General features: G+C 34.4%; 58 protein-coding genes and 1 pseudogene (2 of these 59 running past the window's edge). 31 read left to right on the top strand and 28 right to left on the bottom strand.

What is annotated here, in order from left to right; all coding sequences use genetic code 11:
• A pseudogene (gene sov, locus IP023_RS05550) lies at positions 1 to 6 on the top strand (T9SS outer membrane translocon Sov/SprA); its annotated part reaches 6,549 nt to the left of the window's first position; the annotation flags it as partial.
• A gap of 50 nt (positions 7 to 56) precedes the next feature.
• Positions 57 to 527 (top strand): GAF domain-containing protein, encoded by a 471-nt coding sequence (locus tag IP023_RS05555; protein WP_241789268.1) that lies wholly within the window; start codon positions 57 to 59, stop codon positions 525 to 527.
• A 3-nt stretch (positions 528 to 530) separates the two neighbouring features.
• On the opposite strand, the gene IP023_RS05560 is transcribed toward IP023_RS05555, so the two are convergent.
• The 11 genes from IP023_RS05560 to IP023_RS05610 form a co-directional block, all read right to left on the bottom strand.
• On the bottom strand, positions 531 to 1,427 hold the full coding sequence (locus IP023_RS05560) for a WD40 repeat domain-containing protein (RefSeq protein WP_241789269.1): 897 nt from the start codon (positions 1,425 to 1,427) through the stop codon (positions 531 to 533).
• 67 nt (positions 1,428 to 1,494) lie between these two features.
• Positions 1,495 to 2,079, bottom strand: a complete 585-nt coding sequence (gene hisIE, locus IP023_RS05565) for a bifunctional phosphoribosyl-AMP cyclohydrolase/phosphoribosyl-ATP diphosphatase HisIE (protein WP_241789270.1) — start codon at positions 2,077 to 2,079, stop codon at positions 1,495 to 1,497.
• A gap of 55 nt (positions 2,080 to 2,134) precedes the next feature.
• Positions 2,135 to 2,887: an imidazole glycerol phosphate synthase subunit HisF gene (gene hisF / locus IP023_RS05570; RefSeq protein WP_241789271.1), complete on the bottom strand. Its 753-nt coding sequence runs from the start codon at positions 2,885 to 2,887 to the stop codon at positions 2,135 to 2,137.
• Positions 2,887 to 3,639 (bottom strand): 1-(5-phosphoribosyl)-5-[(5-phosphoribosylamino)methylideneamino]imidazole-4-carboxamide isomerase, encoded by a 753-nt coding sequence (locus tag IP023_RS05575; RefSeq protein WP_241789272.1) that lies wholly within the window; start codon positions 3,637 to 3,639, stop codon positions 2,887 to 2,889. The genes hisF and IP023_RS05575 overlap by 1 nt, the downstream gene beginning before the upstream one ends.
• A 16-nt stretch (positions 3,640 to 3,655) precedes the next feature.
• The gene (hisH, locus tag IP023_RS05580; protein ID WP_241789273.1) at positions 3,656 to 4,246 is read right to left on the bottom strand and encodes an imidazole glycerol phosphate synthase subunit HisH; all 591 of its coding nucleotides are present in this window, start codon (positions 4,244 to 4,246) and stop codon (positions 3,656 to 3,658) included.
• Between the two features lie 144 nt (positions 4,247 to 4,390).
• Positions 4,391 to 5,530: a bifunctional histidinol-phosphatase/imidazoleglycerol-phosphate dehydratase HisB gene (gene hisB, locus IP023_RS05585; RefSeq protein ID WP_241789274.1), complete on the bottom strand. Its 1,140-nt coding sequence runs from the start codon at positions 5,528 to 5,530 to the stop codon at positions 4,391 to 4,393.
• A 3-nt stretch (positions 5,531 to 5,533) separates the two neighbouring features.
• Positions 5,534 to 6,586 (bottom strand): histidinol-phosphate transaminase, encoded by a 1,053-nt coding sequence (hisC, locus tag IP023_RS05590; RefSeq protein WP_241789275.1) that lies wholly within the window; start codon positions 6,584 to 6,586, stop codon positions 5,534 to 5,536.
• A 55-nt stretch (positions 6,587 to 6,641) separates the two neighbouring features.
• Entirely contained in the window at positions 6,642 to 7,553 is a 912-nt protein-coding gene (locus tag IP023_RS05595; RefSeq protein ID WP_241789276.1) for a ribonuclease Z, read from the bottom strand.
• A 5-nt stretch (positions 7,554 to 7,558) separates the two neighbouring features.
• A complete protein-coding gene (locus IP023_RS05600; RefSeq protein WP_241789277.1) occupies positions 7,559 to 7,930 on the bottom strand; it encodes an STAS domain-containing protein in 372 nt (123 codons plus the stop codon).
• A 12-nt stretch (positions 7,931 to 7,942) separates the two neighbouring features.
• Entirely contained in the window at positions 7,943 to 8,887 is a 945-nt protein-coding gene (locus IP023_RS05605; RefSeq protein WP_241789278.1) for a phosphoribosylaminoimidazolesuccinocarboxamide synthase, read from the bottom strand.
• 34 nt (positions 8,888 to 8,921) lie between these two features.
• On the bottom strand, positions 8,922 to 9,896 hold the full coding sequence (locus IP023_RS05610) for a PhoH family protein (protein WP_241789499.1): 975 nt from the start codon (positions 9,894 to 9,896) through the stop codon (positions 8,922 to 8,924).
• Positions 9,897 to 10,140: 244 nt separating this feature from the next.
• On the opposite strand from IP023_RS05610, the gene IP023_RS05615 reads away from it, so the two are divergent.
• From IP023_RS05615 to IP023_RS05690, 16 genes are all read left to right on the top strand, one after another.
• Positions 10,141 to 10,923 carry an SAM hydrolase/SAM-dependent halogenase family protein gene (locus IP023_RS05615; protein WP_241789279.1) on the top strand — a complete coding sequence of 261 codons (783 nt, stop codon included), beginning with the start codon at positions 10,141 to 10,143 and terminating at the stop codon, positions 10,921 to 10,923.
• A 145-nt stretch (positions 10,924 to 11,068) separates the two neighbouring features.
• Positions 11,069 to 11,608: a hypothetical protein gene (locus IP023_RS05620; RefSeq protein WP_241789280.1), complete on the top strand. Its 540-nt coding sequence runs from the start codon at positions 11,069 to 11,071 to the stop codon at positions 11,606 to 11,608.
• Between the two features lie 69 nt (positions 11,609 to 11,677).
• Positions 11,678 to 13,513 carry an ABC transporter ATP-binding protein gene (locus tag IP023_RS05625; RefSeq protein ID WP_241789281.1) on the top strand — a complete coding sequence of 612 codons (1,836 nt, stop codon included), beginning with the start codon at positions 11,678 to 11,680 and terminating at the stop codon, positions 13,511 to 13,513.
• 96 nt (positions 13,514 to 13,609) lie between these two features.
• Complete coding sequence (locus IP023_RS05630) at positions 13,610 to 13,885, top strand: hypothetical protein (RefSeq protein WP_241789282.1); 276 nt, start codon at positions 13,610 to 13,612, stop codon at positions 13,883 to 13,885.
• Between the two features lie 86 nt (positions 13,886 to 13,971).
• Positions 13,972 to 14,631, top strand: a complete 660-nt coding sequence (locus IP023_RS05635) for a heme exporter protein CcmB (protein WP_241789283.1) — start codon at positions 13,972 to 13,974, stop codon at positions 14,629 to 14,631.
• Positions 14,632 to 14,646: 15 nt separating this feature from the next.
• Entirely contained in the window at positions 14,647 to 15,312 is a 666-nt protein-coding gene (ccsA, locus tag IP023_RS05640; RefSeq protein WP_241789284.1) for a cytochrome c biogenesis protein, read from the top strand.
• Between the two features lie 7 nt (positions 15,313 to 15,319).
• The gene (locus tag IP023_RS05645) at positions 15,320 to 15,556 is read left to right on the top strand and encodes a CcmD family protein (RefSeq protein WP_241789285.1); all 237 of its coding nucleotides are present in this window, start codon (positions 15,320 to 15,322) and stop codon (positions 15,554 to 15,556) included.
• A 32-nt stretch (positions 15,557 to 15,588) separates the two neighbouring features.
• Positions 15,589 to 16,572: a DUF6427 family protein gene (locus IP023_RS05650; RefSeq protein ID WP_241789286.1), complete on the top strand. Its 984-nt coding sequence runs from the start codon at positions 15,589 to 15,591 to the stop codon at positions 16,570 to 16,572.
• Positions 16,573 to 16,721: 149 nt separating this feature from the next.
• Positions 16,722 to 18,050 carry a porin family protein gene (locus IP023_RS05655; protein ID WP_241789287.1) on the top strand — a complete coding sequence of 443 codons (1,329 nt, stop codon included), beginning with the start codon at positions 16,722 to 16,724 and terminating at the stop codon, positions 18,048 to 18,050.
• Between the two features lie 41 nt (positions 18,051 to 18,091).
• On the top strand, positions 18,092 to 18,661 hold the full coding sequence (gene lptC / locus IP023_RS05660; RefSeq protein ID WP_241789288.1) for an LPS export ABC transporter periplasmic protein LptC: 570 nt from the start codon (positions 18,092 to 18,094) through the stop codon (positions 18,659 to 18,661).
• A gap of 145 nt (positions 18,662 to 18,806) precedes the next feature.
• Positions 18,807 to 20,921 (top strand): SurA N-terminal domain-containing protein, encoded by a 2,115-nt coding sequence (locus IP023_RS05665; protein ID WP_241789289.1) that lies wholly within the window; start codon positions 18,807 to 18,809, stop codon positions 20,919 to 20,921.
• A gap of 63 nt (positions 20,922 to 20,984) precedes the next feature.
• On the top strand, positions 20,985 to 21,500 hold the full coding sequence (locus IP023_RS05670) for a DUF2480 family protein (RefSeq protein WP_241789290.1): 516 nt from the start codon (positions 20,985 to 20,987) through the stop codon (positions 21,498 to 21,500).
• 30 nt (positions 21,501 to 21,530) lie between these two features.
• Positions 21,531 to 22,322, top strand: a complete 792-nt coding sequence (locus IP023_RS05675; RefSeq protein WP_241789291.1) for a DUF3108 domain-containing protein — start codon at positions 21,531 to 21,533, stop codon at positions 22,320 to 22,322.
• Positions 22,323 to 22,331: 9 nt separating this feature from the next.
• Entirely contained in the window at positions 22,332 to 22,895 is a 564-nt protein-coding gene (locus IP023_RS05680) for a DUF3109 family protein (RefSeq protein ID WP_241789292.1), read from the top strand.
• A gap of 58 nt (positions 22,896 to 22,953) precedes the next feature.
• Positions 22,954 to 23,925: a polyprenyl synthetase family protein gene (locus tag IP023_RS05685; RefSeq protein WP_241789293.1), complete on the top strand. Its 972-nt coding sequence runs from the start codon at positions 22,954 to 22,956 to the stop codon at positions 23,923 to 23,925.
• A gap of 1 nt (position 23,926) precedes the next feature.
• Complete coding sequence (locus tag IP023_RS05690; protein ID WP_241789294.1) at positions 23,927 to 24,979, top strand: TerC/Alx family metal homeostasis membrane protein; 1,053 nt, start codon at positions 23,927 to 23,929, stop codon at positions 24,977 to 24,979.
• A 292-nt stretch (positions 24,980 to 25,271) separates the two neighbouring features.
• Here the strand turns inward: IP023_RS05690 and IP023_RS05695 are convergent, their stop codons facing one another.
• The 3 genes from IP023_RS05695 to tpx form a co-directional block, all read right to left on the bottom strand.
• Positions 25,272 to 26,204, bottom strand: coding sequence for a hypothetical protein (locus IP023_RS05695; protein WP_241789295.1), 933 nt, complete (start codon positions 26,202 to 26,204; stop codon positions 25,272 to 25,274).
• A 74-nt stretch (positions 26,205 to 26,278) separates the two neighbouring features.
• Positions 26,279 to 27,433 carry a GDP-mannose 4,6-dehydratase gene (gene gmd, locus IP023_RS05700; protein WP_241789296.1) on the bottom strand — a complete coding sequence of 385 codons (1,155 nt, stop codon included), beginning with the start codon at positions 27,431 to 27,433 and terminating at the stop codon, positions 26,279 to 26,281.
• Between the two features lie 99 nt (positions 27,434 to 27,532).
• Entirely contained in the window at positions 27,533 to 28,030 is a 498-nt protein-coding gene (tpx, locus tag IP023_RS05705) for a thiol peroxidase (RefSeq protein WP_241789297.1), read from the bottom strand.
• Between the two features lie 138 nt (positions 28,031 to 28,168).
• Between tpx and IP023_RS05710 the strand changes: the two genes are divergently transcribed.
• The 3 genes from IP023_RS05710 (at position 28,169) to IP023_RS05720 (ending at position 31,248) form a co-directional block, all read left to right on the top strand.
• Entirely contained in the window at positions 28,169 to 29,407 is a 1,239-nt protein-coding gene (locus tag IP023_RS05710; protein ID WP_241789298.1) for an OmpP1/FadL family transporter, read from the top strand.
• Positions 29,408 to 29,412: 5 nt separating this feature from the next.
• Positions 29,413 to 30,735: an SGNH/GDSL hydrolase family protein gene (locus tag IP023_RS05715; protein ID WP_241789299.1), complete on the top strand. Its 1,323-nt coding sequence runs from the start codon at positions 29,413 to 29,415 to the stop codon at positions 30,733 to 30,735.
• A gap of 96 nt (positions 30,736 to 30,831) precedes the next feature.
• Positions 30,832 to 31,248 (top strand): OsmC family protein, encoded by a 417-nt coding sequence (locus IP023_RS05720; protein ID WP_241789300.1) that lies wholly within the window; start codon positions 30,832 to 30,834, stop codon positions 31,246 to 31,248.
• 10 nt (positions 31,249 to 31,258) lie between these two features.
• Here the strand turns inward: IP023_RS05720 and IP023_RS05725 are convergent, their stop codons facing one another.
• Positions 31,259 to 32,305, bottom strand: coding sequence for a DUF2157 domain-containing protein (locus IP023_RS05725; RefSeq protein WP_241789301.1), 1,047 nt, complete (start codon positions 32,303 to 32,305; stop codon positions 31,259 to 31,261).
• 143 nt (positions 32,306 to 32,448) lie between these two features.
• Between IP023_RS05725 and uvrA the strand changes: the two genes are divergently transcribed.
• Complete coding sequence (uvrA, locus tag IP023_RS05730) at positions 32,449 to 35,292, top strand: excinuclease ABC subunit UvrA (protein WP_241789302.1); 2,844 nt, start codon at positions 32,449 to 32,451, stop codon at positions 35,290 to 35,292.
• A 542-nt stretch (positions 35,293 to 35,834) separates the two neighbouring features.
• On the opposite strand, the gene IP023_RS05735 is transcribed toward uvrA, so the two are convergent.
• Positions 35,835 to 37,802 (bottom strand): M56 family metallopeptidase, encoded by a 1,968-nt coding sequence (locus IP023_RS05735; RefSeq protein WP_241789303.1) that lies wholly within the window; start codon positions 37,800 to 37,802, stop codon positions 35,835 to 35,837.
• Positions 37,803 to 37,805: 3 nt separating this feature from the next.
• Positions 37,806 to 38,177 carry a BlaI/MecI/CopY family transcriptional regulator gene (locus tag IP023_RS05740; protein WP_241789304.1) on the bottom strand — a complete coding sequence of 124 codons (372 nt, stop codon included), beginning with the start codon at positions 38,175 to 38,177 and terminating at the stop codon, positions 37,806 to 37,808.
• 388 nt (positions 38,178 to 38,565) lie between these two features.
• Here IP023_RS05740 and IP023_RS05745 point away from each other — a divergent pair, with 388 nt between their 5' ends.
• On the top strand, positions 38,566 to 39,852 hold the full coding sequence (locus IP023_RS05745; RefSeq protein WP_241789305.1) for a citrate synthase: 1,287 nt from the start codon (positions 38,566 to 38,568) through the stop codon (positions 39,850 to 39,852).
• 178 nt (positions 39,853 to 40,030) lie between these two features.
• Positions 40,031 to 40,612, top strand: coding sequence for a tetratricopeptide repeat protein (locus tag IP023_RS05750; protein ID WP_241789306.1), 582 nt, complete (start codon positions 40,031 to 40,033; stop codon positions 40,610 to 40,612).
• On the opposite strand, the gene IP023_RS05755 is transcribed toward IP023_RS05750, so the two are convergent.
• Positions 40,609 to 41,016 carry an RNA-binding S4 domain-containing protein gene (locus IP023_RS05755; protein ID WP_241789307.1) on the bottom strand — a complete coding sequence of 136 codons (408 nt, stop codon included), beginning with the start codon at positions 41,014 to 41,016 and terminating at the stop codon, positions 40,609 to 40,611. The genes IP023_RS05750 and IP023_RS05755 overlap by 4 nt on opposite strands.
• 103 nt (positions 41,017 to 41,119) lie before the next feature.
• Between IP023_RS05755 and IP023_RS05760 the strand changes: the two genes are divergently transcribed.
• From IP023_RS05760 to brnQ, 5 genes are all read left to right on the top strand, one after another.
• Entirely contained in the window at positions 41,120 to 41,941 is an 822-nt protein-coding gene (locus tag IP023_RS05760; RefSeq protein WP_241789308.1) for a 2,3,4,5-tetrahydropyridine-2,6-dicarboxylate N-succinyltransferase, read from the top strand.
• A 14-nt stretch (positions 41,942 to 41,955) separates the two neighbouring features.
• Entirely contained in the window at positions 41,956 to 42,537 is a 582-nt protein-coding gene (locus IP023_RS05765; protein ID WP_241789309.1) for an L-threonylcarbamoyladenylate synthase, read from the top strand.
• 6 nt (positions 42,538 to 42,543) lie between these two features.
• Positions 42,544 to 43,023 (top strand): DUF4920 domain-containing protein, encoded by a 480-nt coding sequence (locus IP023_RS05770; RefSeq protein WP_241789310.1) that lies wholly within the window; start codon positions 42,544 to 42,546, stop codon positions 43,021 to 43,023.
• Between the two features lie 187 nt (positions 43,024 to 43,210).
• A complete protein-coding gene (gene folP / locus IP023_RS05775) occupies positions 43,211 to 43,972 on the top strand; it encodes a dihydropteroate synthase (protein WP_317224534.1) in 762 nt (253 codons plus the stop codon).
• Between the two features lie 12 nt (positions 43,973 to 43,984).
• A complete protein-coding gene (gene brnQ, locus IP023_RS05780) occupies positions 43,985 to 45,280 on the top strand; it encodes a branched-chain amino acid transport system II carrier protein (RefSeq protein ID WP_241789312.1) in 1,296 nt (431 codons plus the stop codon).
• A gap of 84 nt (positions 45,281 to 45,364) precedes the next feature.
• Here the strand turns inward: brnQ and metG are convergent, their stop codons facing one another.
• On the bottom strand, positions 45,365 to 47,431 hold the full coding sequence (gene metG / locus IP023_RS05785) for a methionine--tRNA ligase (protein ID WP_241789313.1): 2,067 nt from the start codon (positions 47,429 to 47,431) through the stop codon (positions 45,365 to 45,367).
• 140 nt (positions 47,432 to 47,571) lie between these two features.
• On the opposite strand from metG, the gene IP023_RS05790 reads away from it, so the two are divergent.
• On the top strand, positions 47,572 to 48,474 hold the full coding sequence (locus IP023_RS05790; RefSeq protein WP_241789314.1) for a S66 peptidase family protein: 903 nt from the start codon (positions 47,572 to 47,574) through the stop codon (positions 48,472 to 48,474).
• Between the two features lie 464 nt (positions 48,475 to 48,938).
• The gene (gene pckA, locus IP023_RS05795) at positions 48,939 to 50,552 is read left to right on the top strand and encodes a phosphoenolpyruvate carboxykinase (ATP) (protein ID WP_241789315.1); all 1,614 of its coding nucleotides are present in this window, start codon (positions 48,939 to 48,941) and stop codon (positions 50,550 to 50,552) included.
• Positions 50,553 to 50,603: 51 nt separating this feature from the next.
• Here pckA and IP023_RS05800 read toward each other — a convergent pair whose 3' ends face one another.
• The 9 genes from IP023_RS05800 to IP023_RS05840 all read right to left on the bottom strand — a co-directional run.
• Positions 50,604 to 51,059, bottom strand: coding sequence for an ABC transporter ATPase (locus IP023_RS05800; protein WP_241789316.1), 456 nt, complete (start codon positions 51,057 to 51,059; stop codon positions 50,604 to 50,606).
• Between the two features lie 9 nt (positions 51,060 to 51,068).
• Positions 51,069 to 51,611: a DUF420 domain-containing protein gene (locus IP023_RS05805; RefSeq protein ID WP_241789317.1), complete on the bottom strand. Its 543-nt coding sequence runs from the start codon at positions 51,609 to 51,611 to the stop codon at positions 51,069 to 51,071.
• Between the two features lies 1 nt (position 51,612).
• The gene (locus tag IP023_RS05810) at positions 51,613 to 52,332 is read right to left on the bottom strand and encodes an SCO family protein (RefSeq protein ID WP_241789318.1); all 720 of its coding nucleotides are present in this window, start codon (positions 52,330 to 52,332) and stop codon (positions 51,613 to 51,615) included.
• Between the two features lie 2 nt (positions 52,333 to 52,334).
• Positions 52,335 to 52,715 (bottom strand): cytochrome C oxidase subunit IV family protein, encoded by a 381-nt coding sequence (locus tag IP023_RS05815; RefSeq protein ID WP_241789319.1) that lies wholly within the window; start codon positions 52,713 to 52,715, stop codon positions 52,335 to 52,337.
• A gap of 28 nt (positions 52,716 to 52,743) precedes the next feature.
• Positions 52,744 to 53,481 (bottom strand): cytochrome c oxidase subunit 3, encoded by a 738-nt coding sequence (locus IP023_RS05820; protein ID WP_241789320.1) that lies wholly within the window; start codon positions 53,479 to 53,481, stop codon positions 52,744 to 52,746.
• A 9-nt stretch (positions 53,482 to 53,490) separates the two neighbouring features.
• On the bottom strand, positions 53,491 to 54,075 hold the full coding sequence (locus IP023_RS05825; RefSeq protein WP_241789321.1) for a cytochrome c oxidase subunit 3: 585 nt from the start codon (positions 54,073 to 54,075) through the stop codon (positions 53,491 to 53,493).
• A gap of 5 nt (positions 54,076 to 54,080) precedes the next feature.
• Positions 54,081 to 54,989 (bottom strand): heme o synthase, encoded by a 909-nt coding sequence (gene cyoE, locus IP023_RS05830; protein ID WP_241789322.1) that lies wholly within the window; start codon positions 54,987 to 54,989, stop codon positions 54,081 to 54,083.
• A gap of 62 nt (positions 54,990 to 55,051) precedes the next feature.
• Complete coding sequence (locus IP023_RS05835) at positions 55,052 to 56,095, bottom strand: COX15/CtaA family protein (RefSeq protein WP_241789323.1); 1,044 nt, start codon at positions 56,093 to 56,095, stop codon at positions 55,052 to 55,054.
• A gap of 55 nt (positions 56,096 to 56,150) precedes the next feature.
• On the bottom strand, positions 56,151 to 57,671 hold the 3' portion of the coding sequence (locus IP023_RS05840) for a cytochrome c oxidase subunit I (protein WP_241789500.1). The gene runs 264 nt beyond the window's last position; the window shows 1,521 of its 1,785 coding nt (coding positions 265-1,785); its start codon lies beyond the right edge, outside the window; it ends in the stop codon at positions 56,151 to 56,153.

The following is a 57,671-nucleotide window of genomic DNA, read 5'->3' on the forward strand; positions in this document are numbered from 1 at the left end:
CCATAAGATTAATTTAATGTATTCTTCCTACATTTGTAGCAATAAAGAAAAAGAGAATGGCAGAAGATTTAAGCATAAACAAAGGGTCAAAAGAAGAACAATACAAAAGTTTGGTCCCACAGATCAAAGCTTTATTGACAGGTGAAGATGATTTAATAGCTAATCTGGCAAATATAGCGGCAGCACTAAAAGAACAGTTCAACTTCTTTTGGGTAGGCTTTTATTTAGTGAAAAATGAACAATTAGTATTAGGTCCCTTCCAAGGGCCGGTTGCGTGTACACGTATCGCCTACAATCGTGGTGTCTGCGGTTCCGCATGGGCACAAAAAGAAACACTAATAGTCCCTAATGTGGACGAGTTTCCAGGCCATATCGCCTGTAGCTCCTTATCAAAATCTGAAATCGTAATCCCATTATTTAGGGACAACGAAGTATATGCCGTATTGGATGTGGACAGCAGTTCGTTGAATACATTTGACGAAATAGACAAAAAGTACCTACAAGAGATTTTAGCGCAATTATCCTAATACTTAGGATAATTGCCATATTTTAATAACCTTATCATCACCAGCAGTAGCAATAACATTTAACGCTGGATCAAAACATTGCGTGTTGATGGAAAGGAAATGTGATTCTATACCTTTGTCACGCGATATATTCTTCAGTAATTTCAGTTCTGTATTCCAAATCTTAATTGTTTTATCACGACTAATAGTCGACAATAAACTATTGCCTAATGGCTGTATTCCGTATACGGTAAACATATGTGGCACTATAGTATCAACAATAAGTAAGGTCGACATATCCAATTTATTAAGCTTAGCATCACGACCTCCAGACAACAAATAGCCTCCTACAAAAGCCAAACTCGAAACACCTCCTTCATGTATTTTTTTATGTGCTATAAGATGAAAATCATGACTATCGTATAGATAGACAATCCCATCTTTGTCACCAAAAGCAATTGTCTTTCCATCAGGACTTAAAGAAATACTACGCACTGTAGTTTTGGAAATTTCAAATTGATACAACAAATCGAAAGTCGCTACATCCCAAACATAGGCTTTCCCTTGTTCGCCGATGGCTAACAATTCATTCTTATTGGCCAAATATTGTAGCGCAAATATTGCTCCTTTCTCCACCTTCAAGCGTGCTTTTAAAGCCACATTTTCATTACCTTCAATCACCAACAGCTCACCATTACGCAATCCTGCAAATAGGTATTCAGACTGTGGAATAGAAAGCAAACAATAAACCGAAGAAGCTACGGTACACAATACGCGCTTAAATACACCTGTTGCTAAGTCCCACTCTACAATCCCCTTATCATTGCCTGCAGAATACAATACTTTTTTTGCTGCATCTATCGCTACCGTGTAAATAGGATTTTGATGTCCTACTAATGTACTACGTAAATTAACTTCCATATTCATATCATAAAAAAAGTGCTGCACAAAGATACAGCACTTTCGTATTTTCTATAGTAAATAATACTTATTGATGTCTACTTTCAAGATTTTTGGCAATTGTCTCTAAAGAAATACCTTTTTCACGAAGTAATACAATCAAATGAAATAACAAATCCGAAGATTCATTAATAAAGTCCGTTTCTGTTTCTGTCAACGCGGCAATAACAGTTTCTACAGCTTCTTCGCCTACTTTTTGAGCAATTTTATTTATCCCTTTTGTACGCAATCTATTGACATAAGATTCTTCATTAGGAAAATCATATCTATGCTTTACAATACGTTCCAATTCTAACAAAAAATTAGCCCCAAATTCGGTATTGAAGCAGCTTCTTGTTCCAGTATGACAAGTCGGACCTACAGGCTCCGCTTTGATCAAAATAGTATCTTGATCACAGTCGATATAATAGCTCTTCACTTGAAGAAAATTACCACTTTCTTCCCCTTTCGTCCAAAGTCTATCTTTACTTCTTGAATAAAAAGTAACTTTTTTCTCTGTTTGCGTCTTTTGCCAAGCTTCGTCATTCATATAGCCCAACATCAACACCTCTAGTGTTTGAAAATCTTGGACGATAACAGGTACCAATCCATTACCTTTTTCAAAATCTACCATATCTTTATTTTATTAATTCATCAGCTACTGACAGCTAACGTATTCAAATGAAGTATTATCTAACGATAATACCATTACTTCTTAATGTACTTTTCAATTCCGGAATTAATATTTCACCATAGTGAAATACCGAAGCAGCTAAAGCAGCATCAACATTCGCGTCCAGAAAAGTATCCACAAAATGTTGTTGACTACCGGCACCACCAGAAGCAATTAGCGGGATATTGATATGGTCATTGATTTTCTTCAATAAGCCATTATCAAAACCATTTTTAGTGCCATCATGGTCCATAGAGGTTAGCAAGATCTCTCCTGCGCCACGACTTTCAGCCTCTTTAATCCAATTTTCCGTTTCAATAGTTGTTTTATCACGTCCACCACGCAAGTGTACATAATTTTTGCCCTCTACAAAACGAGTATCTACTGCTATCACTACAAATTGAGTCCCAAAAGCTTTCGCTAGATCATCTATCAATTGAGGATTACGTACCGCAGCAGAGTTAATTGATATTTTATCAGCCCCACTATTGAGTAGTATCTCGGCATCACGCATTTCATTAATACCGCCACCTATTGTAAATGGTATATTAACTTGTCGTGCTACAGCTTTTACTAAATCGATTGTTGTTTTACGACCTTCATGTGTAGCGGTGATATCCAAAAATACTAATTCGTCTGCCCCTTGTTCAGAATACTGCCACGCTAGCTCTACAGGATCACCCGCATCTCTAAGGTCAACAAAATTAACGCCCTTTACAGTACGTCCATCTTTGACATCCAAACAAGGAATAATACGCTTTGCTAGCATTAAAACTTAATTAATGATTTTAAATTCCAATCTTTAATCTCTTCAATAGTAATCTTGTTTTCGTATATCGCTTTACCGACAACACAAGACTCGATAGATCCTAAGCTTTGTAAATCTTCAATATCTTGCATTGATGAAATACCTCCTGAACCTATTAATTTGATAATAGGTGAATGATCTAATAATTTCTTGTACAATTCTACACCAGCACCACCTAACTTACCATCTTTAGAGATATCTGTACATAGGAAACGAAAGAAGCCTAATGCTAAACATTTGTCTATATATTCAATCAATTTAATCGGTGAGCTCTCTAACCAGCCTGAATATTTGATCACCTCGTCCAATACATCGATAGCAATAACAATATGATCTGCATATTTTACAGGGCCCACATTCAATTGTGCCAACTCCTCTAAGAAAGAAGGATTAGTAATCGCTTGTGTACCTACGATAACACGGTAAATGCCAGCATCCACTAGTTCTTTAACTTTTTCAATGCTACGAACACCTCCACCATATTGTACTTTCATATCCGTTTTGCGGATAATTTCAAAAAGATACTCTTGGTTAGAAAAGTCACCTTTAGCACCATTCAAATCAATAATATGTACCATTTCGGTACCATTAGCATAATAGTTGTTGATTTGATCTTCTAAAGCGATGTCATATGTAGTGACATCATTATAGTTACCTTCTCTTAAACGTACTACTTTTTTGTCTAAAACATCAATCGCAGGGATGATATACATAATATTTTTATTTTAATTAAAATCTAGAAAAATTTAATAATAATTGCTCTCCAAAAGCGCCTGACTTCTCTGGGTGAAACTGTACCCCAAAGAAATTATCCTTTTGAATAGCTGCCGCAAATGGAAGCCCGTATTCACAACTAGCACCTACGCTTTTTTCGTCACGCTCAATAAAATAAGAATGTACAAAGTAAAAATACGTATTATCCATTATTCCATGGAATAATGGGCAATTATTTTCTATCTTAATACTATTCCAGCCCATATGTGGCACTTTATGACCGATACGGTTATCGAAGTGTAACGTTTTCAAAGGGAAAATATTTAACAGATTAGCATTTCCTTCTTCAGAAAAAGAAGTCATCAGCTGCATCCCTACACAGATCCCCAAAACAGGCTTCTTCAAGGCTAGAATCGTATCTACCAATCCTGTATCTTGAAGCTTTTGCATGGCGGCCCCAGCGTGACCTACCCCCGGAATAATGATACGTTCATACAAATCAAAATCCTCCTTTGAATTTATCATGCCATAGGAAACATTTATTCTATCTAATGCTGCTGTTAATGAAAAGATATTCCCTGCTCCGTAATTTACTATTCCTATCATATTTACTTACATTGAGTAATATAAATAGCGAAGTTTACAAATGCAAATTCGCTAATTCATACGCTATATGAGAATGGAGTATTGTGATTGTAAATCAAGATTAAAAAATCCATAATTCCTTATCCAACGCCTCCAATCTATATTCTATAACACTCCCTTAGTACTTGGCAATTGCATATTGTCTGCATCGCGACGTACTGCTTTCTTGATTGATTTGGCGAAAGCCTTGAAAATAGCTTCTATTTTATGATGCTCATTATCCCCTTCAGCTTTGATATTAAGATTAGATTTTGAAGCATCAGAGAATGATTTAAAGAAATGGAAAAACATCTCTGTTGGCATATCACCAATTTTCTCTCTCTTAAACTCTGCGTCCCAAACAATCCAATTGCGGCCACCAAAATCTAATGCTACTTGTGCCAAACAATCGTCCATCGGTAAAGTATACGAATAACGTTCAATACCACGTTTGTCCCCTAATACTTTAAGAAAAATCTCCCCCAATGCAATACCTGTATCTTCGATAGTATGGTGCTCATCAATATGCAAGTCCCCTTTTGCCTTTACGGTCAGGTCCAAAGCACCATGACGTGCTATCTGATCTAACATATGGTCAAAGAATGGCAATCCTGTATCTATATCAGCTTTCCCTGAACCATCTAAGTTCAATTGAATAAAGATATCTGTTTCATTTGTTTTACGGATATGCTCGCCTGTACGTGCACCTAATTTTAGAAATTCATAGATAGCTTTCCAATCTGCTGTCTCCAAAGCAATAGATTCTGGAGAGATCTCTACTCCTTCGGCTTGTCCCAATTCATCATTGTTGCGCAACCATATTGCTTTAGCGCCAAGATTCTGTGCTAATTTAACATCGTTGACACGGTCACCAATCACAAATGATTCTGCTAGATTATATTTCGTTTCATCAAAATATTCCCCCAACATACCAATACCTGGCTTGCGTGTAGGTGCATTTTCATGTGGAAAGGTACGGTCGATATGCTCTTTAGCAAATTCAACCCCTTCGCCCTTTAATATATCAATAATAAAATGGTGTACAGGCCAAAAATTAGCTTCAGGATGAGAATCTGTTCCTAATCCATCTTGATTAGATACTAATATCAACTCAAAATCCAACTCTTTAGCAATACGTGGTAAGTATTGCAAAGCTCCAGGATAAAATTTTAATTTTGCAAAAGAATCTATCTGCTGATCTTCTGGTTCTATGATTAAAGTACCATCGCGATCGATAAATAATACTCTTTTTTTCAATTCTGCCATCTCTTAATTATAAAATTGCTTAATAGCTGCTAATACTTTTACATTCTCTGCGGGAGTACCTACCGTAATACGTAGACATCCTTCACATAATTCAACTTTAGAACGATCACGAACAATAATCCCTTGGTTTACCAAGAAATTATAAAGCTCACGTGGCTCTTCCAACTTTGCTAATATAAAATTAGCATCCGAAGGAGTAATAGAAACTACTTGCTCTATTTGGATTAATTCCTCCACTAAGCGTTCTCTTTCTAGTACCGTCTCCTTGATCCATTCATTCACCACTTCCAAATTATCCAATGCTTTAAGCACTAAATCTTGAGTCGCTTGATTGATATTATATGGTGGTTTTATTTTATTGAAGACCGCTATAATCTCTGTACTGGCAAATGCCATCCCTAAACGCAATGCGGCTAATCCCCAGGCTTTAGACAAAGTCTGCAAAATTACCAAATTAGGGAAATCAGCTAATTCTTTGGAGAAAGATTTTTGCTTGGAGTAATTAACGTATGCCTCATCCACAACAACTAAACCTTCAAAATTAACTAATAATGTTTCTATATCTTGGCGATTGATGCTATTACCAGTAGGATTATTAGGGGAACATACAAATATCATTTTGGTGTGCATATCAATTGCTCCGGCAATACCGTCCAAATCCAATTGATAATCCGCTGTAAGCTGTACTTTACGTGTCTCTACATCATTGATATTGGCCGATACTTCGTACATCCCGTATGTCGGTGGCACCAATATCACATTGTCAACACCAGGCTTACAAAATGCTCTAAATAGAATATCAATAGCTTCATCACTACCATTTCCTAAGAAAATATTCGCTGCAGGAATGCCCTTAATTTTTGCTAATTTGTCTTTCAACACATGTTGTAAAGGATCAGGGTAACGGTTGTAATGATGCTCTAATGGTGATCCAAAAGCATTTTCATTCGCATCCAAAAGCACGGACGCCTCTCCTTTAAACTCATCTCTTGCTGAGGAATAAGGAACTAACTTTTTAATATTGTCCCTTAATAGGTTCTCTAAACTGAAAGACATAATTATTAGTCTGTTAAAATTAAGCCGTAAATATCAACAAAAATTAATAAAAACACTAAATTTTATACCAATTCCCTTCAAAAGATAATTCTGAGTTGACAAACTCTGATTTTGCTTCTAAAAGCAATGGAGACAAGTCCTTGTATCTAGCTGAATAATGACCTAACAATAATTTTTTGGCGCCGACTTGATTAGCCACCTGTGCCGCTTCAAGACAGGTCGAATGACAGGTTTCAATCGCCCTATCCACAAACTCATGCAAAAAAGTACTTTCGTGATACAGCAAATCAACGCCATGAATAGCGGTGACATAAGACTCAAATGCTCTAGTATCCGAACAAAAAGCATAACTCCGGGACGGCGGCCCCGGCAAGGTAAGCTCCTCTGCTCTATAAACGGTACCATCTATATCAGTACAGTCCATACCCGCTTTCAATACATTGTAAAATACAAGGGGTACTTCGAGGCTTTTTACTTTATCAATTATTAAAACATTAGCACGTTTTCCTTCATCAAAACGGAATCCTGTGGTCGGAACGCGATGTTTAAGTGGAAATGAGGTTATTTTTATTGTTTTATTACTAAAAATAACCTCTGTTTCTTCATTATTAGTAGGGTGAAATATAAGATTAAACTGTAGGCGAGTATCAGAATGCAGCAACTGTAAATCCAGAATCTCCTTCAATGGCTTAGGACCATAAAGATGCAAATCAGATCTACGGCCATGTAAATTCATCGACGACACCAAGCCTACCAATCCGAGATAATGGTCCCCATGGAGATGACTTATGAATATATGGTTAATCTTATTACTTTTGACACCATATTTATGCAATTGCATCTGTGTACCTTCCCCGCAATCAATTAAGAATAACTGTTCATTAAAATTCAACACTTGCGCAGTAGGGTGGCGATCATACATCGGTGTAGCCGAACTATTGCCCAGAATTAAAATTTCAAATTTCATACCCCTTATTTACCTATCAAATCGTGTTGGATTTCATTACTAAAAATCAAATCCTCTGCATCTTTCAATCGTTTTACGATTGTGAAATATTTATCCAATTTTGCGACTTTCAATAGATGTTCAACTTGAGGCTTTAAGCCAATAATAATAAATAGCCCTTCCTCAGATTGACATAGACGATGCGCGAGCAATCCCATACGCATACCTTCCTCCGTCATATCTTCAACCTTATCAAGGTCCAACACAATATTACGTTGACCGCTGGCACTACGTAACATAAACTCATTTTTGAGTTTCGCTGCCGCCACTCCGTCTAAAAAAGAAACTAAGGGTTCAATCACCACATAGCGCTCATGTTTTTCTATTGTGTATCGCATAATTGTATATTTTTATAATGCAGCCAATGCCTTCTCTACGTTTGTTTTGACGCGAGATAATACTTCTCCAGCTTCAGGATATTCAAATTTCTCTCCCGTAATATGCTCATAAAGCTCGATGTAGCGTTCAGAAATTGATTTAATAATCTCTGGCGTCATTTCAGGTACTTGTTGACCATCTTTACCTTGGAAACCATTTTCAATCAACCACTGACGAACAAATTCTTTGGATAATTGTTTCTGTGCTTCACCAGTAGCTTGGCGCTCCTCATATCCTTCTGCATAAAAATAACGAGAAGAATCTGGTGTATGTATTTCATCCATCAAATAAATTTGGCCATCTTTCTTACCAAATTCATATTTTGTATCCACTAATATTAAGCCTCTCTCCTTGGCGATCTCTGTACCACGTTGAAATAATGCGTGTGTATATTTCTCCAACTGCTCATAATCTTCTTTACTGACAATCCCTTGAGCTATTATCTCAGCTTTAGAGATATCTTCATCATGTCCTACTGCTGCTTTTGTAGTTGGTGTAATGATAGGTATAGGTAATTTATCATTTTCCTTAAGTCCTTCAGCCAAAGTAATCCCACACAATTCCCTACCACCATCGCGGTATGTACGCCAAGCGTGTCCTGCCAAGTAACCACGAATAACCATCTCTACTTTGAAAGGTTCACACATATGACCAATCGTAACCGATGGATCTGGCACCGTAATCACCCAATTAGGTAGAATATCAGCTGTAGCTTTTAAAAATTTCTCCGCTATTTGGTTCAACACCTGACCTTTGAAAGGGATAGGCTCAGGTAAAACCACATCAAAAGCAGAGATACGATCGGATGCCACCATCACCAAATATTCATTAGCTATCGTATAAACATCTCTTACTTTACCTTTATAAAAAGCTGTTTGCTTGTCAAAATTGAAGTTTGTTTCTTTTATCGCACTCATCGTTAGTAAAGATACACTACGGTATCATATATTTTTAGTTGTTATTATTCAAATCACCATAAGCTTCAAGTATCCTTTTTACAAGCTTATGTCGCACGACATCACCTCCGTTCAGGTAGACGATATCAATACCTTCTATATTATCCAAAATTTTAATAGATGTTGCTAAACCAGATTGCGACTTTTTAGGCAAATCGACCTGCGTTAAATCACCTGTAACGATAAATTTTGCGGTAGGTCCCATTCGCGTCAAAAACATCTTCAACTGCATATCTGTAGCATTTTGAGCTTCATCTAATATCACAAAACAATTATCTAGTGTTCGGCCACGCATGAATGCAAGCGGTGCTACCTCTATTGTTCTATTTTCTAAATAACCTTTAAGTTTTTCTGCAGGAATCATATCATCCAATGCATCATAAAGCGGTCTTAAATAAGGATCTATCTTTTCTTTCAAGTCTCCGGGAAGAAACCCCAAATTTTCACCTGCTTCAACAGCGGGACGTGTTAGTATGATGCGTTTTATTTCTTTATTACGCAAAGCTCTTACGGCTAATGCTACGGCGGTATATGTTTTTCCTGTCCCTGCGGGTCCAATAGCGAATAGAATATCATTTTTGACAATACTATTCACCATCTTCAGTTGATTCGGTGTACGTGCCCGCACAATTAGTCCATTAGGGCCATATACAATAGGCTCACCTTTCATCACTTGCTTAGGCTGGCCCTCACTTTTCAGTATAGGCGTAGACGGAGCAGAAATTCCCAGCAACTCTTCGAGTTCTAAAATTTCTAACTTATTATATTTATTTACATGGTCAAGTATCGTCATAAAAACTTTCTCAAATTCTTTTTGTTCGACTTCTTCACCTAAAACTTTCAATTCGGTTCCCCGAGCTATGAGGCGTAATTTTGGAAACCTATTTTTTATAAATTCAAAATTCTCATTTTCAGCAGCCCACAAGATAACTAAATTGACAGTATCTAAATTAATAATTAATTCACTCAACGTATTCATCTTTATGGTAAATATCTAAGGATAAAGATATATAAGTTTTTTTGAAATGTTAGTGTGCAAAACAACTTATCTTCAAAAACTAAGGACAAAACTCATCTTCTTAACGAAACTAAAAAATATTCATTATTTTAATCGAAAAAACAGTTTAAAACTAACAGTTTTACTAACTTTGTGCTCGCAAAAACATATTTAAGAACGAAGGATAGCTCATCATAAAAACAATGAGTTTAAATGTATGGGAATAATAACATTAACAACGGATCTAGGTCATCGTGATTTCTATCAAGCCGCATTGAAAGGAAGTATAATATCATTACTGCCCGACGTACGCTTAGTAGACATTTCTCATGAAATCCCTTCCTTCAACATTCAAAATGCAGCATTCATACTACAGAATGCCTATCATTATTTCCCGAAAGGCACTGTCCACTTAATCGGTATCGACACAGTCTTTGAAGAAAACTCTAGATATGTAGCGATGAAATTCAACGATCATTACTTTGTGGGCGCTGACAATGGTATATTCAGCATAATATTAGGCGAACAAAAAGCGGAAGAACTAATAGAGATTGAGCTGATGCAAGATCTTAGATTTTTACATTTCCCTGTTGCGGACGTTTTAGTCAAAGCAGCATGTCGAATTGCTAGTGGTACAAATATCCTAGAACTAGGCACCAAGATCGATGCGCCATTACAGAAAGTAACACTATCACCGATTATAGAGAGTAACCATATCAAAGGACATGTCACCTATATTGACTCCTTTGGTAATGTGATCAGTAATATTAGTAAGGATTTGTTCAATAAAGTCCAAAATGGCAGAAATTTCATTCTTAATTTCAAACGTAATGAAACGATAGAGAAAATGAGCTGGCACTACAATGAAGTTTCTGAAGGTGAAAAACTATGTTTATTTGGCATAAGCAATTATCTCGAAATTGCCATCAACAAAGGAAATGCAAGTCAACTCTTGGGTCTTTATCAAGATGAGATGATAATGATAGAATTTAAAGACTAAATCCAAAAACACGCCACCCACTACCACCAACATTATCAAACAACTACAGTACTTAATATCCTTAACGGCAATAATATTCCCCCATTGCATTAAACATTTCACACATCTTGAAGTCTGATTCATAATTAAAGAAAAGACGCAAACTATGCAAAACATAAAATATTATTTAATTGCTACCCTTTTTATATTAATAACAGCAAATCATACAAAGGCTAACATTGACTCCCTAACCTTTGAACAACAAAGAGCTACTGTTAATAGCCTGTTAGATGATAGAGCCAATAGATTTGGCCAATATATTAGTTCTTTAGAGGAGAGGACAGGTTTTTTTGGACTTATAAAGTCTAAAAATGATATGCAAAAATCGATAAATATATTGCAAGACATCGTTCAAACAGATAACAAAATATTTATTGAAACACGAAAACTTTTACAGATTAAAGATAATGAAGCGGAAAAATACCAACGACTTGCTTCCAAGTACGACGAGCAGGTCACTGCTTATATGAAAACAATATCTAAGCTTCAAGCAACCAATGAAAAATTACGACTTGAGATCGAAGTATTAGAAGATGGAGATAATAACAATAAAAATATATCTTTCGTGCTAGGCTTCCTACTCTTAGTGCTAGGAATCATTCTTTTTAGACTATACAGACGGAAAAATCCAAAAAAATTGACGTAAGTCTGATATGCATAAAGATCAATATCATTACATTTGTAGCTTAGACAAATAGTATTAGATTACAGAATAATGGCTAGACCGAGACTGAACAGTGGAGATTCTCATTCTGAAGATTTACCCAAACCAAAATTAAATAAAGAGCTACTAAAAAAAGCCCTTCATATTTTTTCTTATTTAAAACCATATAAAGGAAAATTTATAATTGGTATGGTATTCTTGATTTTATCAAGTCTTACGATGTTAACCTTCCCTGCATTATTGGGCGCGATGATTGACGCCTCTCAAGGCAAACAAACGTACACATGGCTACCATCGAATATCATGTATATTGGTGGATTATCATTAGCCATTCTTTCTGTCATGTCTATCATTTCTTTTTTTCGGATCCGTCTCTTTGTGGAGATTGCCGAAAAATCATTAGCCAACATCCGTAGAGATTCGTACATGAAATTAATCACCCTCCCTGTTGATTTCTTCGCAAATAGACGTGTCGGTGAATTAAACAGTAGATTGTCTTCAGATTTATCACAAATACAAGACACGATGACAACGACACTGGCAGAGGTAATTCGCCAGACGATTAGTTTGTCATTAGGCGTACTTCTTTTGGTATGGGTATCCCCAAAATTAGCACTTTTAAACTTATGCATATTACCTATCCTAGTCGTTACAGCGATTGTATTTGGAAAATACATACGTAAACTATCTAAACAAACACAAGATCAATTAGCCGATTCTAACAGTATAGTTCAAGAAACATTATTAGGAATTACGAATGTAAAAGCATTTGTAAATGAATATTACGAATCTCAACGTTATAGCAAAAAATTAGATAATGTAGTAACCTTAGCAGTCAAAGGCGCCACTTTCAGAGGTATATTTGCTTCATTTATTATATTCTGCATATTTGGCGCTGTAATCACTGTTATTTGGTATGGTGCTAACTTAGTATCACAAGGAGAAATAACTGTTGGTGACTTAACCACCTATATTTTATACTCTATGTTTGTAGCAGGATCAATGGGTAGTTTTCCAGAATTATACGCGAGTATCCAACGTGCGTTAGGTGCTAGTGAACGTGTTTTAGAGATTTTACATGAAAAGACAGAAAACATCATAATAAGTGAAGATAATAAAACAATCAATAAATCATTGATGGGCAAATTAACATTTGACAACATTAGATTTGCTTATCCTACGAGACCAGATATAAAAATATTGAAAGGACTTTCTTTCACAGCCGAAGCAGGACAAAAAATAGCAATTGTAGGCCCTAGTGGAGCAGGCAAATCGACGATAGCCTCACTAATACTGCAGTTTTACCACCCTAATGAAGGCAAAATATATTATGATGATATACCATCTGATTCCATTTCATTGACAGATATTCGTAATCAAGTGGCTATAGTACCCCAAGATGTTCTTCTATTCGGCGGCACAATCCGTGAAAATATAAACTACGGAAAATTAGAAGCAGGGCCAGACAGTGTGATTGATGCTGCAAAACGTGCTAATGCACATGATTTTATCATGAGTTTTCCGGATGGATACGATACTATTGTTGGTGAAAGAGGTGTTAAACTTTCTGGTGGCCAACGTCAAAGAATTGCTATCGCTCGTGCCTTATTAAAAGACCCATCCATATTGATTCTTGATGAAGCTACCTCAGCTTTAGATTCAGAATCAGAAAGATTAGTTCAAGAAGCACTTGAAGAGCTTATGAAAAATAGAACTTCTATTATCATTGCCCATAGATTATCGACGATTAAAAATGCTGATAGCATTTTAGTTGTAGATAATGGTAATGTGGCAGATTTTGGCAATCACTTCGAATTATTAGCAAAAGGCTCAGGTTTATACCACCATTTGTACACATTACAATCTTCACAACAAGTAGAGAGTTAATTATCTAAACAATTAAAAATCAAACTTTTTACGAGAGTATTTGTTTATATTAGTATATCCATACGTATGGATATACTAATATAAAATTATTTAGATATGAAAAGTAAAAATGGTTTAATAACATTCGCTTTAATCGGATTAGCAGTAGGTGCTACGGCATATTATTTATTAGGAACTGAAGAAGGCAAAAAAACACTTAATAACCAAAAAATTAAAGATATTGCCAAATCACTAAAAGACTTTACTAAAAAAGAATGTAAGAAGTCTTCAAAAATCACAAAAAAAATAAAAGGTGAACTGGAAGACATTACCTCACAAGTAAAAGCCAAAGGAAGAGCAGCAATAGATGCAGTTAGTTCAGCGGCAAAATAATCATACCTAATACCAAACTATATAAGAAAATTCAACTTTCAGACACTATAGTTTAGGTACCCAAAAGTATGTATCTTTGCATACACATGAGTCTTTTAAAACAAGTACAATCATTAGTTGCTAAGGATTTAGCATTAGAATGGCGTTCAAAAAATGCTATAAATAGCATAGTTTTATATTTAGTGTCCACAGTATTTGTTTGTTACCAAGCATTTGAATCTGTGGATACTCTTGTATGGAATGCTTTATTTTGGATAATATTATTATTTGCCTCTATCAATGCTATCAGTAGATCTTTTGTGCAAGAAAGCCAATATAGACAACTATATTATTATTCTATAGCTAGTCCAAAAGCTATCATACTATCAAAGATTATTTACAACATTATATTGATGGTTTTCCTATCAATAGTAGCATATGTTATCTATTCAATAATCTTCAAAAACCCCGTTGGAGACCCTCTTCTCTATTTCTTTGCGGTACTACTAGGCAGCATTAGCTTCGCTACGGTATTCACTATGGTATCAGGGATAAGCTCCAAAACCGGCAACAACAGTACGATTATGGCAATCCTTGCATTCCCCGTTATCATACCCTTGTTAATTTTACTTTTAAAACTATCTTCAAATGCACTGAAAGGTTTGGACCGAGCTTCTTCAGAACGAGAAATTATAACGCTACTAGCAATTAATGTCATTACAGTTACAATATCTTTATTGTTATTTCCGTACCTTTGGCGAGATTAAAAAAGATAGTTTAGCATGAGAAAAAACTGGTGGAAAATCTTAGCTGCTGTATTTGTTTCAGCATCAGTTATTGGAGGTTTCATGGGGCCAGTACCCGTACTCCCTATATTAAATGAAACCATAAGAAACGTATACTTTCACGTACCCATGTGGTTTACCATGATTACGCTTTATTTAATATCCGTAATCTACAGCATAAAATACCTTAGCTCAGGTAAACCAGAGCATGATTTAATAGCTGTTGAATCCGTAAACACAGGAATCATTTTCTGTTTTTTAGGTTTATTGACAGGTATGCAATGGGCAAATATTACATGGGGAGCGCCATGGCCAAATGATCCAAAATTAAACGGATCGGCGATTGCTACGTTAATGTATTTAGCATATTTGGTATTACGTAACGCTTTAGACGAAGAACAGAAAAGAGCAAGAATATCAGCTGTTTACAACATATTTGCATTCCCTATTTTAGTTGTTCTAATTTATATCCTCCCAAAAATGACGGATTCCCTACATCCAGGTTCTGGTGGAAACTCTAATTTTAGTGAGATCGACATGGACAATTATATGCGTCCTGTATTCTATACAGCAGTAGTAGGTTGGATTTTGACAGGTGTTTGGATAAGCACTTTACGTTATAGAATCAGATTATTAGAGAACAAAGCAAATAAAATTGATTAATAAAGAAATGAAAAAAATAAGTTTATCCCTTGTATTATCACTTATTAGTTTTTTAGGTGTATTTGCGCAGTCGGACACAGTCACTACTGTAATGACACAAGCATATCAAGTAGAAATGGCAACAGGTTTACGTAGCTCTGGAAAGATATGGGTAGTGGTAAGTGTATTACTAACATTAGTTATAGGTATTTATATTTTCCTTTTTATCATAGATAAAAAAGTGAAAAATTTAGAAAATAAATAAGCTAAATAAAGACAAAAAAATAGCCCTAATAAATGATTATAAATCAACATAGAAAGTTTACACCTACGAATATTTTCTTCGTATGTGTGATAGGAACCTTACTATGTGCTGGTGTTTTTTTACATTTACCTGAAGAGCTAAATCCTGTATTTTTTGAACCAGCAGTTCACAATTTATTAGGCCTTGCTATTGAAATAAGACTTGCACCAGCGACTAATGTTTTAGTAACATTGGTGCTCACGCTATTGCAAGCCTTTTTCTTAAATAAGGTCATTAGTCATTTCAATTTTTTTAATAAGCCTAATTTTCTGACTGCATTGATGTACATGTCATTAGTTAGTTTATTATTACCTTTTCTCGTATTATCACCTACGCTGATTTGTAACTTCATCGCTATCTGGATGTTGAGTAAATTATTTAATATTTACAAACAGACAGATGTAAAAGGATTAATGTTTGACTTAGGAATTATTGTGGCAATTGGGAGTTTGATTTACTTCCCTTTTATAGTGATGGTTCTACTCTTGTGGATTGCCTTAATAATATTCAGACCATTTATTTGGAGAGAATGGATAACACCACTTTTAGGGTTTTTAAACGTTTATTTTTTAATTGGTGTAGTTTATTATTGGTTAGATAGATTTGAAGAATTTAAAGCTATCTTTTCACCTTTCAACAACCCTATCCCCACCTCATTACCATTAGATTACCTCGACTATATTGTATTAATTCCTCTTGGTATTGGTTTATTATTTTTTCTATCAATATTAAAGGATCAGTATTTTAGAAGTGTTGTACACATACGTAAGTCATTCCAGTTACTTTTTTATATGTTAGTATTAATTATCGCTTCTTTCTATTTGAATGAGACGATAAATATTAACCACTTTTTACTTTGTGCCCCACCATTAGCGATTTACCTTGCTTACTATTTTACATATGCGAAAACAAAATGGCTATATGAGAGTCTTTATCTACTAATAATCGGGACTATTTTATACCTGCAACTTATTTAACAAACTCACTTACAATCGTTTAACCTTTTTTAACAAAATCATCCTAAGGATTCATTAAAAATTAAATAGTTTTGTATGGAAAAGATGTCAATTATTTATTGGCCTAAAATCAAGAACTATAATCAATCCATTTCGGATCAAGATAAAATATGCAAAAAAATTCAAAATTTTTAAGTGCTGCAAAAACTTTAAAATTAATCTTAGGGACAAGTTTAGTATTGTCATCAATACACCTAAATGCACAAACGACAACATCACATTCTCCTTATTCCCAATTTGGTATGGGACAAATGCGAGAAGATTTATTGCCACAGACAAGATCAATGGGCGGTATCTCTGCAGGTGTTCGTTACCAATCTGGTTTACCAATTTTGAATATTGCCAATCCTGCTAGTTACTCTGCTTTTACAAGAACTATATTAGAAGCAGGTCTGTATGCAAATATGACGCAATTACAAAAAGGAAATACTACAGCTAAAACAGGTGATTTTGCATTTTCACATTTTGAAATAGGGATTCCATTGGCAAAAGCTGGAGGTATGGCATTTGGTCTACTTCCCTACTCAGATATTGGTTATAATGACACTAGAAATGTACTGAACGGCACCTTACAATCCATCGAGACATTAAGCGGTGAAGGTGGTACCAACAAAGCATTCGTAGGGTATGGTGTAACACCTGTCAAAGGTTTGAGTATTGGAGCAAATATTGGTTTTATATTCGGAGAATTAAAAGACATTACAGCGATATCATTTCCTACAGATATCAGTATGTTGAATAGTAGATATCAAGAAACAAGACTTATAAGAGGAGCGACTGTTGACTACGGTATTCAATATTCAAAATCGTTGGCTAAGAACAAAATGAACCTTACGATAGGTTATTCAGGAAGTCTAAATAACACGGTCAATAGCACTACGACAGAACTTATAACACGTACACAACCATCGTTTGACCCTGACATGCAAGGAGTAGCATTAGATACTGTCAGATTCAATCAACGAGTTAGCAAAAAAATTAATCTACCGTTAAAGCACAATGTAGGTTTTACTTTATCTAAAGGATATAACTGGATGGTAGGTGCAGACTTTAAATATACTGATTGGAGCAATTTTCAGACAAGAGAAGGTGAACCCCGATTAGGAAAGAACTATGGATTTGCTGTTGGTGGACAACTTAAACCAGATCCTACGTCAGTTAACTACTGGAATATTGTTGACTATAGGCTAGGTTTTAGATACAACAAAACACACCTGAAATATAATAATGAAAATATAAATGACATGGCAATTACTGCGGGTTTGGGATTCCCACTTCCAGAGAGTAATTTTGGCAGAACATTTTCAAGAATAAATATATCCGCTGAATTTGGTCAACAAGGTACTTTAAAAAGTAATTTAATAAGAGAACGATATATTAATATTAACTTAGGATTTACGATTAATGATTCATGGTTTCTGAGAAGACCTATAGACTAATGTTTACTATAAATAAAAGTATTAAATCAATATCCCTAATCATGTCATTCATGATAGGGATATTGCTGTTTTTCGGCTGTGAGAATGACATTAATGAAGTCAATAAAATAGAGAATATACAAAAAGAAGAAGCTGTAGATATTTCTAAAGACGTAAAAGTAATCTATAGTGATTCGGCTATTGTAAAAGCCCAAATGACTGGGCCTGAGATGAGAATATATCACGATACTACGCAAAATAAAAATAGTAATTATGAATTCCAGAAAGGTATTCAGATTATATTTTATGACAAGAATGGAATAGAAAGCCAGCGTATAAAATCAGATTACGGACTTCAACGAGCAAAAGAACAGATCATAGAATTCAAAAAAAATGTAGTAATTACGATGGCTAATGGTTCTATAATTAGAACAGAAGAGTTCTTTTATGATCAAGCAAACAAAAGATATTATAACAGTGTGCCTATCACTTTTGAGATGAAAGATGGTCGTGGCAATTTTCAAGGTACCTCCTTTACTTCGGATGATAGTTTTAATAATATCAAGGCAGAGAATATGAATGGCTTCTATGTCCCATCGAGTACGAGTATGTTTCCATCGTTTGGAAATTAAGCTAACACAATCAGTACAAATAAAAAAATGTGCGAAATACAATATAAAAAAATACACTTTATTTTTATAAAAATTGTATCTTGCGCCTTATTTTTAAACAATAGTCAATTACAGAACTAAGAACACTTAAATACAATACGAGAATATGGGATTAATGGGTAATTTGCGTAACCGAGCTGGATTAGTAATCTTCGTAATAGGTTTAGCAATTGTTGCATTCCTACTAGGGGATGTCGTTAGATCTGGTTCACCTTTGTGGATGCAGAAGCAAAATCAAGTTGGTAGCGTTAATGGTAACTCTATTGACTACCAAGATTTTAACATGCAAGTAGAGCAAACATCAAACCAAATTAAACAACAAATGGGTGGTGTTGAAACGCCACAAATGAAGATGTACGCTGTACAACAAGTGTGGAATCAATTTGTATCAAAAGAATTATTAAATTCGGAGATCGAAAAGATTGGGTTTACAGTAGGAAAAATTGAATTGAATGACTTAGTAACTGGGCCGAATCCTTCTGCTCAAATTGCACAGACATTTATTAACCCACAGACAGGACAATTTGACCGCGCATACTTAAATCAGGTAATTACAGAATCAAAAAATGGTAATCCAGAGATTCAAGGACAATGGGAAGCATTATTAGAGAGTGTTAAACAACAACGTCTTTCCGAGAAATATTCTAATCTATTGAATGCTTCAATATATGTAACAGCATTAGAAGCGCAAGATGAATACACAGCTAAAAATAAATTAGCGAATTTTAAGTACACACTTTTAGACTACAATTCTATCAACGGTGCTGATATAAAGTTGACAGATGCTGATTATAAAGAATATTATGATAAACATAAAAATTCATTCAAAAATCTAGAAGAAACTCGTGCTATTGAATATATCGTAATTGACGGTGGAGCAACACAAAAAGATACTGCTTCAACAATGGAGAATATTCTATCTTTAAAAAATGAGTTAATCGCTTCTACAAATGATTCTTTGTTCGCAATATCTAACTCAGACACTAAATATCCTGTTACATACTATAAAAAAGGACAATTAAGCCCTGCTTTAGATTCTGTATTATTTAGCGCTCCTGTGGGCACAACAGTAGGACCATTCACATCTAACAACGCACTGGAAATCGCTAAATTGATCGATACTAAATACAGTCCTGATTCAATTCAAGTAAGCCATATCGTATTAAACCCTGCTGCTGAAGGTGGTGTCACAAAAGCATTAGAAAAAGCTGACTCTATCAAGAACTTAATTTTAGCAGGAGGCAATTTTGCAGCACTAGCAGTTGAATTTAGCCAAGATCCTAATAGTAAAGCTAATGCTGGAGAGATGGGCATATTCACTAGAGGACAGTTGAATCAATTGGGTGAGAAATTTGAAGAAACGGTATTTACAAGCAAAACTGGAGATATAATCGTCACAGAGTCTCAAGTAGGCGTTCATATTTTAAAAATTGGTAAGCAAGTAGGTAACTCAAAAATTGTTAAAGTTGCAATCGTTGATAAAATTATTAATTCAGGAAAAGAAACTGTAGATGCTGCTTATACAAAAGCAAACAATTTCTTTACCGAAGCTACAGCAAGTAACTTTGCAGAAATTGCAAAACAACAAAACTTAAACTTACAGACGGCAGCTAATGTTCAAGCAATGGATATCGCTATCAATGGAACAGAAGTGCCGAGAGAATTGGTAAGATGGATATTTGAGACTGATAAAAATGAAGTTACAGATAAGATTTATGAAACTGAGAACAACTTTATCATTGCTAAAGTAACAGGTATTAATCCTAAAGGTATCCAGCCATTAGAAGCAGTAAAAGCTGAAATCATGCCCGCTGTAACAAAATTAGTTAAAGCACGTATGCTGAAAGAAAAGATGAACAACGCAATAAATGGTTCATCAACGATTGATCAAATTGCTCAAAAGCTTAACAAAAATGCTATTGATGTACAAAATATAGTTTTAGCGAATCCAGTAATTCCTGGTGTAGCTTTAGAAAGTTCGGTGATTGGTACTGTATTTGGCTTACAGCCAAATAAACCTTCAAAACCTGTAGATGGTACAGAAGGTGTCTATGTAGTACAAGTAAACAGCTTTGTAAATCCAAAAGAATTAGTTGAAACTGAGCGTAAAAGCCAACAAAAACAAATGCTTCAAGGAAGACAACAACGCTCATGGGGTTCAATCTTCCAAGCCTTAAAAAACAATGCTGATATAGATGACAATCGAATTAGATTTTATTAAGATTTTATAACTATTTTTATAGCCGAATACAGTAAATGTATTCGGCTTTTTTATTTATATCATATGGAGATTCAAGAGAATATCATTAATAAAGTAGCACAAAGCGGTCTAATAACAGTGGATCTAGCGAACTATGCACCAAAGTCACCAATTGTAATTTATGATATTAAAGATAATTTATTCCATGGATTAATCTTAAAAGAGAAAGATTTCCGAGAATTTGTAAAAAATCATACATGGGATCAATACAAAGATCAACATGTTGCTATCACGTGTTCAACTGATGCGATAGTACCAACCTGGGCGTATATGATATTAGCAAATAAATTAACACCATTTGCTAAGTCAATACATTTTGGTACAGAAAGCGAAGCGTTGAAGGAACTTTTTATCGCTGCGATAAATCAAATAGATTATAACCAATATATAGATCAAAGAGTGGTTGTAAAAGGCTGTGGAGATATTTATATTCCCGAGGCAGCCTTCGTTTCATTCACTAATAAATTAACTCAAGTAAGTAAAAGCATTATGTATGGAGAGCCATGCTCTACTGTACCTGTTTACAAAAGAAAGAGTTGAAGTAATAACACCCATTATAGTGCAAAAATTATGACGAGACTTTATACTATACTTTTTATTATTATTTTAAGTATTGGGCTATCACATGCACAATCTTTACCCTATTTAAAAGAACCAACTTTTAAAATTGGAGAGAAGCTATCATACAAATTGAAATATGGCTTTATTACTGCGGCAAATGGTGTTCTTTCTGTTAAGAAATCAAATTTAGAACTTAGCAACAAAGATATATTTCATTTAGATGTATTTGGACAAACCTCTAGTGGTTATTCCATATTTTATAGTGTAAAGAATCAATATGATTCTTATATAGATGGCAAAAACTATCTTCCCTATTTGTATATAGAAGATATCAAAGAAAATAATTACCGCAGAAAAGAATATGCTACGTTTGATCACAAAACGCGTACTGTAAAAGGAGCTAAAGGAACGTTCAAAAGTAGTACACCCCAAATATTTGATCTTGTTTCTGCTTATTATTTTTCTAGAAACTTGGATCTATCAACCATGAAAATAGGTGATTATTTTAAATTACCTTATTTTCTTAATGATGAAATTGCTGATTTTAAAGTATACTATGCTGGTACAGAAAAAATAAAAACAGCCTTGGGAATGATTGATTGTATAAAATTCAATCCCGAAATAAAACCAGGAAGAATCTTTAAAAAAGATAGTAAACTCTATCTTTGGGTTACTAATGACGGTAATCGTATTCCTGTAAAAGCAAAAGTTGAAATTCTAATAGGTTCTGTAACCATGGAGATAACGGCTGCTGAAGGATTAAAGTATGAATTAGGTAAAAGGGTAAGCTATTCAAAATAAAAAGAGTATATGATTGAGGTAGGTAATGTTTTGGTTCATGAAGATTTATTAAATAATGACTTTGTATGTAATATATCCAAATGTAAAGGTATTTGTTGTATAGAAGGAGATTCTGGAGCACCATTGAAAGAATCAGAGAAGGCTATTTTGGAAGAAATATATCCAAAAGTAAAGCCTTATATGACAGAGAAGGGAATTCAAGCAATAGAAGAACAGGGGAAATATGTACTTGATAATGATGGTGATCTAACGACCACTTGTGTTGATGGTAATAAAGAATGTGCTTATGTGAATTGGGAAAATGGCATCACAAAATGTGCTATTGAAAAAGCTTACGAAGCAGGAGAAATACATTGGAAAAAACCAATATCTTGTCATCTTTATCCTATCCGTACTACAAATTATCCCGAATTTGATGTTTTGCATTATGACAGATGGCATATCTGTAAAGATGCTTGTACCTTCGGTAAGGAATTACAAGTACCGGTTTATAAATTCCTCAAAGACCCTTTGATTCGTACATATGGCGAAGAATGGTATACGGAGTTAGAAAATACGGTTAAATCTATTTAAGCTATTTTTGCTATCTTTATTTCAAAAAATGCACTTTACCTGGTTTTTACCATAATACATGCTAAGTTTAAAAGAAATACAAAAACCCATAGCTACAGAGCTATCCACCTTCGAAGCTAAGTTTAAGCAATCTATGCAAAGCTCTGTTCCACTATTGGATATAATCACAAAGTACCTATACAAACAAAAAGGCAAGCAAATGCGTCCTATGTTTGTATTTTTTTCGGCAGGACTATGTGGTACCATTAATGAGTCTACATATCGCGGTGCCTCTTTGGTTGAGTTGTTACATACCGCATCATTAGTCCATGATGATGTAGTCGACGATGCCAACGAGAGAAGAGGTTTTTTCTCTATAAATGCACTATGGAAAAATAAAGTAGCTGTATTAGTGGGTGATTTTTTGCTCGCAAAAGGTCTCCTTTTGTCGGTAAATAATAGTGAGCATAACCTTCTAAAGATCGTTTCTGAAGCCGTCGAGCAGATGAGTGAAGGTGAGCTACTACAAATAGAAAAGGCTAGGAAATTAGATATAAAAGAAGATATTTACTTCCAAATAATTCGCAAAAAGACAGCTTCTCTTATTGCATCATGCTGTGCTGCAGGCGCCGCTTCTGTACAAGCAAGTGCTGAAATAGTAGAGAATATGCATCTTTTTGGGGAAAAAGTAGGAATTGCCTTTCAAATTAAAGATGATCTATTTGACTTTGGCTTAGATGATATCGGTAAGCCTATAGGGAATGATATCAAGGAGAAGAAAATGACCTTACCCTTGATTTATGCACTTAATCAGACATCAACAGCAGAAAAAAGGCATATTATTAATCTCATTAAAAATCATAACGAAGATCCCAAAAAAGTTGAAGAAGTAATTCAATTCGTTAGAAACAGTGGAGGATTAGGTTATGCTACAGAAAAAATGCTAGAATATCAGCAGGAATCGTTCCATATTTTAGAAAAATTCCCTGACAACGAGTACAAAGAAGGTTTAAAACAATTAGTGAAATTTACAACAGAAAGAAAGAAATAATATGAGTCACGAAATGATGTTTATAGGAGGATTTATAATTTTTATAATCCTCATGTTAGCCATAGATTTAGGGTTGTTCAGTAATAGCGACAAACCTATTTCACTCAAAGCCGCTGCAATAATGTCTGCAATTTGGGTACTATTTGCCTTAGGCTTTGGAGCCCTATTGTATGTATGGGGAAATGAACTGCACAATGTCCATGATATTACAAGATTAAAAGAAGTTGTAGCATTACATTTTCATGATATAAAAATAAATGAACTAAATCTAGCAGAGAGCTTAACAGCCTATAAAAAAGCGCTAACCCTAGAATATTTGACAGGTTATGTCGTAGAATATGCCTTATCAGTAGACAATATATTTGTCATGGTATTATTATTCACATCCTTTGGTATTCCGGAGAGATATTATCACAAAGTTTTAGTTTGGGGTATTATTGGTGCAGTAGTATTACGTTGTATCTTCATATTTATCGGCGCAGCATTAATTGCTAAATTTGGCTGGATATTATATGTATTTGGTGCTTTCTTAGTGTACACAGGTTATATGATGTATCGCAACCGTAATCAAGAAGAAGAAGTAGATCCACAAAATCATACCATAGTAAAGCTTGCTTCAAAATATTTTAAAGTAACACATAAATTAGATAGCGGAAAATTTTTTATTATTGAAAATGGCGTACGTTATATGACACCATTGTTTCTAGTTCTATTAGTGATTGAATTTACAGATTTAATATTTGCCGTTGATTCTATTCCTGCTATATTCTCTGTTACTAAAGATCCTTATATCGTATTTTTCTCTAACATATTTGCTATTTTGGGATTACGTTCCATGTTCTTCCTATTGGTGAATATCATTCATAAATTCCATTACATTAAAGTAGGATTAGCATTCCTTTTAGTATTTATAGGTGCCAAAATGTTACTACATGGTTGGTTAAAAGACTGGGGTTTTACGACCTCCCATTCTCTTATTATAATTCTACTAATATTGCTAATAAGTATTGTTGCATCTCTTATGTTTCCAAAGAAACAAGATTATAGCAAATAACATATACAAGGGCTTAAAGAAAACTTTAAGCCCTTGTTATTTATAAATACTTTATAAGTCCTCGCTACATGATGAGGTACTCCATAAAATCTCAATTTATCTTAGTTTCTTTTTAGAAATATCCTTATAGATTATATATATTTTAATCTTATTTATAATAAACAATAATACTTTCAATATGTATTTATTGTTTACCGCTAGGATTAATAATATAAGAAAAGGAGTATATTGACAATAAAAAAAGGCTTAAATGTTATCTACATTTAAGCCTTTTTTTATTGTCAAATTGATATTACTTCAAAACAATACTTGATCTTCCCATAATAGAGCCATCAGCGTATAAAAGAACAGTATATGCCCCCTTTTTAAACTTTTCATCTCCACTCCAAAGGAATTCATATTCCTCTCCCCTATTTGTAAAGTCAATATTCTCTTTGAAAGTATACTGCAATTTATTACCTCCTTGAATATGGAATAAATTAGTACTATTAGCAATAAGATTACCTAATGGATCAATCACTCTAATATAGATATCTTTAGGCCCTTCTTTAGCGAGTACATTATCTGCTATAGTGAACTTTATTTGTAACTTATCTATACGCTTCGCACGAGTTTCAATTTCATAGATACCTTTACGATTTTTCTCTACACCATTCATCATGATACTAGAAACCTTTATCGATGATGCTGTAGATACTTTTTTATTCAAATCAAGATTATCTGATTGTAACGCTTGAACTTCGTATGATTTTTCTTCTACTTTACTATTGAGTTTTTCATTTTCCTTTCTCAATATTTCATTTTGCAACCTTAGCTCTACCGTCTCATCTTTAATCTCCATTACACGATTTTTCAACCTTTGGATTGCACTTTTAGCAGTCTGAATCTGCTGATCATTTATATTAACATCATCCAATTGAAACCTTAAATCTTTAATAGTTTCACGAACAGCTAACTCGTCTTCTATAAATAATACCGGAAAATCTTCTGAATAACTACTTTTCAGATTATCTAACTCCGCCTCAGCGCGATCAACCTCACGTTGCAGCTCTTCCTTCTGCAGTGTGACAGTATACAACTTTTCACCTGAAGATTTAAACTTCACAAAGAAATAAACGTTGGTCAGTAGAAGCGCAGATATTGCAATCAAAAAGAAATAAATTTTAGATTTATCTCTTTTATTATCACTACTCATATCTTGTGTTGATGTACCTCTAATTTCCATTTCTCCCACTCATAATTAATAACCCTCCCAAATTTCCCATAGATTATATGTTTAAACAAAAACTATTCCAATAATTACTCAAAATAGTTCAGAGTTGTAAACCCGCCATCCTTAAGATATTGTTCTTTACGCATTAATTGAAGATCACTTAATACCATTTCAGAAACTAATTTTGGTAAATCATACTTTGGTATCCAATTTAATAACGTTTGCGCTTTAGTAGGGTCACCAATTAATAAATCAACTTCTGTAGGTCTGAAATACTGAGCATCTACTTTAACAACAGTCTGCCCTATCTTTATAAAATCAGGATCAATATTCAACGCTTTCAATTTAGCCTCATCACGATCTATAATAACCCCCTTCTCATGCTCACCCTTGCCACTGAATTCAACCTCAATACCTAACTCTGCAAAACTCATCCGTACAAACTCACGTACAGTCGTGGTAACACCTGTAGCAATAACAAAATCTTGAGGCTTCTCCTGCTGTAACATAAGCCACATAGCTTCAATATAATCTTTGGCATGTCCCCAGTCACGCTGTGCAGAGAGATTACCTAAATACAATTTATTTTGTAATCCGAGCGCTATTTTTGATACAGCACGGGTAATTTTTCGGGTTACGAATGTTTCCCCACGTAATGGACTTTCATGATTAAATAAAATACCATTACATGCAAACATGTTATATGCTTCACGATAGTTTACTGTAATCCAATAAGCATACATTTTTGCTACAGCATAAGGACTTCTAGGGTAAAAGGGTGTTGACTCTGATTGAGGCACAGCTTGTACTAAACCATATAGTTCCGATGTAGAAGCTTGATATATTTTTGTTTTCCCTGTCAAGCCTAGTAAACGTACCGCATCCAATATACGTAGGGTACCTAAACCATCAGCATTAGCAGTATATTCGGGCATATCAAAACTTACTTTAACATGTGATTGGGCTGCTAAATTATATATCTCGTCAGGTTGTACTTCTTGAATAATACGAATAATGTTTGATGAATCCGTCAAATCACCATAATGAAGAACAAAGTTACGGTTGTCTAAATGTGGATCTTGATAAAGATGATCTATACGATCTGTATTAAATAAAGAGCTACGTCTCTTAAGACCATGTACAATATACCCTTTTCTTAATAAGAATTCAGCCAAATATGCACCATCTTGCCCTGTAACACCGGTGATTAGTGCCACCTTTTTATGATTTAACTCTTTCATAGTACAATATTATTCAAAATAAATATAATATTAACGTAGAAAGTAGAACTAAATGAAACTTTCAAAAATAAATTCATCTAGTTCTATTCTTAGTTCTAACTACAAGACAGCTAATGCTGCATCATAATTTGGTTCTTCGGTTACTTCGCTTACTTGCTCTGTATAAATAATCTCGTTATTTTCATTCAATACAACCACAGCTCTACTTAGTAAACCTTCTAATGGTCCATCTATGAATTTTACACCATAAGCATCTGAAAAAGAAGAGTCTTTATACTCGGAAAGAACAACTACATTTTCAATACCTTCTGCGGCACAAAATCTACCTTGAGCAAAAGGTAAATCACGAGATATACAAACAACAGTTGTATTATCTAATGAAGAGGCTTTCTGATTGAATGCACGAACAGATGCAGCGCATGTGCCTGTGTCAATACTTGGAAAAATATTTAAAATCACTCTTTTCCCTAAGAAATCCGCTAACTGCTTGGTAGACAAATCCCCTGCTGTTAATTTGAAATCAGGAGCCTTGGTACCAACCGCTGGTAAAGTACCTTTTATTTTAACTGAACTACCTTTAAATGTCACTTGATCCATATTATTTATATTTTTGTGCCCTTAAGTTAGGCAATTTTTACGACTATGGTTATTAGAAAAAGCCAAAAAATTATTTTTTATCAAAAAAAAATACTATGTTAGCATTGTATTTAACTAAAGTACAATAAAGAAAAGTGTATGAAGAAACTACTTTTATTATTATTATTCGCTAGTCCAATGTTGCTTCATGCTCAGGGTTCACAAGTGAACACACAAGGAATTAAAGCACTAGGAATTTCCGGTGCTGGATCGGCATTATTTGTAGATGAAACAAGTATATTCTATAATCCTGGAGCATTAGCCAAAATAGAGAACAACGCAATCTCCGTAGGAGCATCTGCCATAATGTATAGATCAGCTTTTAGAGAACAGAACTCTTTCCAACAATACAATACTAAATTTCAAATCTCGCCTCCATTTTCAATATTCGCGACTTTTGGCCCTAAAAACACGTGGTGGAAAGCAGGTATTGGAGTATATACACCATTTGGTGGAGGCGTAAATTGGGGTCAGGAATGGCCTGGTAAGTTTGAATTAAATCACTTATCCCTACGTGCAATTTATATCCAACCTACATTAAGTTTCAAATTGACAGATAATTTTAGTGTTGGTGGTGGTTTTGTATATAATATAGGTATGGTTGGTCTTTCCCGTTCTATTCCTACATTCAATGACCAAGGACAACCAGGACGTGCTGAACTTAGTGGTACAGGCACAGGAACAGGTTATAATGTTGGTATCCACTATAACTTGGAAGACAAATTTGCTTTATCATTAAGCTACCGTTCAAAAGTTGTGACAAAATTAAAAGATGGTGATGCTGAGTTCACGGTTCCTTCAGCTTTAGCCTCTTCATTCCCAACGACAACATTTGATGCCGAATTACCACTACCAAGTTCTTTCAATGTAGGTATTACATTCCCATTGTCAGAAAAAGTAGATTTTGTTGCTGACGGAACTTTAATTAATTACAGTATATATAAATCATTAACATTTAACTATAAACACAACACAGACGATGTTATTGGTGATGATGCATTGGAAGATACGTATCAACCCAAAAATTATGGCAATGCATTCTCTACTAAAATAGGTGTAAATTATACCCCATCTGACAAATTAGAATTACGTGCTGGTGGTGGCTATGTCATAACACCTGTAAAACCAGAATTTGTATATGCTGAAACGCCAGATAATAATCGCATAATGGCATCTGTAGGGTTTACATATGCATTATCCAACAAATTTGACATCAATGGAGCATATACCTTTCAACGAATTTTGCAAAGAACAGTGACCAACTCTATAACAGGGCTAAATGGAACATTTAAAACAAATATCCATGCGCCAGGTATCTCATTAACGTATAAGTGGTAATTACTATGAAATTATTAAATAAAAATATAAAATATTACGCTGCCATTGCTGCATTTGGATTAATAGCTTCATGTAAACCTACAATAAATATAGACGAACCTGCAAGCAATACCCAAGTAGATTTTTCAAAATATATAGCTATAGGAAACTCCTTAACAGCTGGTTATTCCAATGGGGGTCTTTATCTTTCAGGGCAACAAAACTCTTTCCCAAATTTTATAGCAGAAAAGATGAAAAGATTTGGCGGAGGGGAGTTTATTACGCCTTATTTTTCGGAAGAACAGCGCAACGGCTCAGGATATATTCGCCTGAAAGCCTTAATTAATGGTGCTCCAGTCACAGAATCTGTTACGACAAACTTAGCTATCAGGGGTTTTAATGAGGCAGGAGCAACTTTATATACTAGATACACTGGTACCGATATAAACAATCTAGGCGTACCAGGTATGCGTTTAGACATGGCATTTGCAAATGGTGTAGGCTCAGTTGCTGGCAATCCGTATTTCGAGAGATTATTACCTGAAAATGCGCCCCTGACAACCACTTACTTCGATTATTCTACAAGTAAAAATCATACATTCTTCAGTTTTGCATTAGGAAATAATGATGTATTGGGCTATGCAACTAATGGTGCATATACAGATAGTCCGACCAATACATTAACATCCATACCTTTGTTTACGCAATTATATACAAACTATATAAATACATTAACTACAAATAATCAAAAAGGCGTTGTTGCTACTATACCTGACGTTACTGAAACGCCATTCCTAAATACTGTTACAACACAGCTTTTAGAGCAGGGAGTTACCGCAAGTACAGGTGGTGTATTTACAAAAATATGGATCAGCACTGCAAATGGTGCAAGAGAGGCTACTAGTGCAGATCTTTTTGCCCTAACATTTGACACCGATACTTTGGGGAAAGCTGTGGTATTTGGTAATCCTAGAACAGCTGGTTATGGTTTATTACAATCAAATCCATTACATGATAAGCACGTATTAGATAAGGATGAAGTATTAGAAGTTAAAAATACGATTAATGCTTATAACGCCGCCATCAAGAATATCGCAGATTCTAAAGGTTTAGCAATTGCAGATGTATATGACTTCATGAATAAAGTTAAAGTGGGCTATAATTACAATGGAATTGCCATTAGCAATAAATATATTACAGGCAATGCATTTTCTTTAGATGGCATCCATCTTACGCCAATGGGCTACGCAATCATGGCTAATATCTTTATTGATGCAATCAATGCAAAATACAATACAGCACTAGAGAAAGTAGATGCGACTCAATATCCTGCTGTATTGATCCCTTAAAATAAATACGCTTTTAAAACAAACAAATAGTAAATGGTCACACTAAAAATAGAGTGGCCATTTTTTATTATATTTGTATATACTAACAATAGAAAAATGAAAGTATCTCTACATCGCAAAAATAATGCAGTTCATTTTGAAGCATCAAGTGAACTTTCTCCTATCAAAGTCAATATCGATGGATCTGAGGCTATTGGTGGTGAAGGAAAAGGAGTAAGACCAATGGAATTAGTTCTGATGGCACTGGGTTCATGTAGTGTTTTTGATTTGTACTCTATCTTACAAAAACAACGTCAAGATATACAAGACATTCAAGTTGAAGTTGAAGGAAAAAGAAGAGACGAGGTTCCTAATGTTTTTACAAACATCCACATCAACTTTTATTTGAAAGGTAATATTGATGAACTAAAGGCACATAAAGCAGCTGAATTGGCTGTAAAAAAATACTGCTCCGTACATGATATGCTAGCTGCAGGTGGTATCGACATTACCTACAGCATCAAAATCAATTAATCAAAAGCGCTTAACTAGCGCTTTTCTTTTTCCATATTTTTTCAGACCATCTCCCCACAAGCCAAAAACTTATCGCTAATAAGAGGAAAAATATAGCTCTATTTATATTATCCCAAAGGTATTCTACAAATCGGGTATAGAGATTCAATAAGAAAAATACAAAACCGATATCTCGAGCAGCTACATCCTTCTTTTTGAGTCCAAAGATAGCCAAGCCTAATGATAATAATAATGCCAATATTCCCCAATAAAGTATTTCATATTGTCTAACTAATGACCAATCATCAAAACTACTGTAATTGCCAAAAATAGATAAAACCCATAACGCAATCATCGTATATAGTAATCCAATGACAAAAGAAGTCGATTCAAAAGGTTGTAATAGTTTGATCTTTGGTTGTCCATATACTGCCACTGCCGTCAATACAATTCCAAAAATGGTAAAGCGTAAAGGAAAATTCATCCCTAAGAACTTCCATCCCCAGTTACTCAATAAAGCAGTTTCTGTTGCAAACCAAATACCTAAAGCGATCAACATAAATATCCACAAGAGCTTAGACCCCAATTTTACTGCTAAAACACCATAAATTAGAATCGATAGAAAAAACAATACCGTAAAATAATGAGTCTCACGATCAATAATCTTCCCTAAAAAACCAATACATGTAGCCATAGAAAAAGCTCCAGCAAGCATGAGTGTTTCGCTGGTAAATTTATTATCTGGTGAATTTTGTTTATTCCTAAAGCCTAAAAAATAAAATAATACCGCTAGAATTAGGAAACCAACACAAAAAACAATGTTCGGCGTATCATAAAAACCTTCTACAAATCGCCTTAACGTATCGTCAGCAAACAACGAAATAATGGCAAAAATTAAAGATGCTAATGCTACCCAAAAGGCATATCGTGTTAGCACCTTCCATTCAAATGATTTCTCATTGATATTATCACTTAATAATTGTGCCCGCTCATTATCTAGTAAGCCCTGCTCTCTCCAATGAAATATTACATCTTCAACGAGTTCCTTTTCTTGCTTATTTAGTTCTATTTTCTTCACATTACCTTGGTTTGAAACACTGAATTTACAATTAAAAAAGTAAACAACTATTTTTTTTATGTTGCCGAGAATTGAAACATGGTTAATCTAGAAAGTCCGATTAATAATGAGTAACTTTGCAAGTTACAAAAATTCAAGGTTCTATGTCGAAGTCAAAAGCAATAGATTTAGGTGATCAAAGTGAAGTAGAGGTTTACGGTGCACGTGTTCATAATCTAAAAAATATTGATGTTTCATTCCCCAGAAATGAGCTTGTTGTCATAACAGGCTTGAGTGGTTCAGGCAAGTCATCGCTTGCGTTTGACACGATCTATGCAGAAGGACAAAGGCGCTATATGGAGACATTCTCAGCTTATAGTCGTCAATTTTTGGGCGGTATGGAGCGCCCCGACGTAGACAAGATATCCGGGCTAAGTCCTGTTATTTCTATTGAACAGAAAACAACCAGCAAAAACCCTCGTTCGACCGTAGGAACTATTACGGAGATATACGATTTCTTACGCTTACTCTATGCTAGAGCGTCCGAAGCATTCTCTTATGTCAGTGGACAAAAGATGCAACGAATGTCAGAAGAGCAGATTGTAGAAAGAATATTAAAAGACTTCAACGATGAGTATATTAACATATTAGCTCCTCTGGTAAAAGGACGCAAAGGCCACTATCGTGAACTTTTCGAACAAATCCGTAAGCAGGGATATACCAAAGTACGTGTAGATGGTGAGATTTTGAATTTAGAACCTAAGATGCAGGCCGATAGATACAAAATCCATGACATTGAAGTTGTTGTAGATCGACTTCAAGCGTCTGAAGATGACCAGAAGCGTCTTTATACCTCTGTATTACAGGCAATGAAGGTGTCTAAAGGAATTATTAAAATTGTAAACCGTGATAATACCAAAGAACAATTTTTCAGTAAATACCTGATGGATGCAGAATCTGGTATATCATATGACGAACCACAACCCAATACTTTTTCTTTTAATTCGCCATATGGTGCTTGTCCAAAATGTGATGGCCTAGGGTATACGTTCGAAATAGACAAGAATATTGTTATTCCAGATCGTAAGCTAAGTATACAAAAAGGAGCTATTGTACCATTGGGACCCGTTAAAGAAACTTGGAACTTTGCTGTATTAAAAGCTGTGGCTAACAAATTCGAATTTTCGTTAACCACACCTTTAGAAAAACTTACTGAAGAACAAATCAATTTATTGCTATTTGGAGATGATGAACCCATTCCATTAACGGTTTCATATGGCTCCTATGGCGCGCGTGAGTATCGTGTTAATTTTTCAGGTATCTTCAAGATGCTAGAAGAAAATATTGCCAAGCAAAATGACGATGGTCCAGCATTGGACGAATACCGCACACAGATCTGTTGTCCTTCTTGTAAGGGGGCAAGATTACGTCAAGAATCCCTACATTTCAAAATAGATGGTAATAATATTAGCGAACTTGCTACATTAGATATTTCATTATTGATAGAATGGTTTGAAGGATTAGAAGATAGATTGGATGAACGTCAAAAAATAATAGCTTCAGAGATTTTAAAAGAAATCCGTACCCGATTAGGCTTCTTATTGGATGTAGGATTGAATTATCTTACCTTAAATCGTTCTTCTAAAACGCTATCTGGTGGTGAAGCGCAACGTATTCGTCTAGCTACACAAATCGGATCACAGCTGGTAAATGTTCTTTACATCCTTGATGAGCCAAGTATTGGTTTACACCAAAGAGATAATGAACGATTAATCAATTCCCTTAAAAATCTTCGTGACATCGGCAACTCAGTTTTAGTCGTTGAGCATGATAAAGATATGATACTGGAAGCCGACTATGTTATCGATATGGGACCTGCTGCGGGAGTACTTGGTGGATATGTAGTTGCTCAAGGTACGCCTCAAGAAATACTCAAATCAGAGACGTTGACAGCAGCGTATCTAAATGGTCGTAAAGAAGTAGCTATTCCAGAAAAAAGACGTGAAGGAACAGGTGAGTTTTTATCCTTACATGGCGCAACAGGAAACAACCTAAAGAATGTATCTGTAGATTTCCCTTTAGGGAAATTGATCTGCGTAACGGGTGTCTCGGGATCTGGAAAATCCAGTTTGATTACGGGTACTTTATACCCAATATTGAACAAACACTTCTTCCGTGCTAAAGCTACTCCAATGCCTTACACAAGTATTGAAGGATTAAAGAGCATAGATAAAGTTATCGAAATCGATCAAAGTCCAATCGGTCGAACACCACGCTCCAACCCATCGACATATACCGGTGTATTCTCAGATATACGTACTTTGTTTGTTCAACTGCCAGAATCCAAAATCCGTGGCTACAAACCAGGGCAATTTTCATTCAATGTAAAAGGCGGCCGTTGCGAAACATGCCAAGGAGCAGGTATGAAAATCATCGAGATGAATTTCTTACCTGATGTTCAAGTCCCTTGTGAGACATGCAACGGGAAACGTTATACCCGCGAAACATTGGAAGTACGCTACAAAGGAAAATCAATTTCTGACATTTTAAGCATGAGTATTCATGATGCTGTTGATTTCTTTGAACATATACCTTCGATCCACCGCAAGATAAAAACATTGCGTGATGTGGGCTTAGGTTATATTACACTAGGACAATCATCGACAACGCTATCCGGCGGGGAAGCACAACGTGTAAAATTAGCAACAGAACTTTCGAAAAAAGATACTGGAAATACATTTTACATATTAGATGAGCCTACCACAGGTCTTCACTTTGAAGATGTCAATGTATTGTTAGGTGTGATCAACAGATTGGTCGATCGTGGCAACACCGTACTCATCATAGAGCACAATCTTGACGTTGTCAAGACAGCAGATTGGGTTATAGATATTGGGCCTGAAGGCGGTAAAAAAGGTGGCCAATTATTATTTGCTGGTGTCCCTGAAGACCTCATAAAGGTCAAAAATAGTGAAACGGGTCGTTTCCTAAAAGCGGAAATGAAATAATTAAAAAGCAGTCTACTAAAACAGACTGCTTTTTTTTACGAATCTAATTATTTCTTTACATCCTTCCTGTCGTCAGGAGGACAAACCAAAACACTGTCATACTGAAGCTTGCTGAAGTATCTATAGAAAGGTTTTTAGATCCTTCCTGTCGTCAGGAGGACAGGCTAAAAACACTGTCATACTGAAGCTTGCTGAAGTATCTCTAAAAAAGGTTTTTAGATCCTTCCTATCGTCAGGACGACAGGCTAAAACACTGTCATACTGAAACTTGCTGAAGTATATCTATAACATAACTAAATTTTAGATCCTTCCTTTCGTCAGGAAGACAGGCTAAAACACTGTCATACTGAAGCTTGCTGAAGTATCTCTAAAAAAGGTTTTTAGATCCTTCCTGTCGTCAGGAGGACAGCCGTATATAAATGTCATGTTGAGCTAATCGAAACGTCTAAAAACTACTTAAAAAAGGCTTAAAATCTGATTCCAAGCTTTAATAAATACTTACTGATGGTACATCCTTCCCAGATCAGAATGACAAAACGACACTATCGTTGTCTTTCGGTTTCAATTTCTTTCTTTATAGCTTTTATAATAACCGTATCTACTTTTTTCTTCGTCGTTATAATTATAACGCCATCCTTACCTTTATCAGCATATACTGCAGTAGCAGCACTATCCTTCAAAACAGAGATCGACTCAATATCATTAGGGTTCAGTCTGTTAATATTATAATCATTTCCTTTATCCACACCATCAAGAATAATTAAAGCAGAATTTAAATTAAACTTAGTGCCTACTACGACTTTTTCCAAAGGCCGTCCTTCTACCTTTATGGGATTTTTCGATTGTATCGCTATTGTTTCACCTTTCCCTTTGTAACCAATAACTGTAACTTCCTTAGGTTGGGAATCGTCGGTATAAAAGCCTTCAACAACGGTTTTATTATTTCCATTAACTAGTGAGTCAGAATGAACCTTCTTCTTCGTTACATTACCCTTCCCCACTTTCATTTTTAACTCTATAACACCATCTTTTGCTTCCTCGCCATATTTATCATGCGCTGAATGCCCTTTAATTACACTCATAGACTCAATATCATTAGGATTGATATTTTTGAGAATCTCTGAGCCACGACCTTTCACTATGCCGTCCACTATAATCAAAGTATTATTTGCTTGTTCTATTAATTTCTGCTCACCCTGAATAGAATTCGCTCTAACAAACCCATCAAACTGTGAAACATCTGCAATTTTATTCCCATACAAAGCCTTAAAAGCTGCCTGATCATCAAATAACATAATATTCTTCATGTCAGCTTCAGGAATTTTCATAAACTCATTTTTTGAAATTGACTTCCCATCATACTCATACCAATATGTATTATTAAAATCGATTTCAGATTTACTCTTTAATTTTCTAAAGAGAGACTGTTGATGAACAGCCTTTTTTGAAGTATCTTGCTCATTTTTAACGGGGTTAACACTTCCTATAAAATCATTAGCATCAAGTTCATTTACAGCTATTTCATCAACCAATTGACCCTCATTAGCTTTTTTATCAGCTATCAAAACCTCAGTATTAAAAATAGAATTAGGCAATAAAACATCTACTGCTGTTTCCTTCACGACATCAACTGCTTCAACTATTTTATGTTTGGCTTTGCTCACGGTAAATGATGCTCCTGCCAATAACATGATTGGTAGCAGAAAAGCATACTTGCTCAATTCTAGCCTGGAAGAGCGCTTTTTGTTCATCATCATAATGCACTTTTTTAGGGTTTGAAAATTAAATTGATTGCTAATACCTACCGCAGCACCTCGATGTGTGACATGAAGCAAAGAATACTGATAGGTTTGTCGATCCACACCCTTATTTAGCACTTGCTGATCAGTCAAGAATTCTAAATTTTGACGTACCGCTTTGCGCATCAACCACACGAAGGGATTATACCAGCAAACTATCAAGAGCATCTCGAACAAGAGCACATCACAACTATGAAGGCCTTTCACGTGAATGTATTCATGTTCAAAAATATCGTGTAGCTCGATTTCTTTATGTTGCGCTTTGTGTATGTATATTTTATTAAAAAATGAAAATGGAACAATAGGAAATAATACATCACGAAATAAATATGTATGCCATTTAGCATCTTTAGAATGATGATGTATGCGTAGTAAACTAACCAACTGGATTATTAACTTAACAACAAATAACGCAGCTCCAATCGTTATACCCATTAATAGTATATCATAAATGGAGTAGCTCTTGGATATTTCTTCTACCACCTGTAACGGTACATAATCCCATAAAATGGGAACTGCTACTACAATATCTTTTACAAACCAACTCTTGACATCCAGCAAAGGATAAACCAATGCATATAACGCACCAATAATTAAGTAAGCCCTATTTAAGGAATAAAAGGTCAATCTTTTTAATAAAAACTGATACCCAACATATACAATTATCAAGAGCAAATTGACTTGTAAGATATAAGTAAGTAGATTTCCCATATGCTATTCGGCCTTCTTATTGTTGATCATCGTTAGAATCTCATTCAATTCTTCCTGTGAAAGTTTTTCTTCATTCACAAAAAAAGAAACCATCTCTTTGTAGGAATTTTTAAAATAATCACCTACAAAAGAGTTCATAAACTTCCCTTTATATTCCTTTTGTGAAATAATAGGCTCATAACGCTTAGCATTCGCATACTTAACAGCTTTGACATACCCTTTTCGTTCCAAATTTTTGATTGTAGAAGCTAAAGTAGTATACGGAACAGGTTCTCCTTGTAGGTTATCTAATATCTCTTTCACAAAGCCACCTTCCAATTGCCAAATAGACAGCATTGCGTCCTCTTCTTGGATTGTTAATTTTTCTAGGTTCATAATACTAATTTACGATACTGGAACAATACTACGAAAAATTCGTAAATAAAAAAATAACATGATAAACTTTAACATATTATTGATTTAAGAAGTTTTCATTTCGCTTATAATCAAAGAGAGATTTAAAGGAAAAAAACAGCTTAATAACATTGAAAAGATAAAAAAATGTTACATAGATAAATTAGTTTTATCAGTATATATTTATTAATAAATAATGTAAAAAAGGATAAAACGGCTATTGATAATAAGTTTTTGGCAAGAAATATATGTAAATAGATTGATAATATGTGTTTCAAAATTATGACGTATAAATGTCACTAAAATCATAAAATCATTGCCCATTTCTCGTTGATTTTTATATTTTTGTAAATATACTATAGAAAATATTATGTCTGATACAGCATCTATTACTTTAAATGGCAATACCTTAGAGTTACCAGTATTAACTGGAACAGAGGGAGAGAAAGCCATTGATATTTCCAAATTAAGAGATCAAACAGGACACATTACCTTAGATCCCGGATATAAAAATACTGGAGCAACAAAAAGCGCAATCACTTTCTTAGATGGTGAGAAGGGTATTTTAAAGCACCGTGGCTACAGCATTGAAGATTTAGCAGAAAAATCTACTTTCTTGGAAGTTGCGTACTTATTGATTTATGGTGATTTACCTTCTAAAGAAACATTAGCAAAATTTAGGTCTGATATCAAAGGACAAATGATGGTCCATGAAGATATGAAAAACTTTTTCGCTGGTTTCCCATCAAAATCACACCCAATGGGTCAGTTATCTTGTTTGGTAGGAGCGCTCTCTGCATTTTACCCTGAATCATTGAACCCTAATCAATCTCAAGAAGAAGAAGACAAAACAATTATCAACTTATTAGGTAAAATGCCTACAATTGTTTCATGGATTCAAAAAAAATCTTTAGGTCACCCTGTTGTTTATCCTAAAAAAGATTTCGGATATATCGACAATTTTATGAACATGATTTTTGGAGAAGCTAATGCCGATAAGGTTTTTGATGATGCCGTATTGGATGCAATGCGCATTTTATTGATTCTTCATGCAGACCACGAACAAAATTGTTCTACATCTACAGTTCGTATCGTAGGATCTTCAAACGCTAACTTATACGCTTCTATTTCTGCCGGTATCAACGCATTATGGGGCCCACTTCATGGTGGTGCTAACCAAGCAGTAATCGAGATGTTAGAAGACATCAAGAATGACGGCGGCGGTGTAGAGAAATATTTAGCAAAAGCAAAAGACAAAAATGATCCTTTCCGTTTAATGGGATTTGGACACCGTGTTTATAAAAACTTTGACCCACGTGCAAAAATTATCAAAAAAGCATGTGATGATGTGTTAGCTAAATTAGGCGTTAATGATCCTGTATTAGAGATTGCTAAAGGCTTAGAGCAAGCAGCATTAAATGATCAATACTTTATCGATCGTAAATTATATCCAAACGTAGATTTTTACTCTGGTATTATCTACCGTGCATTAGGATTCAACTCTGAGATGTTCACTGTATTATTTGCATTAGGTCGTCTTCCGGGATGGATCGCACAATGGAAAGAAATGCGTGATAACAAAGAACCTATTGGTCGTCCAAGACAATTATACATTGGAGAAGTAGATCGTGTATATATTCCTCTTGAAGAAAGATAATAGTAACGTTTTACTCAACGATAAAAAAAGGCAACCAAAAAATGGTTGCCTTTTTTATATTAATTGCATAATTAATTATAATTTAAATATAGATTTTAAATAAGTATCATACAATCTATACCAAGGTATATACTACTTGGTATAATACGAAATATATAAACTAATAATAAGGTTATTTATGTGGAAAAAATTAACAATTATAATTACAGGCTATTTAATGCTCTATTCATGTAAACCATCTAATCGAAGTAATGAAGCTATATATTTAAATAATCAAGCTATAAAACATATAGAAACAAACTCAGATTCAGCAATCTATTACTTTGATAAAGCCATAGCTCAGGATCCGAATTACCTATTGAGTTATCAAAACAAAGCAAACTTATTGATCAAAATAAAAGATTATGAAAGTGCATTGAAAGTGGTAGACCAATTGTCAAAAAAAATGGAAAGTTCTGATATATATCAGATGAAAGGAATATTGTATGATTTAAATCAAGATAGTTCAGCCGCTACAGCAAACTACCTTAAAGCTATCACAAAAATCGACAATGAAGTCAAGAGGATAAATGACTTCGCCAAATACAAGAAATTATATGACAAAGGGACACTTTATCTATTATTAAATAGAACAGGTGTTGGCATAGACTTAATAAAAAAATACAGTAAAAAGGCTAATATCGCAGACTCACGAAAAGATTCCTTAGTACAATTTAGTACAAACAAAGATCAACTAATACACATTTTAATAAGGCCTTAGTCGTCACCTTCCCACCAATCAGAAGCTTTCAGATCATCAATCTCACGACGATCCCGCTTTGTTGGTCGTCCAGTACCACGATCTCTCGTTAATATAGGTGCTTGAAATACAGATTTAAAACCGTAAGTCTCTTCTACTGGGGTACGATCCTCGTAAAATAAAGCAGCCGTCTTGGCATCTACGCGTTTATCTAATAGCCCCGTTACAAATAAATGCTTACGCTCTATTCCCTTCTGAACAGAAAAAGTCTCTCCAACCTTAACGACATACGAGGGTTTTACATTTTGACCTTTCAGCTTTACCCGTCCAGCTTTACATGCTTCGGTAGCTAAACTTCGCGTTTTAAAAACACGAATTGACCATAAATATTTATCGATACGAAGTTTTTCAGATTCATTTGCCATAGGACAAATTTACTCAATAGGAATGAAAAACAGAATCTTCTGTGACGGACATATCACCAAAAAATAGCATATTTGTATACAACAATTAATATTTTATACTAAAATGGCACTTAACAATTTACAGACATTAATAGAAAAAGCTTGGGAAGACAGACAATTATTGCAAAACAAAGAATATTTTGAAGCAATCCAAGCTGTTATTCAAAAGTTAGATAATGGGGAATTACGTGTAGCAGAATTAATTGGAACGCGCTGGCATGTAAATGACTGGATAAAAAAAGCTGTTATTTTATACTTCCCTATTCGTGATATGCAAGTAATCGAGAATACTCCTTTTGTATACCACGATAAAATGAAATTGAAAACAAATTACAAGGAATTAGGTGTACGTGTAGTACCTGGCGCATCAGCTCGTTACGGTGCTTACTTAGCTAAAGGGGTAATCATGATGCCATCATATGTAAATATTGGGGCATACGTAGACGAGGGTACAATGGTAGACACTTGGGCTACTGTAGGATCATGTGCACAGATAGGTAAAAATGTTCACTTATCAGGTGGTGTTGGTATTGGTGGTGTATTAGAGCCCGTACAGGCATCTCCTGTAATCATCGAAGACAACGTATTTGTAGGATCACGAGTTATTGTAGTTGAAGGTGTTCACGTAGAGCAAGAGGCAGTACTAGGTGCTAACGTAGTATTAACAGCATCAACAAAGATTATTGATGTATCAGGACCTGAACCTATTGAATACAAAGGCAGAGTACCTGCTCGTTCGGTAGTTATACCAGGTTCATATGCCAAAAAATTTCCTGCTGGCGAATATCAAGTACCATGTGCGATCATCATTGGTCAACGTAAAGAGTCTACAGATAAGAAAACATCATTGAACGACGCATTACGCGAGCACAACGTGGCTGTATAAGATAAAAAATAACAATGTCAAATAGCTTTATAAATAGAGAAGACATCAATCAAGCCCTCGAAACATTAAAAAACGGAGGGCTAATCTTATATCCAACAGATACAATATGGGGTATTGGCTGCGATGCGACGAATCCAGAGGCAATAGAAAAAGTCTTTGCTCTCAAGGGAAGAGACAAAAGCAAAAGCATGCTAATACTGTTACATAATGACAATCAACTAGCAAGTTATGTAAAGGATATCCCTGAGGTAGCTTATGAAATGATTGAAGCTATGGATAGCCCCTTAACAATTATATATTCAGGGGCAAAAAATATAGCTCCTAATGCAGTAGCTGAGGATGGATCGATAGGTATACGCATCGTTAATCATCCATTTTGTCAACAATTATTGCAACGTTTCAGAAAGCCTATTATTTCTACATCAGCAAATATCAGTGGTGAGCCATCAGCATTAACATTTGAAGACATCACCTCATCGATAAAAAATGGAGTAGATTATATTGTTGAGTACGGACAAAAAGACCATCAAAAAGGGAAACCTTCGATGATAATGAAACTGGACCCAAGTGGTAAATTTGATTTTTTACGTAAATAAAATAACATGAAAAAATTAGTTACTTTTTGCATTGCGTTATTAGCAATGAGCACAATTGCTACAGCACAGCAAAATATTACCCCTGCAAAAGCTGGTGTAACATATGGTAAAGCTATCGATAAAAAGAAAGCTGTTACAGTAAAAACATTAGAATCAACGCTAGCAAAAGCAGATACGTACAACGGAAAAATCGAAGGAGAAGTAATCGGCGTATGTAAGAAAAAAGGATGTTTTCTTACACTTAAACGTGAAGGATCTGCCGATCCTATTATGGTTCGTTTTACAGATTATGGTTATTTTGTTCCCGAAGATATCGTAGGAAAAACTATCGTAGTTGAAGGCAAAGCTAAAGTAAAAGAAACTACTGTAGAATGGCAAAAACATTACGCGGAAGACCAAGGTAAAAGCAAAGAAGAAATTGCTAAAATCAAAGCACCAAAAAGAGATATTAGCATTGTCGCTGACGGTGTTTTAGTGGTTAAATAATTTTCTTAACATCAACATAAAGCTGCTTAATTTCTGTTAAGCAGCTTTATTATTTGATTTTTATAACAATATTGGCAAAGGTTAATAAAGTCATGTGTATCTTAGCTATATGAAACTGTTTAGTACCACGCCTTGCCAAACCATTAATGCAAGGGGCAAGCTCCTTTCTTTCAAAAAACCTTTAATAATGGGTATTTTGAATATGACACCTGATTCTTTTTTTGACGGTGGAAAGAACAAAAACCTTGAAATAGCACTATCTAATGTTAAACAAATGATAGATGATGGTGCAGATATTATTGATATAGGTGCATACTCTTCTAGACCCGGTGCTCCATTGATATCTTCACAAGAAGAAATAGATCGCTCCGTCCCTATCATCAAGCATATTAGAGCCGCATATCCCAATATCACACTATCAATAGACACATTTAGAGCAGATGTTGCTGAAGCAACGGTAAATGCAGGAGTAGATATTATTAATGATATATCAGGTGGCAGTATAGATACAAATATGTTTGCTACAGTAGCTCGTCTACAGGTTCCTTATATTCTTATGCATATGCGTGGCACTCCAGAGACAATGCAGAGCATGACTACATACAACGATATAGTAACCGATATAAGTACTTATTTTGGTAAAAAAATAAGTACATTAAGATCTTTAGGTGTAAAAGATATTATATTAGATCCCGGATACGGGTTTTCAAAAACCGTAGATCAAAATTATGAATTACTAAAAAGGGTTGATGAATTCCAATATTTAGGATTACCAATATTAGGTGGAATTTCGCGTAAATCAATGATCTACAAAAAACTAGGTATTACACCTCAAGAATCCTTAAATGCAACTACTGCACTTAACACAGTATTACTCGAAAGAGGAGTACAAATATTGAGAGTTCACGATGTAAAAGAAGCGAAAGAACTAGTACACTTATTCTTTTAACCAGTATATACTATGAAGAAAAACAAAGATATTATCACCATTGGCTTTGCACTATTTGCCATGTTTTTTGGTGCAGGCAACTTACTTTTACCGCCATTTATTGGAATTCAGATAGGCGACCACATTTGGGTTACTATATTAGCCTTTGGATTAACAGGCATCTTACTTCCTTTTCTAGGTATTCTATCAATCGTAAAATCAGGAAACAATATTCAAGATCTTGGAAATAGAGTACATCCCTATCTAGCACCTATCTTGGGTTTTATCATCATGCTATGCATAGGTCCATTAATTGCGATTCCACGTACAGCTGCGACAACATATGAAATAGGTATTTTGCCATCATTCCCTAATTGCCCACCTATACTAGGCTCACTTATTTTCTTTGTAATCACCTGGGTATTAACTATCAGACCTTCAAAAGTCGTTGATATTATAGGCAATATATTAACCCCAGCATTACTCATACTTCTACTAGTATTGATAGTGATAGGCATCGTAAATCCTATAAGTAATTATAGCAGTTCTTCATTTACAGCCTTAGAATCCTTTAGTTTAGGATTTACGGAAGGCTACCAAACATTAGATGTATTAGCCTCTGTAATATTTGCAAGTATTATTATAACAGCAAGCATAGCAAAAGGATATCATAGTGTGAAGGAAAAAAGTACCGTTGTAATTGCATCTGGAGCACTATCGTCAATTTGTTTATTGATTATATATGGAGGCTTAATTTATTTAGGCAGCACATCGGGTATTTCGGATACTAACATAAGCCGCTCTGCATTACTAATACATATCGCTAAAAGTACATTAGGCGAATATGGTATGATTGCGATAGCTATAAGCATTGCTTTAGCATGTTTAACAACATCCATTGCATTAACCTCTGCTGTAGGTTCTTTCTTTTCAGACCTATCGGGGGGTAGAATACGCTACAAAACATTAGTAACAATATGTTGCTTATTATCTGCTGCACTATCGATTACAGGCGTAGATAATATTATTAAATTTGCCTATCCACCCTTAGCTTTTGTATACCCTATTGTTATCACTTTAGTATTATATATTGTGTTATTCGGTAATATCGTTAAATCTAAATTACCTTATATAGGAGCTATATTAGCATCAACAATAATCGGAATTATAGCTGTATTAAAGATTTTTGGTCTACTAAATAATGAAACAATTAGTATACTTAATAAAATACCTTTCTTTGCAATGGATTTAGGCTGGGTCGTACCTTCAATTATAGGATTTATAATAGGTTTGGCAATCAGTAAAAAAAAGGAAGAAACTATTGCTTAATACTAAAAAATAACCTACAAAAAAACGAGCAAAGATATATTGTCTTTGCTCGTTTCAATTATATATTTTACTTAATCGTAAAAATTATCTTACCGTACTACCCGGTTGGATTCCAGCGTTAGGATTTACAAAGTCTAAACGACCATCTCCATCTTCAGCCATCAGGATCATACCCTGAGATTGAATCCCTTTGATTTCGCGAGGTTCTAAATTCACTAAAATAGAGACTTGCTTGCCGATGATATCTTCAGGCTTAAAGAACTCGGCAATTCCTGAAACTACCGTACGATGATCAATACCTGTATCGATAGTTAATTTCAATAGTTTCTTAGTTTTAGCCACTTTTTCAGCCTCGATAATCGTACCTATACGAATATCTAACTTCATAAAATCATCAAAAGTAATATTTTCTTTTGCTGGAGCTGCTGTTATTACTTTAGCATTACTTGCTTTTGCCTCTGCTAATTTGGTCAATTGCGCTTCTACTTGCTCATCAGTGATTTTCTCAAATAATAGTTGAACAGCACCTAACTGTTGTTCAGTAGCAATTAAATCAGAGCTCCCCGCTTTATCCCATCCTTTTGCTTCCAAATTCAACATATCAAATAACTTAGTCGCAGACTTAGGTAAGAAAGGTTGTGCCAATATCGCTAAGTTAGCGACTATTTGTGTAGCTACATTCAACACAGTTTTAACACGTTCAGGATCCTCTTTGTATACTTTCCAAGGCTCTTCATCCGCTAAATATTTATTCCCCAAACGCGCTGCATTGATAAATTGACTCATCGCCTCTCGGAAACGATAATTGCCAATAGATTGTTCTATTAAAGCAGGATATTTTTCTAACTCAGCGAATACCGCTTTGTCCGTATCATTATAAGGTGAACCTATCAATACTTTGCCATCAAAATATTTGTGTGATAATACCATCACACGATTCACAAAATTACCTAATATAGCTACAAGTTCATTATTTACACGAGATTGAAAATCTTTCCATGTAAACTCACTATCTGAAGTTTCGGGTAAAATTGATGTCAAAACATAACGTAATTCATCTTGTTTACCAGGGAATTCTTCAAGGTATTCGTGCAACCAAACAGCATGATTACGTGAAGTAGATAATTTATCGCCTTCCAAATTTAAGAACTCATTCGCAGGCACATTATCTGGCAATATATATTCCCCATGTGCATGTAAAATGGCAGGAAAAATAATACAGTGGAATACAATATTATCTTTACCAATAAAATGAATCAACGTAGAATCATCTTCTGGATTTGCTTGTTTCTTCCAATAATGCTCCCAGTTTTTATTATTATCGATAGCCCATTGCTTAGTAGCCGAAATATAGCCAATAGGCGCATCCAACCACACATACAATTTCTTACCTTCAGCTTCTGCCAATGGAACATCTACCCCCCAGTCTAAATCACGTGTCATAGAACGTGGCTGTAGCCCAGATTTCAACCATGATGAGCATTGACCAAAGACATTGGATTTAAGTACCTCTTTTTTGCCTTCAATCAACCATTTTTCTAACCACGGTTGATATTTATCTAAAGGCAAATACCAATGTTTTGTTTCTCTTAATATGGGTGTCTTACCACTCAAGGTCGATTTAGGCTTGATCAAATCTGTAGGGCTCAATGAAGTACCACATTTCTCACATTGATCACCATAAGCACCTTCAGCAGAACAATTAGGACAAGTACCAGTAATATATCTATCTGCTAAAAATTGATTAAACTCTTCATCATAATACTGCTCAGAAATTTTCTCTATAAATTCACCTTTTTCATAAAGATTTAGGAAAAACTCTTGCGACAATTCATGGTGAATAGGCTCAGATGTACGGTGATAGATATCAAAAGAAATTCCAAACTCCTGAAAAGAATCTTTAATTTGCTTGTTGTATTTATCAATAATATCCCGTGGTGTTAAACCTTCTTTTTTAGCTCTAATCGTAATTGCTGCACCATGTTCATCCGACCCACATACATAAACTACATCTTTATTATTTAGACGCAAAAAGCGCACAAAAATATCACCTGGAATATAAGCTCCAGCCAAGTGACCTATATGCAAAGGACCATTTGCATAAGGTAATGCTGAAGTAATCGTATAACGTTTTTTAGACAAATTGCTCAAGATATTGTATTTTTAGAAGTTAATACTTAAACTGTAAAATTGTTTGCAAAGATAACTCAATTTGTGGTCATTCGGTGCAAAATATTCTATAAAACTTATGAAGAGTTATAGTATCAATAAATGAAAATAATAATCTGATAATGAGCACACCTACATATTTAAAAAAAGGCGATAAAATTGCCGTATTATGTCCAGCCAGCTATATATCTGTTGATCTATCTCCAGCATATGCTATATTGAAAAGTTGGGGATTAGAGGTTGTCGTTTATGCTTCTGTAGTATCCCAAGAGCATCAATTTGCTGGCAATGATGATTTGCGTGCAGAAGATTTACAAAAAGCCTTAGATGATCCCGAGATAAAAGCAATTATAGCGGGGCGCGGCGGGTATGGCTGTGTCCGTATCATAGATAGCATAAATTTTGAAATATTTTGTAAAAACCCTAAATGGATAGTAGGATTCTCAGACATCACCGTACTTCATAGTCATATTCAAAACAACTACCAGATCCCTACTATACATGGTCAGATGGTTAAATCATTTTTAGATGGAACTCCTGAATCCTTAGAAACCTTACGTAAAGCTCTATTTGGAGAAGGTAACGACCTAAGTTATATTTCTAATAGTGAATTACCAAATCGGGAGGGAGAAGCTACAGGTATACTAACAGGTGGTAACTTAGCAATATTGCAAAGTATAATATCATCAGATTCTGATATTGATTACACTAATAAGATCTTATTTATAGAGGATGTTGGTGAATCATATTATAATATTGATCGTATGCTATGGACACTAAAAAGAGCTAAAAAACTAGAAAATCTACGCGGACTTATTGTTGGTGGTTTTACTGATTTAAAAGACTCAGATCCTTCATTTGGACAAAATATTGAAGGAATTATAATGGATAAAGTTGCTGAATACAATTACCCAGTAGCATTTGGATGTCCCGCAGGACACATCGAAAACAATTTAGCTATAGTATTGGGGAGGGAAATAATATTAAAAACAGAAAAAAATAATGTAGATATCCAATACATTTAATAAGGGAAAGCAATCAATCAACATAATACGTTTACTAATTACTCTATAAGAAAATATTTTTTTCAACAGTGTCAATTATACACCAACGTAACATACGACGAAAAGAGACTATTAATCAAAATATTAGGGATAAAATAATTGACCAAGTTCTCAAATAAGAGAATTTCACATTTGTAGGAGGAAGAATAATATCAGGAAAATAATATATAATTACAGCCTAATAAAAAATTAAAACAAACATATATTATCCTAATAAAATAAAAACACATCATATCTGTTTTAAGACAAATTATATTTATTTCAAAAAATAAGACCATTTAACAAAAAAAAAATAAAATTATTACCTCCTACCGATATTTCCATACTAAAAGGATGCTATCATAATTTTTTTTGTAAAAATAAAACATGTTAATTCTAATGTATATTAAGTTTATACCTTAGTCGCATAAAATAAATTATGCATCATGGCTTTACAAGAGATAGGAATAAAAAGTAAAAGATATGATTTACAATCATTTGGATTCAAAAATAGTATAATAAACTGGAACTTAGATTCTACTGTACTTACTGAAAAAACAATTGAACTTAATCAGGGAGTACTGAATGATACTGGCGCATTATGTGTCAATACAGGGAAATTTACAGGTCGTTCACCAAAGGATAAATTTATTGTTAAAGATTCAATAACAGAAAATACAGTAGATTGGGGAGATGTAAATATCCCTATTTCCTATGATACATATAGTAGCCTAAAAAGCAAAATGATTGCTTCGTTGGAAGGTACCGAAATATGGGGTAGAAATTGTTACGCAGGAGCAGATCCATTATATAAATTGAATGTTACTGTAATTAATACAACTCCATGGGCAAATTTATTCTGTGGCAATCTATTTATTAATCCAAGTAATAAAGAATTAGAAGAATTCGAAAAAGGATGGTTGATTCTCCAAATACCAACATTTGAAGCTGTACCTGAAATCGATGGTACAAGATCCCCTAATTTTACGATAGTAAATTTTACAGAAAAAGTAATCCTTATTGGCGGAACAGCATATACAGGAGAGATGAAAAAAGGGATATTCTCCGTTTTAAATTTCATCTTACCACATGAACATCAAGTATTACCGATGCACTGCTCTGCAAACGAAGGAAGAGAAGGTGATGTATCATTGTTCTTTGGATTGAGTGGGACAGGTAAAACTACATTATCAGCAGATGCTACACGTTCACTAATAGGGGATGATGAACATGGCTGGGCAGAGAAATCGATATTCAATTTTGAGGGAGGTTGTTATGCTAAAGCAATCGACTTAAGTGCAGAAAAAGAACCTGAAATATATGGTGCTATTCGACCAGGCGCATTATTAGAAAATATAGCTTTTTTCCCGAATACAAATAGCGTAAATTTTGCAGATAAGTCTATTACGGAAAACACACGTGTCGCATACCCTATTAGCTATATTCCAAATGCAAAAGTACCATCTATAGGAAATACACCTAAAAATATATTTTTTTTAACATGTGATGCATTTGGGATACTACCGCCGATATCCAAACTAACAAAGCAACAAGCAATGTATCATTTTATATCAGGCTATACTGCGAAAGTGGCAGGTACTGAAATAGGTGTAAAAGAACCACAAACTACATTTTCAGCATGTTTTGGCCGTGTATTTTTACCATTGCATCCTACTAAATATGCGGAACTATTAGGTGAAAAATTAGAAAAGCATCCTGAAGTAAACGTTTGGTTGATAAATACCGGCTGGACAGGTGGAAAATATGGCGAAGGGAAGCGAATGAGCTTAAAATATACACGTGCAATGATCAATGCCGCTATACATGGAGAATTAGACAATGTAAATTATATTGCTGATCCAATATTTGGAGTATTAAAGCCAGAGACATGCCCAAATGTACCTACAGAAGTATTAAAGCCACGATCAACATGGAGTGATGGAGAAGCATATGACAGACAAGCACTTGCATTGGCCCAATTATTTGTCAATAACTTCAAGCAATACGAAGATCAGGCTAGTAAAGAAATATTATCTGCTGCTCCGAAAACATCGATTTAAGTACAAACTATACAAAAAACGGGATGTAAATTATATACATCCCGTTTTTTCTTAAAATACTTTACTATGCCAGCTATCTTTAAATGGTATTTCCCATTTAGTGGCTAATTCATCCGAATTTTGTATAATATTATTAAATACAATTGTATCTGCATGTACAGATCCTTCTTGTATAAGAGATTCAAATTGAACTCGATTTACTAATTGAACAATGCCATCATCAGAACGGAAAGAAACTTTCATACGATCAAAAAAATCAACATTAAACGTAGTACCCAAAGACTTCAAAAAATTCACTGATTTATCAATAGAGCAACCAGTTACGCCAGCTTGGCTTTCATCGACTTCTAATATAATAAAAAGACGATCACGAACAGTTGCTTTTCCTGCCAATTCAGAACCATGAGCCGTCCAAGAATTAACAAAAGAGTTCAATTCTGTAGTTATAGCAGCTACTTCAGAATCTGACAAAAAACGATCCGCTTGATATACCCAAACTCTATTCATAATATATAATTAATTAACGTAATAAGGAGATATCATCAAATAAACAATCACTCCAGTAACAGCGACATACAACCACATTGGATAGGTAATACGGGCCAATTTTTTATGTCTTTCATAAGCTCCAGCAATACCTCTTACAAAAGTAAAAAGTACAAAAGGAATAATAATAACAGAAAGAATGATGTGAGTAATCAAAATAAAGAAGTAAACATAACGAATAAATCCTTCACCACCATAAGAAGTAGAAATAGAAGTCATATGATAAGCTACATACATCAGCAAAAAAAGTGATGAAAATACCATACAGACTTTAATCAAATTCTCATGCAATTTAATATTCCCCTTCTTTATTGCCAGTACAGCACAAAACAGCAATATAGCCGTTAAACCGTTGATCGTAGCGTAGATCGGGGGTAAGAAACTCAAAGGCTTTACATCATATCCTAATTTTTGCAGGTTAACGCCAAATAAAGCTGCAACAGCTATAGGTATAATAATAGATAAAGCCCAAATAATACCTTTATATTTTTTTTCTTCTTCAGTCATTGCCATATTACTTCTTTTCTATTTTTAGAGGATTATTTCTAATTTCCTCTACAATTTGAACTTTTATTTCGTCCTGCAAACGCGCGATATCCGTTTTCAAATTAATATCATAAAAACCACGAATTCTATTTTCTGTATCCAACAAAATAAAATTGTTACCAAAAATAAAATTATTGGATTGGTTAGGATCCTTAAATGCATCTATAAGAAAATTATTACGTGCATATTCCAGAAAATTACCGTGAGAACCTAATATATACCAATTGGGGTTACTACTACCTACATATTTGCGGTGAATATCATCCAATACTACATTTCTATCGGTAGTATCTAAAGATATAGAATAGAACTTAATCCTGTTATTGTGAGAAAAACGTTCTGCCACACCTTTCAAATTGGACAGCATCGTAGTCGATAGACCTTTATCATTAGAATAAAACAAATGTACAATACTAATAATAGAATCTTGATCGAATGCCGTAATACTATCCCCTGCACTATTTAACAAAATTACAGGCTTAATAGCATGATAGACAGTATCTGGAATCTCTCTACCCATTTTTCGGTTCATTTTTCCCGAAAGAACTTTTTCACCATAAATTGATAATTTCAGATATTCATTAGACCCAATTTTATTAAGCCCTACATACAAAAATCCTGGCACTAGTAGTACTATTGCCAGGATAATTACGGTTGATATATTTTTTTTTCTATTTGTACTACCCATTATTATTTATTAGGAAATACCGGTTGATGATTCATATCACCTAATAAGTAGTGACCTTCTAATAACATCAAAACAATAAAATAAATAATAAATAAAAATACTACTAAACAACATACGATAAAGCTTTTTTTCTCGAATTTCAAGTGCATAAAGTATGCTACAATATAATAAGCTTTAATTATTGTTAATACAATATAAAATATATTTAAAGCGATACCTTTTTGTACGATCCCCCAATGGTGTACAAAGCCTAAGGCTACTAAAAATTCAATCGCTGTTAAGAACAATAATATACCAAAAACTTGCCAAATGCGTTTAGTATCTAAACCTTCACCATGTGCATGCGCATCATGTGTATCTAATGTATGATCGTGGTTTGCCATTTCTTTGAATAATTTTAAAAGTAATTAATTAGATTAAGTAGAAGAAAGTAAATACAAATACCCATACTAAATCTACAAAGTGCCAATAAAGACCAACTTTTTCAACCATTAAATATGTACCTCTGTTCTCAAATGTATTATTCAATGTCATAAAAAGAATAATAATATTTAAAAGGATACCTATTGAAACGTGGAATCCGTGAAATCCAGTAATAGTAAAGAATAAATTAGAAAATTGTAAAGCAGCTGTATAAGAGATCTCTTTAGTAAAATATGGCTCTAATGCAGTAGCAATTGCAGCAGGATCCGTTAATCCAGTAGCTGGATTTTGTCCAAACCAAAAACCTACATGATGTAAGTGAGACCATTCTAAAGCTTGACAACCTACGAATAAAATACCGCCTAAAATTGTCCATAACATCCATTTAACAACTTCATGTTTGGAGTTACGATGTCCTGCTTCTACAGCTAAAACCATAGTAACGGAAGACAAGATCAAAATAAAAGTCATAATACCTACGAAAACCAAAGGTTGACCAGAATCAGCGATTCCAGGAACTGATTGGAAAATCTTATCTGCATCAATCCATGTTGGCTGCGCAAATTTTTGAGCACCATAATAAATTAAAAATGCAGAAAATGTAAAAGCATCTGACACTAAGAAAAACCACATCATGATTTTTCCATACTCTAAGTTCCAAGGTGACTTACCACCACTCCATGGTCCGTCCTTAACCTTATCCAATTGTGATATAGTTGTACTCATTATTTACTATTATTGATTCAAAAGTAAGAAAACATATATATAAATCCATAAAAGATCTAGAAAATGCCAAAAAATTGTTGCTAGATCCATTCTAAACACATTATTATCTTGTGGAATCTGCTTTACAACGCCTAAATATACACGTAATAATACAAATAATCCAACTACAATGTGTGCCAAGTGTAATCCCGTAAAGACATAAATAAAAGATTGAGATGCATTATTATTTATAAAAAATACACCTTGCTCCGTCATTACATTCCACGAGTCAACTTGAAAACCAAAGAAAATAATTCCTAATACAATAGTTATAATAAGCCATAACTTTTGCTTAGCTGCATTATCTTGTTTGGCAGCCTTGTGCGCTAATGTTATCGTCAAACTACTCAATACAATAGCTAATGTACTGTAGATGAAAGTTTGCGGTAAAATAGTTTTAATTCCTTTATCAACTCCACTAGCTGTATAAACTATAAAACCACTAGAAAGCGCTGCAAACATCATGAACATACCAATCATACCCAACCATAAGTTGAATTTCTTAGCTTTACGCACCTGTTGCAACTCTATTTGTTTTAAATTGTTAGCTTCCATTTATATTATTTAAAAGGAATAAAATCAAAAAGTAATACTAATTGTGTCACTGGAAGGTACAAAAATGAAGTATACATTACTTTTTTTGCTGATACATCAGTTTGCTCTTTGTAGTGCTTATAGCCATACCAAGCAAACATGAAACCACCCAAAATGGCCACTATAGTAAAAGTCCAACCTGCAAACCCATAATACATAGGTAAATAAGATGCAGGTATCATTAATACACCAGATAAAAATATCATTAGTGCAGAGAATGAATCTTTTTTTGTTGTCGGTAATAATCGAATACCAGCTGCACGATAATCGTCATCAGCTACCCATGCAATAGCCCAAAAATGTGGAAATTGCCATAAGAACTGAATTACAAATAATACAAATGGTGTAATTACAATAGCTGACTCACTAATTGCTGCATATTCGAAACCAAAACCTGCAGATTTAAAAGCAGCATAATAACCAATTAATGGCGGTAAAGCTCCCGGTATAGCACCTACAAAAACCGCTATAGGAGATTTTTGTTTTAAAGGTGTATATATAAATGCATAAAGAAATATCGAAAATACAGACAATAATCCTGTTAAGAAGTTCAATTGAACTAAGACTAAAGTACCTGCAATACCCATAAATAAACTAAGAACCAGCGCTTGACCATTTGTCATACGACCCGAGGGCAGCGGACGGTCCATGGTTCTTTTCATCAGCTTATCAATATCTTTCTCGATAATCTCATTAAACCCGTTTGCAGAACCAGTAACTAAAAAACCACCAAATGTTAATAGTAACCAATTATACCAGATAATTTCACCCTGTTGAGTAGCACCGATCAAAAAAGAGACCGAAGCTGAAAATACAACAGTTAACGTTAATCGTAATTTTACTAATTTGTTAAAATCAGAAATAAAAGTTTTCATCTTTAGATAATCCTCCTTGTTGTTGAATAATCTGCTCTAATCCCCATCTTGTAGACTTACAATTATCTCTTTAATTTATTCATCAACAGTAATAAATAAAACTGTGTTCCGAAAAACAAACTAGCCAATACTAAGTGTGTAGTTTGTGCAAATGGTGGTACATCAAAACGTACCAATACAATACCTGATAACATCTGTATAACTACTAGTAATAATAAAATACCACTATAAGTAGATTGTAATGTATGCTTAGCAAACCTATTTTTCACTAAAAAGAAAAATAAAACTGTAATTGCCAAGATAACATAACCTAATATACGATGTATATCATAATCAATACCTATTGAATTAATCCAGTTCGCTCTATCTATTCCTTCAGCATTAAGATGATCTATAATTTCTCTAATTTCCGTACCGTATACAACCTGTATAATGGTCAAAACTAAAGAGAAAAATGCTAAAGGCTTTAAAACACTGGAAGAAGAACTTACTAAAATATTCTTATTGCGCAATGTAGTAGCACTATAAAACGTATAAATACTAACAGCTACTATAAGTAACGCTAATAACATATGTACCGTAATAATCCAAGGCATCAAATTTGTAGATACGACTATCGAACCTAACCAAGCTTGCAATACTACAAAAATAACATTAAGAACGCTCCATACGAATATGGATGGTTTTGATTTGCTATAGGTAAAAGCAAAAATTGCGGAAAAAAGAAGAGCGAAACCTACAACGACTCCAACTAAACGATTAATATATTCGGTCCAAGTTTTTGCAGCATTAAACTCCTCGTGCACCAAAATAGATTTATCATGTCTTATCTTATCGGCTGTTTCTTTAGAACCAAAGAACTCAACAATATTCGCAAAACGTTGATTCTTCTTTTCTCTACCATCGATATATTGCTGCTCATAGCCTTCAGGCAATTGCGTAATATTTGTTGGAGGTATTATTCTATTAAAACATTTTGGCCAATCAGGACAGCCCATTCCGGAACCCGTACTTCTTACCACACCACCAGCAATAATAACGAGAAACAAAAAGATAATAGTAAATCTATTTATTTTTATAAAACGTTTTTCTGCTGCTGGATACATAGTAATACTTTCTTCCCTAATTCAAAATCAAAATAGAAGAAAAGTAGGAATTAACCTACCCTTCTACTACTCTATTATTTTCTTTATTCCATTGTTCTTGAATACGAACTGCTTCCTCATTCCCTTCAAAATCATGAATAAAATTAGAACTCATCGTTTCTGAAAATGGTGTTGTTTGAAGAATAAAATCAGCATCATGTCCTGGCTTACTGTAATCATACGGCCAACGGTATACTGTAGGAATTTCTCCTGGCCAGTTACCATGAATATGCTCTACCGGAGTAGTCCACTCTAAAGTGTTAGAACCCCAAGGATTTTGTGTAGCTTTTTTACCGTAGAAAATAGATCCAAAGAAGTTAATCAAGAATGCTATTTGTCCTAAACCAGCAACGATAGCAGCCCAAGTAACTAAGATATTAACAGAAACCCATTTCTCCATGAAAGGGAAAGCTGTAAATGCATAGTAACGACGAGGTACACCATCTACACCCATAAAGTGCATTGGGAAAAACACTAAATATGCACCGATGAAAGTCAACCAGAAATGGAAGTAGCCTAACTTATCATTCATCATACGTCCAAACATTTTTGGATACCAGTGATAAACACCACATAGCATACCAAATATAGATGCAGAACCCATTACTAAGTGAAAGTGAGCTACAACGAAATACGTATCGTGTAAGTTGATATCTAAAGCTGCATTACCTAAGAATAAACCAGTAACACCACCAGAGATAAAGAATGATACCATACCGATTGCAAACATCATAGCTGGAGTGAAACGAATGTTACCTCTCCATAATGTTGCGATATAGTTGAATGATTTTACTGCTGAAGGAACCGCAATAATCAATGTTGTAATCATAAATACACCTCCCAAGAAAGGATTCATACCCGTTACAAACATATGGTGACCCCATACAATAAATGATAATACGGTAATACCTACTAAAGAGTAAACCATTGCATGGTATCCAAAGATAGGTTTACGTGAGTTTGTAGCAATAACCTCAGAAGTTAAACCTAAAGCAGGCATTACTACGATATATACCTCAGGGTGACCTAAGAACCAGAATAAGTGTTGGAACAAGATTGGAGAACCACCTTCATTAGGTAAGATCTGACCTTGAATTACTAAATCTGACAAATAGAAAGAAGTACCAGCCGAACGATCAAAGATCAATAACACAACTGCTGAAACTAATACTGGGAAAGATAATAAACCTACAATAGCAGTTAAGAAAAACGCCCAGATAGTCAAAGGCATTTTCCATAAGTCCATACCTTTAGTACGCATATTCAAAATAGTACTGATGTAGTTTACACCACCCATTACCTGAGAAGCGATAAACAAAGTCATACTAATCAACCATAATGTCATACCTAATCCTGATCCTGAGATCGCTGTAGGTACAGCAGACAATGGAGGATAAATAGTCCAACCAGCAGATGCAGGTCCACTTTCAATAAAGAAAGATGCAATCATGATAACACATGCTACAAAGAAGAACCAGTATGATAACATATTCATCATTGGAGATGCCATATCACGCGCACCAATTTGGTATGGTAT

Source organism: Sphingobacterium rhinopitheci, from assembly GCF_022627575.1.
GTDB lineage: Bacteria > Bacteroidota > Bacteroidia > Sphingobacteriales > Sphingobacteriaceae > Sphingobacterium > Sphingobacterium rhinopitheci.

Excerpts from the sequence above, each read along its gene's own strand:
- IP023_RS05555 (WP_241789268.1), top strand. The coding sequence starts at position 57 with ATGGCAGAAGATTTAAGCATAAACAAAGGGTCAAAAGAAGAACAATAC.
- IP023_RS05560 (WP_241789269.1), bottom strand. The coding sequence starts at position 1,427 with ATGGAAGTTAATTTACGTAGTACATTAGTAGGACATCAAAATCCTATT.
- hisIE (WP_241789270.1), bottom strand. The coding sequence starts at position 2,079 with ATGGTAGATTTTGAAAAAGGTAATGGATTGGTACCTGTTATCGTCCAA.
- hisF (WP_241789271.1), bottom strand. The coding sequence starts at position 2,887 with ATGCTAGCAAAGCGTATTATTCCTTGTTTGGATGTCAAAGATGGACGT.
- IP023_RS05575 (WP_241789272.1), bottom strand. The coding sequence starts at position 3,639 with ATGTATATCATCCCTGCGATTGATGTTTTAGACAAAAAAGTAGTACGT.
- hisH (WP_241789273.1), bottom strand. The coding sequence starts at position 4,246 with ATGATAGGAATAGTAAATTACGGAGCAGGGAATATCTTTTCATTAACA.
- hisB (WP_241789274.1), bottom strand. The coding sequence starts at position 5,530 with ATGGCAGAATTGAAAAAAAGAGTATTATTTATCGATCGCGATGGTACT.
- hisC (WP_241789275.1), bottom strand. The coding sequence starts at position 6,586 with ATGTCTTTCAGTTTAGAGAACCTATTAAGGGACAATATTAAAAAGTTA.
- IP023_RS05595 (WP_241789276.1), bottom strand. The coding sequence starts at position 7,553 with ATGAAATTTGAAATTTTAATTCTGGGCAATAGTTCGGCTACACCGATG.
- IP023_RS05600 (WP_241789277.1), bottom strand. The coding sequence starts at position 7,930 with ATGCGATACACAATAGAAAAACATGAGCGCTATGTGGTGATTGAACCC.
- IP023_RS05605 (WP_241789278.1), bottom strand. The coding sequence starts at position 8,887 with ATGAGTGCGATAAAAGAAACAAACTTCAATTTTGACAAGCAAACAGCT.
- IP023_RS05615 (WP_241789279.1), top strand. The coding sequence starts at position 10,141 with ATGGGAATAATAACATTAACAACGGATCTAGGTCATCGTGATTTCTAT.
- IP023_RS05620 (WP_241789280.1), top strand. The coding sequence starts at position 11,069 with ATGCAAAACATAAAATATTATTTAATTGCTACCCTTTTTATATTAATA.
- IP023_RS05625 (WP_241789281.1), top strand. The coding sequence starts at position 11,678 with ATGGCTAGACCGAGACTGAACAGTGGAGATTCTCATTCTGAAGATTTA.
- IP023_RS05630 (WP_241789282.1), top strand. The coding sequence starts at position 13,610 with ATGAAAAGTAAAAATGGTTTAATAACATTCGCTTTAATCGGATTAGCA.
- IP023_RS05635 (WP_241789283.1), top strand. The coding sequence starts at position 13,972 with ATGAGTCTTTTAAAACAAGTACAATCATTAGTTGCTAAGGATTTAGCA.
- ccsA (WP_241789284.1), top strand. The coding sequence starts at position 14,647 with ATGAGAAAAAACTGGTGGAAAATCTTAGCTGCTGTATTTGTTTCAGCA.
- IP023_RS05645 (WP_241789285.1), top strand. The coding sequence starts at position 15,320 with ATGAAAAAAATAAGTTTATCCCTTGTATTATCACTTATTAGTTTTTTA.
- IP023_RS05650 (WP_241789286.1), top strand. The coding sequence starts at position 15,589 with ATGATTATAAATCAACATAGAAAGTTTACACCTACGAATATTTTCTTC.
- IP023_RS05655 (WP_241789287.1), top strand. The coding sequence starts at position 16,722 with ATGCAAAAAAATTCAAAATTTTTAAGTGCTGCAAAAACTTTAAAATTA.
- lptC (WP_241789288.1), top strand. The coding sequence starts at position 18,092 with ATGTCATTCATGATAGGGATATTGCTGTTTTTCGGCTGTGAGAATGAC.
- IP023_RS05665 (WP_241789289.1), top strand. The coding sequence starts at position 18,807 with ATGGGATTAATGGGTAATTTGCGTAACCGAGCTGGATTAGTAATCTTC.
- IP023_RS05670 (WP_241789290.1), top strand. The coding sequence starts at position 20,985 with ATGGAGATTCAAGAGAATATCATTAATAAAGTAGCACAAAGCGGTCTA.
- IP023_RS05675 (WP_241789291.1), top strand. The coding sequence starts at position 21,531 with ATGACGAGACTTTATACTATACTTTTTATTATTATTTTAAGTATTGGG.
- IP023_RS05680 (WP_241789292.1), top strand. The coding sequence starts at position 22,332 with ATGATTGAGGTAGGTAATGTTTTGGTTCATGAAGATTTATTAAATAAT.
- IP023_RS05685 (WP_241789293.1), top strand. The coding sequence starts at position 22,954 with ATGCTAAGTTTAAAAGAAATACAAAAACCCATAGCTACAGAGCTATCC.
- IP023_RS05690 (WP_241789294.1), top strand. The coding sequence starts at position 23,927 with ATGAGTCACGAAATGATGTTTATAGGAGGATTTATAATTTTTATAATC.
- IP023_RS05695 (WP_241789295.1), bottom strand. The coding sequence starts at position 26,204 with ATGGAAATTAGAGGTACATCAACACAAGATATGAGTAGTGATAATAAA.
- gmd (WP_241789296.1), bottom strand. The coding sequence starts at position 27,433 with ATGAAAGAGTTAAATCATAAAAAGGTGGCACTAATCACCGGTGTTACA.
- tpx (WP_241789297.1), bottom strand. The coding sequence starts at position 28,030 with ATGGATCAAGTGACATTTAAAGGTAGTTCAGTTAAAATAAAAGGTACT.
- IP023_RS05710 (WP_241789298.1), top strand. The coding sequence starts at position 28,169 with ATGAAGAAACTACTTTTATTATTATTATTCGCTAGTCCAATGTTGCTT.
- IP023_RS05715 (WP_241789299.1), top strand. The coding sequence starts at position 29,413 with ATGAAATTATTAAATAAAAATATAAAATATTACGCTGCCATTGCTGCA.
- IP023_RS05720 (WP_241789300.1), top strand. The coding sequence starts at position 30,832 with ATGAAAGTATCTCTACATCGCAAAAATAATGCAGTTCATTTTGAAGCA.
- uvrA (WP_241789302.1), top strand. The coding sequence starts at position 32,449 with ATGTCGAAGTCAAAAGCAATAGATTTAGGTGATCAAAGTGAAGTAGAG.
- IP023_RS05735 (WP_241789303.1), bottom strand. The coding sequence starts at position 37,802 with ATGGGAAATCTACTTACTTATATCTTACAAGTCAATTTGCTCTTGATA.
- IP023_RS05740 (WP_241789304.1), bottom strand. The coding sequence starts at position 38,177 with ATGAACCTAGAAAAATTAACAATCCAAGAAGAGGACGCAATGCTGTCT.
- IP023_RS05745 (WP_241789305.1), top strand. The coding sequence starts at position 38,566 with ATGTCTGATACAGCATCTATTACTTTAAATGGCAATACCTTAGAGTTA.
- IP023_RS05750 (WP_241789306.1), top strand. The coding sequence starts at position 40,031 with ATGTGGAAAAAATTAACAATTATAATTACAGGCTATTTAATGCTCTAT.
- IP023_RS05755 (WP_241789307.1), bottom strand. The coding sequence starts at position 41,016 with ATGGCAAATGAATCTGAAAAACTTCGTATCGATAAATATTTATGGTCA.
- IP023_RS05760 (WP_241789308.1), top strand. The coding sequence starts at position 41,120 with ATGGCACTTAACAATTTACAGACATTAATAGAAAAAGCTTGGGAAGAC.
- IP023_RS05765 (WP_241789309.1), top strand. The coding sequence starts at position 41,956 with ATGTCAAATAGCTTTATAAATAGAGAAGACATCAATCAAGCCCTCGAA.
- IP023_RS05770 (WP_241789310.1), top strand. The coding sequence starts at position 42,544 with ATGAAAAAATTAGTTACTTTTTGCATTGCGTTATTAGCAATGAGCACA.
- folP (WP_317224534.1), top strand. The coding sequence starts at position 43,211 with ATGGGTATTTTGAATATGACACCTGATTCTTTTTTTGACGGTGGAAAG.
- brnQ (WP_241789312.1), top strand. The coding sequence starts at position 43,985 with ATGAAGAAAAACAAAGATATTATCACCATTGGCTTTGCACTATTTGCC.
- IP023_RS05790 (WP_241789314.1), top strand. The coding sequence starts at position 47,572 with ATGAGCACACCTACATATTTAAAAAAAGGCGATAAAATTGCCGTATTA.
- pckA (WP_241789315.1), top strand. The coding sequence starts at position 48,939 with ATGGCTTTACAAGAGATAGGAATAAAAAGTAAAAGATATGATTTACAA.
- IP023_RS05800 (WP_241789316.1), bottom strand. The coding sequence starts at position 51,059 with ATGAATAGAGTTTGGGTATATCAAGCGGATCGTTTTTTGTCAGATTCT.
- IP023_RS05805 (WP_241789317.1), bottom strand. The coding sequence starts at position 51,611 with ATGGCAATGACTGAAGAAGAAAAAAAATATAAAGGTATTATTTGGGCT.
- IP023_RS05810 (WP_241789318.1), bottom strand. The coding sequence starts at position 52,332 with ATGGGTAGTACAAATAGAAAAAAAAATATATCAACCGTAATTATCCTG.
- IP023_RS05815 (WP_241789319.1), bottom strand. The coding sequence starts at position 52,715 with ATGGCAAACCACGATCATACATTAGATACACATGATGCGCATGCACAT.
- IP023_RS05820 (WP_241789320.1), bottom strand. The coding sequence starts at position 53,481 with ATGAGTACAACTATATCACAATTGGATAAGGTTAAGGACGGACCATGG.
- IP023_RS05825 (WP_241789321.1), bottom strand. The coding sequence starts at position 54,075 with ATGGAAGCTAACAATTTAAAACAAATAGAGTTGCAACAGGTGCGTAAA.
- cyoE (WP_241789322.1), bottom strand. The coding sequence starts at position 54,989 with ATGAAAACTTTTATTTCTGATTTTAACAAATTAGTAAAATTACGATTA.
- IP023_RS05835 (WP_241789323.1), bottom strand. The coding sequence starts at position 56,095 with ATGTATCCAGCAGCAGAAAAACGTTTTATAAAAATAAATAGATTTACT.